Origin of the sequence: Clostridium guangxiense, assembly GCF_021043395.1 — a bacterium.
Lineage (GTDB): Bacteria > Bacillota > Clostridia > Clostridiales > Clostridiaceae > Clostridium_S > Clostridium_S guangxiense.
Window position 1 is genome coordinate 1 of the sequence record NZ_JAJNKE010000028.1, and the last position, 55040, is coordinate 55040.

General features: G+C 29.5%; 41 protein-coding genes and 1 CRISPR repeat array. Of the genes, 34 read left to right on the forward strand and 7 right to left on the reverse strand.

All coding sequences use genetic code 11. The features are described from left to right. The first annotated feature begins 397 nt into the window (after window positions 1–397). Entirely contained in the window at window positions 398–754 is a 357-nt protein-coding gene (locus tag LQK79_RS14610; protein WP_053241454.1) for a GNAT family N-acetyltransferase, read from the forward strand. 115 nt (window positions 755–869) lie between these two features. On the opposite strand, the gene LQK79_RS14615 is transcribed toward LQK79_RS14610, so the two are convergent. Next, window positions 870–1787: an AEC family transporter gene (locus LQK79_RS14615; RefSeq protein WP_278279579.1), complete on the reverse strand. Its 918-nt coding sequence runs from the start codon at window positions 1785–1787 to the stop codon at window positions 870–872. Window positions 1788–2125: 338 nt separating this feature from the next. Between LQK79_RS14615 and LQK79_RS14620 the strand changes: the two genes are divergently transcribed. The 12 genes from LQK79_RS14620 (at window position 2126) to LQK79_RS14675 (ending at window position 15119) form a co-directional block, all read left to right on the forward strand. Continuing rightward, window positions 2126–3040, forward strand: coding sequence for a nucleoside hydrolase (locus tag LQK79_RS14620; RefSeq protein WP_231017030.1), 915 nt, complete (start codon window positions 2126–2128; stop codon window positions 3038–3040). A gap of 24 nt (window positions 3041–3064) precedes the next feature. Further along, window positions 3065–3982 (forward strand): nucleoside hydrolase, encoded by a 918-nt coding sequence (locus LQK79_RS14625; protein ID WP_053241457.1) that lies wholly within the window; start codon window positions 3065–3067, stop codon window positions 3980–3982. A 185-nt stretch (window positions 3983–4167) separates the two neighbouring features. After that, the gene (locus LQK79_RS14630) at window positions 4168–5232 is read left to right on the forward strand and encodes a BMP family lipoprotein (RefSeq protein WP_231017056.1); all 1065 of its coding nucleotides are present in this window, start codon (window positions 4168–4170) and stop codon (window positions 5230–5232) included. Between the two features lie 98 nt (window positions 5233–5330). Continuing rightward, on the forward strand, window positions 5331–6857 hold the full coding sequence (locus tag LQK79_RS14635) for an ABC transporter ATP-binding protein (RefSeq protein ID WP_053241459.1): 1527 nt from the start codon (window positions 5331–5333) through the stop codon (window positions 6855–6857). Window positions 6858–6960: 103 nt separating this feature from the next. Then, window positions 6961–8058, forward strand: a complete 1098-nt coding sequence (locus LQK79_RS14640) for an ABC transporter permease (RefSeq protein ID WP_231017031.1) — start codon at window positions 6961–6963, stop codon at window positions 8056–8058. 3 nt (window positions 8059–8061) lie between these two features. Beyond that, window positions 8062–8994 (forward strand): ABC transporter permease, encoded by a 933-nt coding sequence (locus tag LQK79_RS14645; RefSeq protein WP_084756884.1) that lies wholly within the window; start codon window positions 8062–8064, stop codon window positions 8992–8994. 72 nt (window positions 8995–9066) lie between these two features. Then, complete coding sequence (locus LQK79_RS14650; protein ID WP_231017032.1) at window positions 9067–9717, forward strand: DUF3298 and DUF4163 domain-containing protein; 651 nt, start codon at window positions 9067–9069, stop codon at window positions 9715–9717. 165 nt (window positions 9718–9882) lie between these two features. Further along, window positions 9883–11067, forward strand: a complete 1185-nt coding sequence (locus LQK79_RS14655) for a sensor histidine kinase (protein ID WP_231017033.1) — start codon at window positions 9883–9885, stop codon at window positions 11065–11067. Next, window positions 11054–11710 (forward strand): response regulator transcription factor, encoded by a 657-nt coding sequence (locus LQK79_RS14660; RefSeq protein WP_053243285.1) that lies wholly within the window; start codon window positions 11054–11056, stop codon window positions 11708–11710. Before LQK79_RS14655 ends, LQK79_RS14660 begins: the two co-directional genes overlap by 14 nt. Before the next feature lie 214 nt (window positions 11711–11924). Next, window positions 11925–12866: an ABC transporter ATP-binding protein gene (locus tag LQK79_RS14665; RefSeq protein WP_231017034.1), complete on the forward strand. Its 942-nt coding sequence runs from the start codon at window positions 11925–11927 to the stop codon at window positions 12864–12866. A gap of 19 nt (window positions 12867–12885) precedes the next feature. Continuing rightward, window positions 12886–14031, forward strand: coding sequence for an ABC transporter permease (locus LQK79_RS14670; RefSeq protein WP_231017035.1), 1146 nt, complete (start codon window positions 12886–12888; stop codon window positions 14029–14031). A 2-nt stretch (window positions 14032–14033) separates the two neighbouring features. Next, window positions 14034–15119: an ABC transporter permease gene (locus LQK79_RS14675; protein ID WP_231017036.1), complete on the forward strand. Its 1086-nt coding sequence runs from the start codon at window positions 14034–14036 to the stop codon at window positions 15117–15119. A gap of 59 nt (window positions 15120–15178) precedes the next feature. On the opposite strand, the gene LQK79_RS14680 is transcribed toward LQK79_RS14675, so the two are convergent. Continuing rightward, window positions 15179–16303: a hypothetical protein gene (locus LQK79_RS14680; protein ID WP_231017037.1), complete on the reverse strand. Its 1125-nt coding sequence runs from the start codon at window positions 16301–16303 to the stop codon at window positions 15179–15181. A 249-nt stretch (window positions 16304–16552) separates the two neighbouring features. On the opposite strand from LQK79_RS14680, the gene LQK79_RS14685 reads away from it, so the two are divergent. The 3 genes from LQK79_RS14685 (at window position 16553) to LQK79_RS14695 (ending at window position 19457) form a co-directional block, all read left to right on the forward strand. Beyond that, entirely contained in the window at window positions 16553–17275 is a 723-nt protein-coding gene (locus tag LQK79_RS14685; RefSeq protein ID WP_231017038.1) for a hypothetical protein, read from the forward strand. 94 nt (window positions 17276–17369) lie between these two features. After that, entirely contained in the window at window positions 17370–18023 is a 654-nt protein-coding gene (locus tag LQK79_RS14690) for a response regulator transcription factor (protein WP_231017039.1), read from the forward strand. Further along, window positions 18024–19457 carry a sensor histidine kinase gene (locus LQK79_RS14695; protein WP_231017040.1) on the forward strand — a complete coding sequence of 478 codons (1434 nt, stop codon included), beginning with the start codon at window positions 18024–18026 and terminating at the stop codon, window positions 19455–19457. It begins immediately after the preceding gene. A 238-nt stretch (window positions 19458–19695) separates the two neighbouring features. Here LQK79_RS14695 and rd read toward each other — a convergent pair whose 3' ends face one another. Genes rd through LQK79_RS14710 form a run of 3 tightly spaced genes read right to left on the reverse strand, consistent with a single transcriptional unit; the run spans window position 19696 to window position 21047 of the window. Continuing rightward, window positions 19696–19860: a rubredoxin gene (gene rd, locus LQK79_RS14700; RefSeq protein ID WP_084756887.1), complete on the reverse strand. Its 165-nt coding sequence runs from the start codon at window positions 19858–19860 to the stop codon at window positions 19696–19698. Between the two features lie 14 nt (window positions 19861–19874). Next, window positions 19875–20105 carry a glutaredoxin domain-containing protein gene (locus tag LQK79_RS14705; RefSeq protein ID WP_053241466.1) on the reverse strand — a complete coding sequence of 77 codons (231 nt, stop codon included), beginning with the start codon at window positions 20103–20105 and terminating at the stop codon, window positions 19875–19877. Window positions 20106–20120: 15 nt separating this feature from the next. Beyond that, entirely contained in the window at window positions 20121–21047 is a 927-nt protein-coding gene (locus LQK79_RS14710; protein WP_231017041.1) for an NAD(P)/FAD-dependent oxidoreductase, read from the reverse strand. Between the two features lie 273 nt (window positions 21048–21320). On the opposite strand from LQK79_RS14710, the gene LQK79_RS14715 reads away from it, so the two are divergent. Further along, complete coding sequence (locus tag LQK79_RS14715; RefSeq protein WP_053241467.1) at window positions 21321–22475, forward strand: CapA family protein; 1155 nt, start codon at window positions 21321–21323, stop codon at window positions 22473–22475. 587 nt (window positions 22476–23062) lie between these two features. On the opposite strand, the gene LQK79_RS14720 is transcribed toward LQK79_RS14715, so the two are convergent. After that, window positions 23063–23710 (reverse strand): pentapeptide repeat-containing protein, encoded by a 648-nt coding sequence (locus LQK79_RS14720; protein ID WP_231017042.1) that lies wholly within the window; start codon window positions 23708–23710, stop codon window positions 23063–23065. A 295-nt stretch (window positions 23711–24005) separates the two neighbouring features. On the opposite strand from LQK79_RS14720, the gene LQK79_RS14725 reads away from it, so the two are divergent. The 17 genes from LQK79_RS14725 (at window position 24006) to LQK79_RS14805 (ending at window position 49244) form a co-directional block, all read left to right on the forward strand. Beyond that, entirely contained in the window at window positions 24006–25163 is a 1158-nt protein-coding gene (locus LQK79_RS14725; RefSeq protein WP_053241468.1) for an ROK family protein, read from the forward strand. Between the two features lie 12 nt (window positions 25164–25175). Then, complete coding sequence (xylB, locus tag LQK79_RS14730) at window positions 25176–26702, forward strand: xylulokinase (RefSeq protein WP_053241469.1); 1527 nt, start codon at window positions 25176–25178, stop codon at window positions 26700–26702. A 477-nt stretch (window positions 26703–27179) separates the two neighbouring features. Further along, window positions 27180–28589 (forward strand): APC family permease, encoded by a 1410-nt coding sequence (locus LQK79_RS14735; RefSeq protein ID WP_231017043.1) that lies wholly within the window; start codon window positions 27180–27182, stop codon window positions 28587–28589. A 67-nt stretch (window positions 28590–28656) separates the two neighbouring features. After that, a complete protein-coding gene (locus tag LQK79_RS14740; RefSeq protein ID WP_231017044.1) occupies window positions 28657–28833 on the forward strand; it encodes an aspartyl-phosphate phosphatase Spo0E family protein in 177 nt (58 codons plus the stop codon). A gap of 274 nt (window positions 28834–29107) precedes the next feature. Continuing rightward, a complete protein-coding gene (locus LQK79_RS14745; protein WP_053241472.1) occupies window positions 29108–30193 on the forward strand; it encodes a hypothetical protein in 1086 nt (361 codons plus the stop codon). 11 nt (window positions 30194–30204) lie between these two features. Continuing rightward, window positions 30205–31389 carry a hypothetical protein gene (locus LQK79_RS14750; RefSeq protein WP_231017045.1) on the forward strand — a complete coding sequence of 395 codons (1185 nt, stop codon included), beginning with the start codon at window positions 30205–30207 and terminating at the stop codon, window positions 31387–31389. Window positions 31390–31400: 11 nt separating this feature from the next. Beyond that, a complete protein-coding gene (locus LQK79_RS14755) occupies window positions 31401–34049 on the forward strand; it encodes a GAP1-N2 domain-containing protein (RefSeq protein WP_231017046.1) in 2649 nt (882 codons plus the stop codon). Window positions 34050–34088: 39 nt separating this feature from the next. Further along, on the forward strand, window positions 34089–35186 hold the full coding sequence (locus LQK79_RS14760) for a GTPase domain-containing protein (protein ID WP_231017047.1): 1098 nt from the start codon (window positions 34089–34091) through the stop codon (window positions 35184–35186). A gap of 74 nt (window positions 35187–35260) precedes the next feature. After that, on the forward strand, window positions 35261–36991 hold the full coding sequence (locus tag LQK79_RS14765) for a vWA domain-containing protein (RefSeq protein WP_231017048.1): 1731 nt from the start codon (window positions 35261–35263) through the stop codon (window positions 36989–36991). 215 nt (window positions 36992–37206) lie between these two features. Next, window positions 37207–40614 carry a tubulin-like doman-containing protein gene (locus LQK79_RS14770; protein WP_231017049.1) on the forward strand — a complete coding sequence of 1136 codons (3408 nt, stop codon included), beginning with the start codon at window positions 37207–37209 and terminating at the stop codon, window positions 40612–40614. A gap of 214 nt (window positions 40615–40828) precedes the next feature. Beyond that, window positions 40829–43141, forward strand: coding sequence for a hypothetical protein (locus LQK79_RS14775; RefSeq protein ID WP_231017050.1), 2313 nt, complete (start codon window positions 40829–40831; stop codon window positions 43139–43141). 15 nt (window positions 43142–43156) lie between these two features. Continuing rightward, window positions 43157–44443: a vWA domain-containing protein gene (locus tag LQK79_RS14780; protein ID WP_053241480.1), complete on the forward strand. Its 1287-nt coding sequence runs from the start codon at window positions 43157–43159 to the stop codon at window positions 44441–44443. 210 nt (window positions 44444–44653) lie between these two features. Beyond that, window positions 44654–45292 (forward strand): hypothetical protein, encoded by a 639-nt coding sequence (locus LQK79_RS14785; protein WP_053241481.1) that lies wholly within the window; start codon window positions 44654–44656, stop codon window positions 45290–45292. An 11-nt stretch (window positions 45293–45303) separates the two neighbouring features. Beyond that, window positions 45304–46581, forward strand: coding sequence for a hypothetical protein (locus LQK79_RS14790; protein ID WP_231017051.1), 1278 nt, complete (start codon window positions 45304–45306; stop codon window positions 46579–46581). Then, on the forward strand, window positions 46578–48533 hold the full coding sequence (locus LQK79_RS14795; RefSeq protein ID WP_231017052.1) for a GAP1-N2 domain-containing protein: 1956 nt from the start codon (window positions 46578–46580) through the stop codon (window positions 48531–48533). The genes LQK79_RS14790 and LQK79_RS14795 overlap by 4 nt, the downstream gene beginning before the upstream one ends. Before the next feature lie 35 nt (window positions 48534–48568). Further along, window positions 48569–49057 carry a YARHG domain-containing protein gene (locus LQK79_RS14800; protein WP_231017053.1) on the forward strand — a complete coding sequence of 163 codons (489 nt, stop codon included), beginning with the start codon at window positions 48569–48571 and terminating at the stop codon, window positions 49055–49057. A 46-nt stretch (window positions 49058–49103) separates the two neighbouring features. Further along, on the forward strand, window positions 49104–49244 hold the full coding sequence (locus LQK79_RS14805; RefSeq protein ID WP_231017054.1) for a hypothetical protein: 141 nt from the start codon (window positions 49104–49106) through the stop codon (window positions 49242–49244). Window positions 49245–49447: 203 nt separating this feature from the next. Here LQK79_RS14805 and LQK79_RS14810 read toward each other — a convergent pair whose 3' ends face one another. Continuing rightward, entirely contained in the window at window positions 49448–49693 is a 246-nt protein-coding gene (locus tag LQK79_RS14810; RefSeq protein ID WP_231017055.1) for a hypothetical protein, read from the reverse strand. A gap of 461 nt (window positions 49694–50154) precedes the next feature. After that, a CRISPR array of direct repeats spans window positions 50155–54965; the repeat unit is 30 nt; unit sequence GTTGAACCTTAACATAGGATGTATTTAAAT. The last annotated feature ends 75 nt before the right edge of the window (window positions 54966–55040 follow it).

Sequence of the window (55040 nt, forward strand, 5' to 3'; positions counted from 1 at the left end):
TTTCGTAGAGAAGCGAAGGAAAATCCTCATTAACTTTTCATGTAAATGAAAAAGTTCACTTTTTAACAAGCAAAGCAGGTTAAAACCCTTCACTTTTTACCGAAGGTAAAAAAGTTAGTCTTTTAACTAGCAGAGCAAGTTAAAATCTTTCACTATAGTTGCTTCGCAATATTTATGAATTACGGTTAAAAATAAATTTAATGCGACAGCCCCTTTTATTTTTTGTAATGTTAATTAGAGTGCGCTAATGCTTAAATATAATGCTTTTGCTTCAATGTGATTTTTATTGAGAAGTATTACTTAGAAAGTTGTATTATTGACTAAAAATGTAAATTATACTAATATATAACTTATAAGTAAATATGCAGTAAAATTAAAGGGATAGGGTGATTTGAATATGTGTAACATAAGAGTTGCAAATTTAGAAGATGAAAATCAATTGATAAATTTAGTTAAAGCTGGATTAGATACTGATAAGGTTAAGAAAACGGCAAGACAGGTGGTACATGATTTTTTTAATGATACAAAGTATGAGATTTTTGTAATTGAGGAAGCAAATTCTCTTAAAGGTTTTGGAAGTCTTGAATTTAAAAGAGAACCTGGAGAAGATGAAATTGCAGAATTGGTTATGATGAATGTTAATGACGATTTAAAGGAAAAGGGATATCAAAATAAGTTAATTAATTATATTGAAAAGTATGCACGGGAAACAGGGGTTAGAGAGATATACTTAAGACCATGGAAGTTTAGATAATTAGTGCACAGTTCACAATGCACAATGAAAGCCGATTTTTGCAGTGTGCATTGTGAAGTGAAAAAGTATTAATTGCGAGACAAATAATATATAAAATTTTAAAGTTCTATGTAGTTTATTGTAAATTAGTTATAATCCATATCATTATGAAGCTCAATATCATAGTTATATTACATAAAGTTCCAACGAGTTTTTTATCATAGTTAAATTGAACTGCATAAGGTATAACAGCCATACCAATGGGGAGTATTAAACCTATGAGAATTGTATATCTAAATGTTAAATTAAACGGTAAAACAAAAAATAAAATGATTCCAATTACTAGTCCAAAGCTGTATCTTACAAATAATATCTTTGCTATGCTTTTGTAGTATATTTTATCTATAGAAAAGTTTAGGCATACTCCAAGAAGCAAAAGTGATAGTGGCATATTTGCCTTTGATATTATTTTACAAATACTTATAACCGGAGAAGGAAAATGAAGACCGGATAAGTTTATTAGTAAGGCAATTATGTAAGACATAAGTGGTAAAGAGGCAAAAGATTTTTTTGTGATTTCTTTTATTCCGATATTAGCTTCTGAAGTTGAAAAAAGTGATGCAATTATATAACAAAATACGAATATTGGTATAGAATTTCCAATATCAAACATGCCTATATACTTTAAGCCTGGTTTACCAAATATTGCTTCAATAATTGGATATGCAAATAAGCCTACGTTAAAGCCAGGGACTACCATTGATAAAGCACCTCTTACATTTTGCGGAGCTTTTCTGAAAATAAACACTCCTAAAAATGACATAGCAAGTCCATAAATAGCACCTATTATTGTAAGTATTATTAAGGAAGAATCTAGTTTCATTGAGTTAAAGGTATCAATAATTAATGCAGGAAGTGTTACATTAAACAAAATTCTTGCCATACCATCGCCATCAGCTTCTTTTATTAAACCAAATCTTTTAAGTATATAACTCAATGTTATTATTATTACAAAAGAGATAAATTGATAATTCACACTACTAATTCTAAACACATCCAATCTTGAGTATATAAGAGTTAATACTTAGATAAGTTTATCATATGAGGATGAGGAACTTCAACATATGATTTAGTATATAAATAAAATTTTTTATAATAAAAGGATGTATAAACATTAACTGGTCACAACACGAACAAAAAATTAAAAAAATAAAAAAATGTATGTTATTTTTTTATGATATCTGGTATAATATACACTGACATTAAAAAATGTGCAAAGATTTAAAGGCTTTATTGTGTATTTTGAATAAAAATGCTGGAATTTATGTTGTACATTTTTGAAATGGTGAACATTATATAATTAACGAATTTTATTGTTAAGGAGGAAATCTAGTGAAGAAACCAATTTTCATAGATTATAATATTGGTTTTGATAATATTATTTTTATTTTAAGTGCCATTTTTATAAGGGGCATCAGTTTAGATACTATTAATATAAATATATCACGTGACGTAAAATTAATAGATATTAACAATATTGTTAACTTGACAAAATTGTCTGATAAGAATATTAAGCTTATATTTGAAAAAAATAGTCCTATAATAAATTCAAATAAAGATGAAGATAGGGTTAATGAAGAAGTATTAGATTTTATAAGAAAGATTGATTATCAAATTGAAGATTCACCTAAAATTATGCTTAGGAAATTAAAGGAAAGTCATAAGAAGGCAAGTATTATTTCAACAGGAAACTTAAGTAATATAGCTAAAATGTTTTTATCATGTCCAGAGATTAAAAAGAACATAAATAAAATAGTAGTCGTAGGTGGCGCAATTTATGGTGGAAATTGTACTCCTTGTGCTGAAAAAAATATTTTTTCAGATGCGTACGCAGCAGACATTGTTTTTAATTCAGGAGTTCCTATAATTATGTGTGGACTAGATGTAACTGAAAAAACACATCTAAGTAACGAAGAAATTAATGAATTATTAGAATGTATAAGGTCATCTACAAATAAATATATTACAGATTATATTAAAAATGAATTAATTTGTTTTTTTGAAAGCTTAAAAATATCTGATAAGTCTCTTGCGAATTTGTGTGGTGTTATATATGCAAGTAATCCAGATATCTTTAAATTTGATAAGTGTTCAGTTTCTGTTGAAACTGGAGGAGAATTTACATATGGGTGCACTGTAGTTGATATTAATCATGTACTGCAAGAAACTAGAAATGTGGATGTTGTTTATTCTTTAGACATTAAAAAGTTTGTTTTCATATTAAAAAATTTTTTAAGTAATATGTAATTTGATTTTATGGAGAGATGAATAGTGAAAATACCTATTATTATAGATACGGATCCTGGAATTGATGATGCCATAGCAATACTCATGGCATTTGCAGCAAAAAATATTGATATTAAGGCAATAACGACTGTAGTTGGAAATGTAGAACTTGAAAAGACCACTGTTAATGCGCTAAAGCTTGTTGAATTTTCGGGACTTGATATAAAAGTTGCGAGAGGTTCTGAGAAGCACATTAGGAGAGAACATTTTTCGGCAGAATGGTATCATGGAGTTTCTGGACTTGGTAATTTGAAATTTCCAGATCCTAAAATGAAGGTTTATGAGAAAAATGCATATGACACTATATATGAAGAAGCATGTAAATGCAAAGGAAAGTTAAAGCTTGTTTGCCTTGCACCACTTACAAATATTGCATCAACTATACTAATATATCCTGACATAGTTAATAAAATAGATAGTATTGTACTTATGGGTGGAGCAATAAATGGAGGCAATGACACCCCAGCGGCAGAATTTAATATGTATGCTGATCCAGAAGCTGCAAGAATAGTTTTTAATTCTAAAATACCAGTTACAATGGTTGGCTTAGATGTCACAAATAGAGCTTTGCTATATAAGAATGAAATTGAAGAAATAGATAAAGCTAATAACAAAATGGCAAAGTTAGTAGCCAAAATAGCAACTAGAATATATGAAAATTGTGCTAAATTTAATGTAGAAGGAGCTGCAATGCATGATCCATTTGCTATGGGATATGTAATTGACAGCAGCATTATGAAATATAAAAGTTTTCATGTAGATGTTGAAGCAAGCAGTGAATTAACTAGGGGGAAAACTATCGTAGATGTAAATAACCTACTTAATAAGCCCACAAATGTTAATGTAGGTGTGGATTTAGATAGGGATGCGTTTGTTTCAATGTTAAAAGAACTTTTTATATAAATAAGGCATCTTCAAAAAAATAATAGGTTCATCTAGCGGCTAATTTTGCGTAATATTTCGTCAACTGAACCCGCTAAGACTCCTAGTATTAACGGAACCAGTTTCCTTGTATTACACAAAATTATCTCGCAACATGGACTTATTATTTTCTTTCAGATGCCTAAATTAATTTTATCGGAGGTAATATAATGTTTAAAAAAGCAGCAGCAATTGTTTTATCATTAACACTAGTATCAAGCTTAATGGTAGGATGTGGAAGTACTAATGCTTCTAAAAGTGGTACTAGTACAACAAAGAAAATTAAAGTTGGGTTAACTACTAGTGAAGGTGGATTAAATGATAAATCCTTTAACCAATCAGCTAATACTGGAATAGAAAAAGCTAGGAAAGAGTTAGGTGTAGATTACAAGGCAGTAGAATCTATGAAAAAAGATGATTTTCAACCAAATCTTCAAGCCTTAATTAGCAATAATTCAGATCTTATTTTTGGTATTGGATTTCAAATGGGAGACGATTTAGATGCTATAGCTAAAAAGAATCCTAACAAGAAATTTGCAATAGTTGATACAGTTGTAAATGAAAAAAATGTAGTTTCACTTGTATTTAGAGAGCAAGAAGGTTCATTTTTAATGGGTGTTATTGCCGGAAAAATGACAAAATCAAATAAGATAGGTTTTGTTGGTGGAATGAATATTGATTCAATAAATAAATTTGCTGCTGGATATATTGCTGGAGCAAGAACTGTAAATCCTAAAATACAAGTAGAAGAAAAGTACGTAAACAGTTATACAGACACTAATATGGCTGAAGAAATAGCTAAGACTTTATACAATGATGGTTGTGACATTGTTTATCATGCAGCTGGCGGTAGTGGTGTTGGAGTTTTCAAGGCAGCAAAAGAAATGACTTCGCAAAGCAAACAGTTATGGGCAATTGGAGTTGATATGGATCAAGCTGAGACAGTTCCACAATATTCAGATGTAATACTTACAAGTATGGTAAAGAGAGTTGACAACGCTACATATCAAGTTGTTAAAGATCTTACTAAAGGAAAATTCGAAGGTGGAAAAACAGAGTACTTTGGTCTTAAAGAAAGCGGAGTTGATATAGCACCTTCTTCAAAGAAACACGTACCAGCTGATATATTAACTTTAGTTGACAAATATAAAGATGCAATAAAAACTGGAAAGATAAAAGTTCCAGATACAATTAAAGATGCTAATGCGTTTAAGGCTGAAGCATTAAAATAAATTGAATTTACTTTTGTTATAAATAAATATCATTGATTCTTTTTAAAGAATCAATGATTTTATAATATAGTAAAAAAGTTCTTTTAGGAGGACAAGTAATGGAAAAAATTATAGAAATGAAAGAAATAACAAAAATATTTCCTGGAATCATTGCTAATAATAAAGTTAATTTTGACTTACTTCAAGGAGAAACACATGTACTTTTGGGAGAAAATGGTGCTGGAAAAACTACACTTATGAATGTACTCTATGGTCTATATCAACCGGAAAGTGGAGAAATATACATACAAGGTACAAGCACAAAAATTAATACACCTCATGCTGCAATTAAACTTGGAATAGGAATGGTTCATCAGCATTTTATGCTAATAAATAATTTCACTGTAGCTGAAAATATTATCTTAGGCATGGAACCTAAAAAAGGACTAAAAATAGATATGAAATCGGCTATTCTTGAAGTTGAAAAATTATCTAAGGCATATGGTTTTAATGTAAATGCCAAGGATAAGATAGAAGATTTATCTGTAGGACAGCAGCAAAAGGTTGAAATTTTAAAGGCTCTTTATAGAAAAGCAAGGGTATTAATATTAGATGAACCTACAGCAGTTTTAACACCTCAAGAAATAGAAGAACTTGCAAATATAATTAGCATGCTTAAAAAAGAAGGCAAATCATTCATTCTCATAACACATAAGCTTAAAGAAGTTATGAATATGAGTGACAGAATAACAATAATTAGGCGTGGAGAGGTTATCAAAACTTTAAACACTAAAGGCACTAATATAGATGAACTTGCGGAAATGATGGTTGGTAGAAAAGTTAATCTTAAGGTAAATAAAAGCAATAAAGAAGCTGGAGAAGCTATACTTGAAATAAATAAGCTTAATGCCGAAGATGAAAGAGGAGTAAAAGTTGTTAAAGATGTGGATTTAACAGTTAAAAGCGGTGAAATATTTGGTATAGCTGGTGTAGATGGTAATGGTCAAAGTGAACTAATTGATATTTTAACAGGACTTAGGAAAGCACAAAGCGGAAGTATAAAACTAAATGGTAAGGAAGTAACAGGAAGAAGCACAAGAGAAATAATGGATGAGGGTGTAGGACATATTCCAGAAGATAGACATAAGAGAGGTTTGGTTTTAAAATTTTCACTATTTGAAAATAGTATTTTAGGGCTACAAAACAATAAAGCTTTTAAAAATAAATTCTTTTTAAATTATAAGAAAATAAAAGAACATTGCAGAAGTTTAATAAAACAATTTGATGTAAGAACTCCTAGTGAGGAGGTAACAGCAGCATCTCTATCTGGTGGAAATCAGCAAAAATTAATTATTGCCAGGGAAATTTTTAAACAGCCGTCACTTTTAATAGCAGCTCAACCTACGCGTGGACTAGATGTTGGAGCTATAGAATACATTCATAAGCAGTTGGTCTCTGAGAGAGAAAATGGAAAAGCGGTACTACTTGTTTCACTTGAACTCGATGAAATTTTGAGCTTATCTGATAGAATAGGCGTTATGTATGATGGGAAAATTGTAGCAGTGCTAGAAAACAAGGGCGTAGATGAAAAGACATTGGGAATTCTCATGGCTGGCGGAAGTATTAATAAAGATAAAACACTTTGAAACTTGAAATTTATTTGTACCAAAATGTTGATTTCTAGATATTATGGTGCACATAAATTTCAATAGTTGAATTGGTTTATCTATAAATAGGAGTTGAATACATTTGAGTGAGATTGATGTTAAAGGTAAAATGAAAAATTCAAAAATAAAAGATAGTTTAAATGCGTTATTGTTTCCACTTATTTCAGTATTTCTTTCATTATTTATAGCTGTTTTTTTTGTAATGTGGGCAAAAAAATATTCAATAACAGACTATTTTACTGCACTATCTGATTTAATGTCTATTATTGTATCATCAAGCTTTGGAAGTACACAGCAGATACTTGATACATCTGTTTATGTTGTGCCGCTTATTTTTACAGGTCTTGCTAATGCCATAGCAAATAGATGCGGATTATTCAACATTGGTGCAGAAGGTCAGTTCACAATGGGATTTCTTGCCGCATCACTTCTTGGACTAATACCTGGCTTAAGTGTGTGGATACATGTTCCACTTGTAATAATAGGTGGACTACTAGTTGGAGGTTTGTGGGCTTCTCTTCCAGGATATTTAAAAGCTAAGTTTGGAATAAATGAGGTTATCAACACTATAATGATGAACTATATTGCCATGTATGTTGTAAATATGGTTATAATGGAAACACATTTTGGTGTAAAGAATAAAGCTTGTACTCCTATAATACAGGAAAGTGCTCAATTGTTTAGATTTATTTCTGACAGTAGAGCTAACATTGGAATTATATTTGCTTTAATAGCTGTAGTATTAGTATATCTTTTAATGTCTAAAACTACTTTGGGATATGAAATAAGAGCAGTTGGAATCAATCCTTTTGCAGCAGAGTATGGTGGAATAAATATAAAAAGCAAAATGATTTTAGCTATGTTTATTTCAGGTGCAGTTTCGGGAATTGGTGGAGCACTTCATTTGTCAGGAACAATGTATCAAAGCAGTAGCATGACAAGTTTTATAGGATATGGTTTTGATGGTATCGCAGTTGCTCTTCTTGCAAAAAATAATCCTATAGGATGTATACCAGCGGCTATTTTATTTGGAGTACTTGAAAATAGTTCAAGGGTACTTCAGCTTAACAATATACCTAAAGAAGTTGTATCCTTAATTGAAGCAATAATAATAATATTTGTTTCAACTGACTATGTTTTGAAATACATAAAAAGGAAAAAGGAAATAAAAGGGGTGTAGAAGGTGAAGGATATAAATTTTATAATTTCAATAATAGATTCTACTTTAAGAATGGCAGCTCCTTTGATATTTGCTGCAATAGGCGGTGTTTTTTCCGAAAGATCCGGTGTTGCTAATATAGGAATTGAAGGTATGATGATTATGGGAGCTTTCTTTTCTGTATTAGGTACGTATAAAACAGGAAGCACTTTAGCTGGAATATTATGCGCAGTTTTAGCAGGGGCGGCTATATCGGCATTACTTGCTTTTTTAAGTATACATTTAAAATCCGATCAGATAATTGTAGGTACAGCAATTAATATATTTGCAGCAGCATTTACAAGTTTTATGATTTTTAAAGTATTTAAGATTGGTGGGCAAACTGAAATAGTTAAAGGAATTTCTTTTAATGTACCTAATTTCATAGTGAATATTCCTATACTTGGCAAGTTTATAAGCGGACTTAACTGGTTTATTATAGCAGCTTTTATACTTGTAGTAGTTGCAAACTTTATACTTTTTAAAACTCCACTTGGACTTAGAATAAGAGCAGTTGGTGAAAAGCCAATAGCAGCTGATACTATGGGAATAAGTGTTTATAAAATAAGATATTTATGTGTAATAATATCTGGTGCTCTTGCAGGAATTGGTGGTTCCTGTTTAACGCTAGGAATGACTCCTATATTTAAAGAAGGTATGGTATCCGGACGTGGATTTATAGCTCTTGCAGCACTTATATTTGGAAACTGGAAACCATATCCTACAATGATTGCATGTATTATATTTGCATTAGGTAATGCTCTTCAGATAAATGCACAGGGACTTGCATGGCATATTCCAAATGAATTGTATGCTATGTTCCCATATATATTAACAATGCTTGCTCTTGCAGGATTTGTTGGTAAAACTGTGGCACCAGCAGCTGACGGTATACCTTACGAAAAAGGTCAGAGATAAAGTTTATTTATGTATATTCTCTTGGATGCTTAAATATAATGTATTGAAATAGTTTTAAGAAAGGGAGTATACATGATTTATTTAAGAAATCCACTTGAAAGTAATAAAATGAGAGTTGTAAATAGTGTAACGCTCGTAAAACAAAAGCTTGTTCCAGATAAAACCACTATAGAGTATCCGTTTATTCCAAATGATAATGGTGATAAAATTTTATCAAAAGTGAACAATTATATTATAGATGAAGTAAGCAAACTTTTTAAAAGTCAGGTTTTGCTTCCGGAAAAAGTAGACTTTTATGAAATATTTGGTACCTATGAAGTTACAGTAAATAAAAATGATATTTTAAGTATTTTATTTAGTATGTATACCTATGTTAATAAAGCAGCTCATGGTGTTACAGCTTATTCATCATTAACTGTAAATACAAAAACTGGAGAAGTATATTCTTTTAATGATCTATTTAATCCTAAAATGAATTATGTGCCTATAATAAATACAATTGCAAAGCAATATATTAAAGATAATAATATTCAACTTATAAGTGAATATAATGGAATTATCCCAAATCAGCAGTATTACTTAACTGAAAATAAACTTGTACTTTATTATCAGCCTTATGAATATACTCCAGGTTATTATGGTATTTTTAAAATAGAAATTCCTTACGATAAAATTAGAAACCTTATAACACCATTAAGCCCGATTAGTAAACTTATTTTGTGAAGAACAGCTGTTTAGCTGTTCTTTTTTTAAAATTTATAAGTAGTGCTTAATTTCATATAATAAAATATCTGAAACTGATTTTTATTATGTAAAAATAATGCAAAGTAACTAAAGTTGAGATATGATATAATATCATTATATTATTTCTGGAGGAACTATAATTATATGGGTAATAATGAGAATTTTGTTATTATAAGATACATTACTATTTTCTTTATTATAGTAGGAATGGTAATATCAAAGAAAACTCTAACTAGTTCAATGTTCATTTTTATACTTATATTCATTATTAACAGCCAACTTCGCTTTTTTTCATTACAAAAACACTTTCATAAAATGTTTTCTTTTGTAATAGAAATTATTTTTACAATTACTGCAAATGTTTGGATAGGTGGTTTTCTTTTTACATATCTTATTTTGCTTGCTATTGACAGCAATGTAATATTCAATAAAAAAGAAGCTATAATATTTGATATTATAATAATTATTGAAGGAATAGTATTTTCTTTAAATTACGGAATGGAAAATAGGGGGATTAATTTAGGGGTAACGATACTAGTTATATTTGTTCTTTATTTTACCAAGGATGAAAAAGAAAGAAAACTTAAAGCACAGGATCTTTATGATAGGCTTAAAATATCAGAAGAAAATTTGAAAAATGCAAATAAAGAGCTTGAACTATATGCAGCTTCAATTGAAGAAATAACAACTCTTAGAGAAAGAAATAGAATATCTAGAGAAATACATGACAGTGTTGGACATGCTCTTTCTACAATGGTAATACAACTCGGTGCAGTGGAAAAAATGATAAAAAAAGATCCAGATGCGGCAGAGAAGATAACAAAGAATTTGAGAAAGTTTACTCAAAGGAGCCTAGATGAGGTCAGAATGGCTGTGAGAGAAATTAAACCTAAGGAATTTGAAAAATTTGAAGGTATTTTAAATATACAAGAGCTTATAAATAATTTTAAAAAAATGACAGGGGTAGATGTAAGACTGTCATTTACAAAAGAAAAATGGTCTTTTAATTCGGATCAATCTTTTGTTATATATAGAATAATTCAAGAATTTTTGTCTAATAGTGTTAGGCATGGAAAGGCTACGGTTATACATATTATGATGGCTTATACTCTAAAAAGTGTTGTTGTAACCTTGAAGGATAATGGAATCGGCTCGGATGGTTTAGTAGAAGGTTTTGGAATGAAAAGTATGAGGGAAAGAGTAGGAGCTTTAGGGGGATATTTTGAATACACAAGCAAAAAGGGACAAGGATTTTTAGTAAGAATTGAGATTGAAAAGCAAGAAAAGCTTAAGGTACACAATGAGGGGGATTTTAATGGGAGCAATTAAGGTTTTATTGGCTGATGATGAAAGGTTAGTTGTGGATGGTCTTAAAATTATACTTGAAACTTATGAAGATATAGCAGTTGTTGGAACAGCAGCTAATGGTGAGGAGGCACTTAAAGAATGCAGGAAAAACAGCCCTGATGTAGTTTTAATGGATATAAGAATGCCCAAAAGTGATGGAGTTATGGGAACGAAACTTATAAAGAAAGAATTTAACAATATAAAAATACTAATATTAACAACCTTTAATGATGTTCAATATATTCACGAAGCACTAAAGTATGGAGCATCAGGTTATATATTAAAGGATAGTGATTATGATCTTATTTATGAAGGAATAAAAGCATGTACGAAAGGGAATGTAGTTATTAATCCCGAGGTAGCATCTAAAATAATAAGTGAAAATGTAGAGTACAATCAAAAAAATTCAATAGATAAGGTGAAAAAAGATTATAAGCTAAGTGATAAAGAAATTAGTATAATAAAAGAAATAGCAAATGGTTTTTCAAATAAAGAAATAGGCGAAAAGCTTTTTTTAACAGAGGGAACTATAAAAAATAATATAAGTTCAATACTTTCTAAGCTTGAACTTAGGGATAGAACTCAGCTTACAATTTTTGCATTTAAAAATAATATAGTTACTTAAGTAATTTTTTTAGTTACCATAAGCACTAGGAAAATATGTTATCATCTTCTAATATATATTTGGAGTGATAAATGTGACAGTACAAAACTTAATTGATTTTATAATTGAAAAGAAAATGGCATTTGTATGGTTAATAGTATGTGTATTTTTTAGTTATATCTATATACAACAATATATTTAAAAGAATAAATGAGATAAACGCGGGGTTGATTTTATGGATAACGATGTTAGAGTTGATAATATTACTAAGAGATTTAATGATAAACTTGTCTTAGATAATATTTCTTTTCATGTTAAGTCAGGCGATATATTTGGACTTATAGGTCCTAATGGAGCAGGAAAGTCAACTTTAATTAATATAATGTCAGGAATTGTAAAACCAAACAGTGGTGACGTATTGCTTGGAAAATATTCAATTTTAAAGGATACTGTGGAGGCAAAGAAAATGATAGGCCTTGTCCCACAGGAACTTGCTCTTATGGATGTATTTTCAGCATATGATAATCTAATGTATTTTGGAGCTTTTTATGGTCTTTCGGGAAGGCTTTTAAAAGACAGAATTAAGATGGCACTTGAAGTAACTGGTCTTACAGATAGAAAAAAGGAAAAGGTAAAGAAATTTTCAGGAGGAATGAAAAGGAGGCTTAATCTTGCTGCAGCAATCATGCATAAGCCTAAGATCTTAATAATGGACGAACCCACAGTGGGTGTAGATCCGCAGTCCAGAAATTGCATTTTTGAGTTCATAAGAAGAATAAACAAGGAAGATGGAACTACTGTGATTTATACATCACACTATATGGAGGAAGTTGAAGCACTATGCAATAACATATTTATCCTTGATTTGGGAAGTGAAGTTGCCTATGGGTCAAAATCTGAAATTAAGTCTATGGTGAGTGTGCATTCTACTATAAGATTGAAAATAGATGATTTTAACGATGAATTGCTATTAAGGTTGAAGGAATTAAGTGGGGTCAAAGATGTTTTCCTTAAAAATGAAGAAATTAGCGTATTTATAGATGAAAACAAATTTAATGTAGAAGAGCTCATCATGCTTTTATCAAAAGAAAATAAGAAAATAAGAAGTTTTAATCTTGAGGAAGCTTCTTTGGAGGAAGTCTTTTTAGCTATTACGGGTAAAAATTTAAGAGATTAAACATGCGAGGATGGAGTATATGTCAATTAGGAGCAATATTATTTTAGCGCTTAAGGGTATAGCTATAAGTTGGAAACAGATAGTATTAGTTTATTGCATTTTTCCTATTTTAATTACAAGTTGTTTAGGATACTTCTTTAAAGATGCTTATGAGCCTGAAACAAAAGTTGATAAAATTAATATAACCATAGTTGATAAGGATGATAGCAAAAGTTCTAAAGAGCTTAAAAAAGTTTTTCAAACACAAAATATAAAAAAAATATTTAGTGTATCTAAAAATTCCAAGTGCATCATTACAATACCAAAGGGATATGAGAAGAAAATAATTGAGCTAAATAAAGTGACCATAACCATTAGTGATAAAAGTGGTATAGCTCAAGGTGATAAAAACATCATAGAAAATGTCATAAACGAATATGGAAAATTCATTACAGAAAATAAGATGATTTCAAATAAAGTAATGTCTTTAAGCAAAGAAGATAGACAAAAAGTATATGATGATTTGGAAAATATATATTCAGATAAAATACTTAAGAATAATTTTGTGAAGCCTAAAAAAAATTTAAATGCTTATGAAAATTTAGGGTATACACTAATTAATTATATCATTATATCAATAGCTATCGGAATAGTTGGTTCTTATAAAAAAGAGAGAAAAGACGGTGTTCTTAAAAGAATCATGGCTATGCCAATGAAGAAGGAGAAGTTATTTAATTTAAATGTTATATGCTATTTTATATACAGCGTTGTTTATGGAGGGGTATATATATTAGGCTTTATTGTAACTGGCTTTGCCTTTGGAAAATGTAATTTTATAAATTTATCAATCATTTTAATTTGCCAAAGCTTAGTGGTTGCAAGTTTTTCAGCATTTATTATAGCATTTTTCAGCGAAAGGTTTTCTCTTTCTTTTCTTACGGTTTTACTTTTTTTTCAAACACTTTTTGGAGGAGCATTTATTCCAATAACAGAAACAACTAATAATGCTTATGCAAAAATATGTGATTTTTCTCCTTTAAATGTTATATCGGAAGCATATAAAAATTGTATGATTTTTAATTCTTTTGCAAGCATAGAAAAAGATTTATGTTATATGATTTTTTTCTCTATAGTTATTTATCTTATAGCATTTTTTAAGATTAAAATTAGATGGGAGACTAACTAAAAATGGATTTTATTATTGTGATATTTGCTAACTGCAAAAGGTATCTTAAGGATAATAAAACTATAGCATATATGTTTTTTATACCAATATTTATTACAGGTTTTGTATATTTTATTAATAATAAAGGTGATGAAGCTCCTAATAATACGGCAGCAGTTATAAACTTAGATAAAGGAGTTTATGGAGATAAGCTCATTAAAAAATTAAAGGTTAAAAGGGTTTATAAAAGTAAAACTGAAGCTTTAAATGCGCTAAAAAGTTACAAATATACAGCCATATATGAACTTCCATATGATTTTTCTAACAGTATTAATAGTAAATTAAAGCCTATAGTTAATGTTTATAAGGTACAAGATGGGAATATCAATGAAGACTTTGAAAACAACCTAAAGAATAGCATAAAAGAGAGCATGAAGATTAATGTTTTGGAGAAAAATAATGTAATTAAAAATGGAAAGGAAATTAAAAAGAATATTTTACATATTAGTTATAAAAATATAAGCAATTCTATTAAGTATGATAAACTTTTTCCTGTAATAAATATTATGTATCTTATGTTTATATATTCGGTTTTGTTTAACAAGGACTTATTAGAACTTAAAAAAGATAAAATATTAAAGAGAGTATCCTCCACAGCAAGTTATGGATATCGCATATTAGCAAGTATATATATATCTATTGTTATAGTTCAATCATGTATTTCTATACTTTCGCTTTCAGCAGTAAATTTAGTTTTTACACACAGCTTTCAAAATTTTTCTATGGAAGTTTTAAATATAATTCTGGTAAGCATGATATCTACCTCTATAGCAATTATGGTGTCAAGAATTTTTGAAGAATATAGTATTGGATGTTTTATCATTACCTTAATGGATTTATTAATGTTTTCTATATATTTAATAGGCAGCGATGATAAAAGCAAATATGCAGCAGCTAAAATTTTAATGAAATTTACACCATTTTATTGGGCTGTAGATAGCATTAGAAAATTTAAAGTGTTTCCAAATGCTATAATTTTAATACTTATTGCTCTAGCATTTTTTACAGCGGGCAGTGTAAGAGATTCAACATTTGCCAAGAGTAAATAAACTGCCATTGACATAGATATGAAGGATAAAAAGAAGAGCTTTGCTTGGCACATTTATCTTTATTTATATTCAGCATTATTGTTTTTCTCCAGTTCCTCGTAAAATTTACGTACCCCTTCTCCCCAATGAGGATCTTCAGCATACTTTTTATTTATCCAGTGAAAAGGCTCCTCATTACTAGGCTTATCTTTACATAAATTAATTACAGTTCTGCTGGCTATTTCTGCAGCATCTTTAAGATTAGTATTATACTCTTTCCAGCTGTGGTAAACATTGAAAGGGTTGTTTACTATTTTTTTTGCGTATTGATTATTAGCTGGGACGAAAGCCTGTTCTTGTCCTGTAATTGCAAATAAAATAAGCGGGTTTAAATTAAATTCCCTTGCAACTCCAAGTAAGGTGGAAAAGTAAGGCTCTTGCTCTAAAATAGAATTTTTGCTCTTCAAATATTTTTTTAGAGAATTTTGATTTATATTTTTATAGTTAAAATAATTAGGCAAACTAGAATTAGATATTTTACTTGAAGCAACAAAATTTTCAGATTTATTTACTGTTTTTTTAGCAGAAATTTTTATATTATTTGATTTGGACTGACTTAAAATGTTTTTGATTATATTGTTATTTTGGATTGTTATCGAAAAAACAAATAAAGCTAAAATAGAAAACCTAAATGGCTTTGAAATGAAAATTGTTTTTATGATATTTTCATTTGTATTTAAAGGTGTAATTTTACGGATAGCTTCCGCAGAGGAATTCTCAGCTTCAATATTGGTTTTAGGTTCTTCCTCTTTATAAGGAGTTAATTTTATATTAAATTTCTCAAATTCTGACAAAGAAATTTTATTTTCAACCTTGGAGTTAACCCAATTTAAGACGCTTTCATAAAAACTAATTTCAGCACTTTTATTAGAAATGCAAGTGTTAAATATATCTATAAGAAAAATTGTTTGTCCATTTTTTAGTAAAGTATTTTTTAAAAGATCTTGTTTAAGCTTAGTAATATAATTCTTTTCTATACCATCAATATTTTTATCGAGAATTTGATGTATTGATGAAGTTAAAACATTTAGCTTTTGAACTTGAGTGTAATCACTAAACTTTTTATTTATATATTGTTTTAAAATTAAAACGTCATTTTTAGAAATAACTTTTTTACTTTGAAGCTCATACATAAAACTTTCCATAAAAAATCCATCCTTACTATAAAAAAGAAGAATACTACAATATTTAAATATTCTTTGTTTTATTACAAAATCCTCTTTATTATCGTTATAAAGTATAGTTAACATAAGCTGCCTGATTAAAATTAATATTAAAACTTTAAATTCACCTATGATAAATTTAACAAGCAATTTAACAGCATCTTTTTTTGCTGTATAATAAAAGTTAGATAAAAATCCATGCACGAAAAAATGTTTTGGAGGTAGTTCTTTATGAATAAAATAAGATTAATGGGAGTTGCTTTGGCAGCAGTAGTAACATTAATAAGTATGTCGTTTATTGCATTTGCAAGTAAAAATACAGAAAATTCTACCAGGAACATTGTTAAGGTTGCAGCTAGTAATGTAAATAATGCATCAGTTAATATTAGTAATAAATTAATTGACATAAGTGATGATCAAGCTATCCAAATTGCAAAAAAAGCTATAATAAATATTTATGGAGTTGATGTGGACAAGCACGGTTTTACTAGCATGCCTATACTATTTAGGATAACTGATTCTGATAAAGAAGCATATAAGTTGGAGGGGCCTACTATTGATGTGGCATTTAGTAAACCTGATGAGATGCAGCGTGTTGATAAGGAAAATCATCTACTTAGTTTCGATGATGTTAGAGTTGAAATATCGTTAACAGACGGAAAAGTTAAAGCTGCTTCATTTATAGACGGCATAGATATAAAAACAGAAGCTAAATATGATGAAAATAAACTTAAAGCAGCTGCTGAAGAATTTCTAAAGGAAAAGAGACTTAGAACAGATTATAAAAGTATAGTAAAGGTACAAAGAAGTCCTTATATACCTATTGGATGTGTTTCTTTTGATTATGGAGATGGGACAGGAGAAATGATAAGTATAAATTTACAAAATTATAAGGCATATGGATACTCTCCTTTAAATATAAAGGTGTTGTCACAGCTTAAACTGTTAAGATAAGTTAATTAAAAAACTAAAATAGATAAGAAGTGGGTCTTATCTATTTTAGTTCCTTAAAGTTTAATTCTGAAATTAAAAAAGGGTGGGCGTAATAATGGTAAAAATATTAATTGTAGAAGATGATATTTCAATTTCTGACTTAATAAAGCTAAATCTTAATATGGCTAATTACGAGAGCAGACAAGCTTACGATGGTGAAGACGCATTAAAGCTAGTTGAAAGTGAAAAATTTGATTTAATACTTCTTGATGTCATGCTTCCCAAGGTTGACGGTTTCACTTTATTTGAAAAAATAAAAAAATTAAATATACCAACTATTTTTTTAACAGCTAAAGTCTCAGTTGCTGATAGAGTATATGGATTGAAATTAGGAGCCGATGATTATATTACAAAACCTTTTGAGGGGATCGAGCTTTTGGCTAGAATTGAAAATGCATTAAGGCACTACAATAAAAAGAAAAATATATTTTTGTATAAAAATATAGAAATAAATGTAGATGAAAGAAAAGTAAAAATAGATAATAAAGATGTAGAACTTACTTTAAAGGAATTTGAACTGCTTTTATTTTTGGTTGAAAATAAAAATAGTGTGCTTACTAGAGAGAAAATACTTGAGCGAGTATGGAATTATGATTATTATGGAGAAACGAGAACGGTGGATAATCACATACAGCGCATAAGAAAAAAATTAAATTTAAAAAATGAAATAAAAACTATATTTGGATTAGGGTATAGGTTGGTGGATTAAATGAAACTTTGGGAAAAGATTTTTATGTGCACGTTAATTGTCTTTGAAGTTTTTTTTATTCCATCTACCATGTATTTAATAAATAGAAGCTTTAAATTAAATTTAAATAGTGAGATTAATTCTGCAATAAGCGAGCAGAATAGATTTTGTAATTCTATAAAATTAAATATAACAGTCATGAATAAGGCAGAAAACCCTTTTACATATAATGATGTCAATTATGGAAATTTAAATAAAAATATTGTTTCTTATATGAAGTATTTATCTAATAAAAAAACACATTTTCAAGTATTCGATGATAGTGGTAGGAAAATATATGATGATTTTAAAATAGGGGCTATAGAAAATAAAGGACAATGGAATATTTCTAAAGATAAAGTAAGTTATGAAGTAAGTGAGATAAAAGAAAAAAATTATTTATATGTAAATAAGAGAATAAATATGTACAATAGTTATTATAGAGTCTCTTACATAAAAGAAATATCGTGGGTTTATGAAAATTATAGATACTTATGTAATGTTCTTATGAAACTAAATATTTTTGTATGCATAACATTGGTAATCATTATGATAATATTAAGTAAAATGATTATAAGTCCTGTTAATAAACTCATAAAATCAACTCAAAAGATATCAGATGGAAATTTTAATGAGAGGGTTGATATTAATAGTAAAGATGAAATTGGAATTTTGGCAAAAAACTTTAATTATATGACAAGTGTAATTGAAGATAACATAAATGAATTAAAAGAAAGCTCTGAGGACAAGCAGAAATTTATAGATAATTTATCTCATGAAATAAGAAGCCCTCTTACATCAATCATAGGATATACGGATTATCTTATAACCAACAAAGATTTTGATGAGGAAACTTTTAAGGCTTTGAATTATGTGTATAAAGAGGGAAAAAGATTAGAAAAGATGTCATCAAAATTAATGGATTTAATAGTAATAAGAAAAGAAAAACCAAAAATGAAGTATGAGAGCATCAAAGAAATCTTAGAAGAAATAAAAGCTTCAATGGTACCAAGATTAAGAGATAAAAATATAGATATTGTAGTCTCTTCAGAAGAATCTAGTATATTAATGGATAAGGAACTGATAATAATACTTATAAAAAATTTTATTGATAATGCGATTAAAGCATCTGGGGAAGGCAGTAAAATATATGTAAACGCGTATTTGAATATTGTTCCCATTATTGAGATCAAGGACAGAGGAGTAGGAATACCTAGAGATGATATAAAGAAAATTTTTGAACCATTTTATATGGTTGATAAATCTAGAGATAGGAGAAATAATGGGGTTGGACTTGGACTTTCCATATGTGCTAAAATTGCAGAAATACATAATGCTGAAATTAAGGTGGAAAGTGAAGTAGGCATTGGAACAACGGTGAGAATTGAATTTAATAATATGGAAGTGGAAGAATGAAAATAGGTGAATTTTATATAAATTTGTTACTTTACATTTAGCAGAAGCAATAAGTGATCTTGTATTTGAAAACATTTATTTAGTAAGCAATCTAAATAAAAGCCAATAAATCTTAAAACGTAAATCTAAAAAGGCTTAGAGATTTCAATTTGTCTGAACGATAGTAAGTTATCGAAATTTCTTGGAATTTTGGATTTACGCTGTTAAATTTATGGCTTTTATTTAGTGTTTAAAAATGCTATTCATCGACCTCTTCAAATTGATCTTTGCCAACGCCGCAGAGAGGACAAGTCCAGTCGTCAGGAACGTCTTTAAAAGCGGTTCCTGGGTTTACACCATTATCTGGATCACCTTCAGCTGGGTCATAAATATATCCGCATACTACACATACATATTTTTTCATATAAAAGCCTCCTCTTATTTGTTAAATAGTAAATTATCTATAGCGGGTTTGTCAAAGCCTACAATTATATTCCCATCTATATTTATAACTGGAACACCTGATTGCTTTGATAAATTGAGCATTTCCTCTCTTGCTTTTAAATCATCCTGAACATTTAAATCTTGAAAATCTATATTTTTTGACTTCAAGTATGACTTTGCCTTTGAGCACCAAGGACAAGTTGGTGTAGAGTATACTTTTACCATAATTAAATTCCTCCTTTAAAATCCTTTGATATATTTTTCAGCCATTAATGCAGCTATAGAACCATCATTAACAGCAGTAGTAAGCTGTCTTACTTCTTTTTCTCTAACATCTCCAGCGGCAAAAACACCTTTAATGTTAGTTTCAAGTTTTTCATTTGTTTTAATATGACCAGATTCTGATAAAGCTAAAGTATCTTTAAAAAGATCCACTTGAGGTTTAGTACCTATATATACAAAGATACCATCTGCTTTTAAGGAACCAGGTTCACCGGTTTTTCTGTTTTCTGTTATAATATTTTCAATTGAATTGTCACCAAGTACATGAAGTATTTCAGTATTTAATAATAATTTTACATTTTTATGTTTAAATAATTCATCCTGATTAATTTTTTGTGCTTTTAAATTTTCTGAGTGATGAACAACTGTAATGTTTTTTGCGTATTTTGTTAAAAATAATGCTGCATCAATAGCTGAGTTGCCACCTCCAACAACTATTAAATCTTTCCCATCATACATTGCTCCATCACATAATTCACAGTAGTGTATGCACTTACCATGAAGTTTTTCTTCTTCAGGGACTGTCAATCTTCTGCTTTTAGAACCAGTAGCTATGATTACAGATTTAGCTTTATATATAGAACTATCTGTTTCTATTATTTTTTCATCATCAGTTAGTTTAACCTTTTCTATATTTTCAAATTCATTTATATCTGCACCTGAATTTACAGTTTGTTCTTGCATTTTATCAGCTAGATCTGCACCTGAAATAGAGTTAAAACCGGGAAAATTTTCTACGGAAAAAGTTTCTCTAATTTGACCTCCAACAAGACCATTTTCAAATATTAAAGTATTAAGTTTTGATCTTGAGGCATATAGACCGGCTGTAAGACCAGCAGCTCCAGCACCAACAATAGCTAAATCAAGTTCCTTTTCTTCCTTCATAATATATCAACTCCGATACTTGTAAATCTTTATTGCACTATAAGCATAGTATAAACAAAAATGCTTAAAATAATAATTACTCATTGATAATTATTATCTATTAATAATATAACACTTTTAGTTTATTTTGACAATAGTTTTTTGCATTATTATATATTTTATTTACAACGCATCCATAAGTGTATAAAATTAATATATGGAAGTGCTACTTAAAAGTTTAAAATTAATAAAAAGTTTTGCATCTATACATAAACAGAAGAGGGCGAGGTTATTATGATTAATAAAAATATGCATTCGTTTAAAAGTATAATTGCGCAGACAGCCTTGTGCTTCATATCAATCTTAATAATATTATTATTTGCATATAAGTATGGTTACTTTGGAAAAAACTCTGCAAACATAAATAGTTTAGAAAATAATAAAATGGGAAATAAAAATTCAACATCACAAGATGCAGGTAAAACTAAAAGAAATCCTAATACCAGTGTGGTGATTAGTTTAGTTGGAGACTGTACAATAGGAACAGATCCTAGATTTGATGAATCAACGTCACTTATTACAGAAGTTAAAAAGCACAATAATGACTATTCTTATTTGTTTAAAAATGCAGTTAATATTTTTAAAGAAGATGACATAACTGTTGCAAATCTCGAAACAGTTTTTACAAATTCTAATATTAGAAGTAGAAAAACATATACATTTAAAGCACCACCAGAGTTTGCTGAAGCACTGAAAAAGGGTTCAATTGAAGGGGTGGATATAGACAACAATCATACTAAAGATTTTCTTGAAAAAGGGTTTGAAGATACGATTACTGCGTTAAAAAAATATAATATAAGTTATTTCGGAAATGATAATAAGTGGATTAAAGAAATTAAGGGAAACAAGATAGGATTTTTAGGATATCAAGCATGGACTTATGATGATGATGCTATGAACAAAGTTAAGAATGACATAAAAGATTTAAAAGGCAAAGGAGCTAGTATTGTAGTTGTAAGTTTTCACTGGGGAACAGAGGGGAGCTACTATGCAAATTCTCAGCAAAAGGAAATTGCACATTATGCTATAGATAATGGTGCTGATTTAGTAGTTGGCCACCATCCACATGTAATTCAAGGAATAGAAAGTTATAAAGGAAAGATAATAAGTTATAGCCTTGGAAACTTTTGTTTTGGAGGAAATTCAAATCCAAAGGACAAAGATACTCTTGTACTTCAGGCAAAATTTGATTTTAGTAATACCAAGCTTTTAAAATCAAGTATTAGGGTATTGCCATTTAGTGTTTCATCTATAAGTTATGTAAATGATTATTGCCCAAGTCCTCTAAAGGGTGATGACAAAGATAGGGTTCTTAAAAAAATTAACGATTTGTCTCCTAATTTGGGATTTAAGGTTAATGATTCTTTTAGCAAAAATATTGCGAAGTAACAGTATCTTGAGATGTTAAATGAAAACTATAAAAATTTTAAGAGAGTGCCTGCTTTAGGCTCTAGAAGGATAATGGGCAAAGCCCAAACCTCGTGTATGTTTACTCGCCTGTGGCTCAAACAAATTGAAGCTTCTAAGCCTTTTAACAATCATTACCTAAGATTTATTAGCTTTCATTTAAATCATCTCTTCAATACTGTTACTTCGCTAAACCGGAAATGCAAGGTAAATTTTTCTCCGGTTCCCTACGAAAAATACTCTATAATCACTGTTAATCAATAAATGAATGGACAAGTTCACACCAAAAATTCCGTAGGTACGGAGAAATTTTTTCCTTGCACTACCGTGGGAGCGAAGTAATACTGCTGAAGAAACAATTTAAAAAAATTCTAATAAATCTTGGTAAAAAAATCATAAAATACTTAGATATTTCAATTTGTCTGAGCGTCCAGCGAGTATAAACATACGCGGGGTTTGGGCTCTGCCCATTATCCTTCTAGAACTCAAAGCAACCACTTTTTTTAAATAACCACTTAGATTTATAGAATTTTTTTAATGTTGCAAAGCAGTATTACTTCGCAATATTTTTATTTTATGATGACCCCAAGAACATCAGCAAAGCACATTAACTGGTCTGGACGAACTATGCAGCCTTTTAGGCTATCTATTGTTACATTAATACCATCGATTTCACAAGTGCTTAGATCAATTCCATTAAGCTTTGTTTCACACATTTCAGTATCTGTTAAATTGCAATTTTTAAAACTTATTTTTGAAAAATTCGCTTTATAAAAATCTGAGCTTGTAAGTATGCAATTTTTAAAAAGCATTTGAGTGCATTTTGAAAAACGAAATAATGAATATTTTCCAATACAGTCTTCGAACAATACATTTCTCAAACCCGATTCAGTTAAATTGATGCCTGTTATTTTACAATTTATAAATTCAACTCTGCACATTATTGAATTTGTAAAATCAGCATTTGATAAATCACACTTTTCAAATTTAACGTCAGTTAAATCAACTTCACTAAAATTAGTATTTTTAAATATTACATTTTTAAATACTACTTCATTCATGGAAACTTTTCGTGCGCTTTGATTATCTATTTCTGCATTTTCAATAAGTTTTAAGTCAATAAATGATTCTTCTATTAGTAAAATATTATCATACATTTTATCGAGATTCTCCGAGATATTAGGAGAAACAATTTTAAGATCATTTTTTTTATTCATAGCGATACTCCTTTAAACCAATATATATAATTATATCATTTCAAATTAAATTGTTTAGTGAAAAATTTAATTTAGAATTATATAAATTATCTAGTAAAACTTATTAAAAATACTTTATAAAATGTATTTAAAAAGATTTATAAATATGATAAAATATAAGCATAAACCGTTAGGGGGTATGATATAGGTTATAGACAATAATATTAAAACTGTTTGTCTAGAAATATATTTTAAAAATTAGTGATTGTTTATGGACAACTTTTAGATTATAATCTGTCATGAGGTGTTATGAAGAATGTTTAATGTGGAAAGAAATCAGAATAAAGGTAGAATATTAAATTTGCTTTATAAGAAGAAAAAGCTTACAAAGCAAATTATTGCCAAGGAATTGGATATAAGTATACCTACAGTAATATCAAATGTAAATGAATTGATAAAAGATGAACTTGTAGAGGAATACGGAGTGGCAGATTCAACAGGTGGAAGAAAACCTGTTATTGTAAAATTTCTTGAAAATAGTAGATATTCTTTTGGAGTTAATATTAATCCAGAAAAAGCAAGAGTTGTACTTGCAAATTTAGATCTTGAAATAAAATATGATGAAGAATTTTTAATTGATGGTCTTAAGGATTTTAAGGCTATTATGCAAGAAATATCAGAGTGTGTAAAAAGAGCTTTAAAAGTAGAAAATATTAAAAGTGAAAGAATACTTGGTATAGGTTTCTCACTTCCGGGAACTGTAAATGAAGAAAAGTTTCTTTTAGAGCTTGCACCTAATATTGGAATAAAAAATGTAAATTTTAAAGAATTTGAAGATTATTTTAATATGCCAATGTTTGTAGAAAACGAAGCAAATGCAGCAGCATTAGCAGAGCTTAGTGTTGGCGTGGTAAAAGAGGATAAAAATCTTGTTTATATTTCAATCACTAGTGGAGTTGGTACAGGAATTGTAGTAAATGGATGCTTATATAAGGGAAAAAATAAAAGAGCAGGAGAGTTTGGGCATATGTCAATAATGCCGAATGGTAGAAGGTGCAAGTGTGGTAAAACTGGATGCTGGGAAATGTATGTTTCTGAAAAGGCACTTCTTAATGGATTTAATGAGATAAGTGATAAAAAAGTAAAAAATTTATTTGAGTTTTTTAAAGCATTGAGTTCTGATGATGAGAGATATAAACAATATTTTGATGATTATCTTAACATGCTTGCAATTGGCATTCAAAATATTGAGCTTATTTTAGATCCGCACTATATAATTTTAGGTGGAGAAATAAGCAAATATGAAAAGTATTATATGAAAGAACTTAAAGAAAAAATATTTATAGAAAATAGCTTTTATTCTAAGGGGGATATGAAACTTCTTACATCAAAGCTCAAAAAAGATTCTTCTGTAATAGGAGCAGCATTACTCCCTATAACATCAGCATTTTCTATAGAAGAAAAAATAATATAAGGAGGAGTCTTTATGGCTTATGTTTTAGGGATAGATATAGGAACTTCAGGAACTAAAACAGTACTATTTGATGAGAGTGGAAATAATATAGCAAGTGCACTTGAGGAGTATCCCCTTTCTCAACCAGAAATAGGTTGGGCAGAGCAGAATCCAAAGGATTGGTGGAATGCTGTAGTAATTAGCATAAGAAAGGTGATTTCAAAAAGTAATGTAAATGTTAACGATGTTAAAGGAATAGGATTATCTGGACAGATGCATGGTCTTGTTATGCTTGACAAAAATGGAGAGGTTCTTAGACCATCTATTATATGGTGTGACCAGAGAACAAGCGAAGAGTGCGACGATATAACAGAAAGGGTTGGAAGGGAAAGATTAATAGAGATAACTGCAAATCCAGCTCTTACTGGCTTTACTGCATCAAAAATAATGTGGGTAAAGAAGCACGAACCAGAAGTATATGAAAAAACTGCAAAAATACTTTTGCCTAAGGATTATATAAGATATATGCTTACTGGAGAATTTGCCAGCGAGGTATCTGATGCTAGTGGCATGCAGCTTTTAGACGTGCCAAATAGAAAATGGAGTGATGAAGTTTTAGATAAACTTGAAATTGATAAGAATTTACTTGGAAAACTATACGAATCACAAGAAGTTACAGGTAAAGTGAATAGGGAAACATCAAGATTAACAGGACTTACGCAAGATACTATTGTAGTAGGTGGAGCTGGAGATCAGGCAGCTGGTGCAATAGGAAATGGAATTGTTAGACCAGGTGTAGTATCATCTACTATAGGTACTTCAGGAGTTGTGTTTGCATATACTGATAAGGTTACAATAGATAAAAAAGGTAGAGTTCATACATTCTGCCATGCAGTTCCAAACACTTGGCATATAATGGGTGTTACGCAGGGAGCAGGATTATCTTTAAAATGGTTTAGGGATAATTTCTGTACAGAAGAAAAGTACGCTGCTAACCTTTCAGGAATTGATGCATATGATATTTTAAATAAAGAAGCTGCAATGATTAAAGCAGGATGCGAAGGATTAATATACTTACCATATCTTATGGGGGAAAGAACTCCACATCTTGATCCATTTGCAAGAGGCGTATTCTTTGGGCTTACATCTAGACATGACAAAAGAGCCATGTTAAGGTCAGTAATGGAAGGTGTAGGATATAGCTTAAATGACTGCATGGAAATAATAAAAGGTATGGGAGCCGATGTAAACGAAGTCAGAGCATCTGGTGGCGGTGGAAAGAGTGCACTTTGGAGACAAATTCAAGCTGATATATTTAATTCTGAAATTACAACCATTAATTCTAGTGAAGGACCAGCTTTAGGAGTTGCAATATTAGCATTAAAAGGTGCTGGATTATATTCGTCAATACCTGAAGCTTGTGACAACATTATAAAAAGAGTTAGTACTCAAAAGCCAAATGAGGAAAATAGCAAACTTTATAAAAAATACTATGAGGTTTATAAAAATTTGTATGTTTCGCTTAAAGATCAATTTAATGTTTTAAGCAAAATAAGATAATTTAATTATATAATTAAAAAAGGCAGCTAAAAAATTGAAATGAAATACTGACTATTGCCAATAATACGATGTTTTATAAGTAGGATAAAAAATTAGGAGCTGTCGCACTAAATATAAAAAATTGCGAACCAATTAAAGTGAAGTTAAAACCTTTCACTATTATGATTGTTTCGCAACTTTTTTAGTGCGACAGCTCCTTTTGCTTATGAATAAAAACCCACATAGAATATTATGAAGTATACATTGAATTATCCATAAAATTAAAGACAGCTAATGGTGCTATTTTGGCTTAATTGTAAATTAAATACAAATTATAACGTTATTGACTATTGCACAGGTTTATACTAAAATGTAATAAAAAATAATAATATGTTATATAAAAAATAAAAAATATATTAAATTTCTAAAATTACAATATAAGTATTGAATAAATATATGTTGTGGTTTTGAAAATCTTTAAGTTAGGGGGAGACATCTTTGGAAATATTCAGAAAAAAAACAGTGTCTAATTTTAGGAGTGATGCCAATAAAAGTGAGCTTAAGAAAAGACTTACCAGTTTTGATCTTGCTGCAGTTGGCATAGGTTGTGTTGTTGGAACAGGAATATTCGTTGCAACAGGTCAAGGAGCGAAAATTGCAGGCCCAGCAGTTATAATTTCTTTTTTAGTAGCAGCAATAACCAGTGGATTATGTTCACTTACGTATTCAGAACTTACTTCTATGTTCCCGGTTTCTGGAAGCACATACTCATATTCGTACATTGCATTTGGAGAAATTGTAGCGTGGATAATAGGTTGGGATTTAATGCTTGAGTATTTAGTAGCTGCAGCAGCGGTAGCGTCTGCTTGGTCCGGAACTTTTGTTGGAATACTTAGTAACTTTGGAATAAAGCTTCCAAATGCTATTATTAAAACTCCAATGCTTGGAGGAATTGTAGACTTGCCAGCTGTTTTAATAACTTTGGCAGTAACTTTACTTTTATATAAGGGTGTTTCAGAAAGTGCAAAGGTAAACAATCTAATAGTGGGATTAAAGATAGTCATAATACTGTTGTTTGTGTTTTTTGGAATGACTCATATAAAAGTGGTAAATTATCATCCTTTTGCACCTTATGGAGTAAGCGGTGTAATGTCGGCTGCGTCCATAATATTTTTCTCATTTATAGGTTTTGATGCTATAGCAACTGCGGTAGAAGAAACTAAAAAGCCAGAAAGAGATGTTCCAAGAGGTATTATGATATGTTTCGGTGTAGTAGTAGTTTTGTACATGTCTGTTGCTTTAGTACTCACAGGTATAATACCGTTTAATAAGATTGATATAAACAATGCGCTTCCAGGGGCTCTTTCTTATATCGGAATAAGTTGGGGATCTGCTCTTGTTGGAGTTGGTGCGGTAATAGGAATGATTTCTACTCTTTTAGTTGTTTTGTACGGACAAGTTAGAATTTTTATGGTTATGTCAAGAGATGGACTTTTACCTAAGGTTTTTTCTCATGTGAATGAAAAACATGGTACTCCTGGTTTATGTACAGTAATTACTGGAGTGTTAATTTGCGTTCTTGCTGGTGTTGTTCCTCTTAATATAATAATGGAACTTTGTAATATAGGTACATTATTTGCGTTTATACTAGTGTCTTTAGGAATCATGGTTTTAAGGAAGACTATGCCAGATATAGAAAGAAAATTTAAATGTCCTGGGGTTCCATTTACGTCTATTCTTACAATAATTTTCTGCGTTTATTTGATGCTGGGTTTAAAACCTGCTACGTGGTTAAGATTTATAATTTGGCTTGTATTAGGTTTAGTTATATATTTTTTATATGGGGTTAAACATAGTATCATTAGAAATAATAAGGCTAATGGTGAAAATATATCAAATGATATTTAAATAAGTATATGTTTTAAATAAATATTTTGTATGCCTCTGGATAGAATAGTATTTAGAGGTGAATGATATGTCGGAAATAGAAGATTTATTAAAAGATATAGAAATATTGAGGGGCCAACTGGAAAAACTAATCGAAGAACATGAAGGAAATTTAATAGATCCTGAAGTGGTAGCAGCAAGCAAGATTTTAAATGGAGCGCTAAACCAGTATAATAAACTTATACAAGATAAAATAAAAAAATGAGCATGCAGCAAAGTTAGCTTTATTTGAAATGAAATGGATAAAAGTGCTTTAAATCATAGGAGTTAGTGATTTAAAGCACTTTTTATATAAGTAAACCTAAAAAATTCATGCTAATTAAATTAATATACGTATTTATTAAAAATTAAAGAAAATTTAATAAATTAATGTTGTCAAAGTGCCTGTGTTATCTAATTCTAAAACTATGATAAAGTAGACAAGCAATCCGAATGAAATTATAATTAAAAACATAGTGTATTGATTTGAGGTGAATTTATTGCAGTGCGAAAATAAAGAAAAGATAATTAGCGAATTGAGAGATGAAATAGAGGTAGTTTTATCTGTAAAAGATGAAATTACGCAAGACGAAATAAATAACTTTAAAGAGGAATTTCCTATGATTACGGAAGAGGAAATAAGAAAGGAAATTTCAAAACTTACAAAAGATGAAAAATATATACAAAAGTGTTCGGAAGAAACAGATGATGTTAAAAAATATAAAATTAAAGAAAATAGCGGAAATCAAGAAGATACTAGTCTTAATGATACAATAAGAATTGACAGAAATAAAATAAAAGATGCCATTTTAAAGCTTAAAAATGAAGAAAGCTATAATAATAAAGATACTGAAATTGATGAGGATATTAAAATTAAAGAAATAAAGGAGTTAAATGAAGTCCCATATGGTGTAAAAGAAGTGGAATATATTGAGCCTGGCAGGTTACCTGAAAATATAAAAGTAATAAGAGGAGAGGTTAAGTACAATCACCTTTCAATAGACTGGGATTGGCCTTATGGTGTCCACAGGGTAATGATTTTATATAGGAATGATAAATTTCCAGCAAAGGTTGATGATAGTAGTGCCGTAAAAATAGCAGTAGAAAAAAATTGCGGAGAAGCTATAGGTCAGTTTACAATTCATAAGATAAAAGATGAAAGTTATTATTTTTGTGTTTTCCCTATTATTGAAACTGATGGTGAAATAACCTACCTTGAAGGCAAGAAAAGACTTATTGTAAGTAAAGCTCCAAATGAAATTTTCTACACCTTAAATGTTAAAAAAAGATTGTTTGGCGGTATTAAGACCATAAGTATAATATTTTCGACTTCAGTTGAAGAAGCTAATATGCCACCTACAGTACTTATTGATAAAAAGGGGAATATTCCTGTTTTAAAGTCTGACGGAGAAGAAATTTATAAGTTTGATTATATTAAATTAAGTAAGGATGAGTCTGTAGAGGTTGAATTACCAGTTAACATAATAAAGAAAAATACGTATATTAAATTGTTTTTAGATGATGAAAGAAATAGCTCTATGTTTAGAATAATACCACCGGAAAAAAAAGAATTATATTTTAAATAGGAAGTGAATTTATGAATTTCAGTAAGAAAGACTATTATATATGCCCATTTTGTTTTACAAAACATGCTTTAAATGAAGTTGGCTTCGTATGTAAAAACGATAAATATAATAAAGATGGACAAATATGTGCAAATGCTAAAGATAATAAGATAATGCTTTACGGGGAAAGTGAAGTTAAAGAAATTCCAAAATCCATGTATTGTGATGAATGTGGTGAAATATCAAATACAAAAGTATGCCCAACTTGTGGGTCTGAACTTCCATATACAATTGGTGAGTATGAGGATTTAGTTTTTGCTGTAATAGGAGCTAAGGAGGCTGGAAAAAGCCATTATATAGCAGTATTAATAGATAAAATAATGAACGAAATGGGTGCAGCTTTTGATTGCAGTCTTCAAGCAATAGATGATGCAACTATAAAAAGATATAGAAATGATTTTTACTATCCTGTATTTAGAAAAAACGAGCTTATAAAAATAACGCGTTCAGCCAAAGCAGATGAAAGTGTAAGCAAGCCTTTATTGTATACTCTTTCTTTTAGAGAAAAAAATAAGTTTGCAAGATTGATTAAGGGAAACAGCGTAAAAAAAGTTGTTACTATAGCATTTTTTGATACGGCGGGTGAGGATTTGAATGAAGAAGATACTATGAAAACTGTTAATAAGTATATATACAATTCTTCTGGAATTATTTTTCTTTTAGATCCTCTTCAGCTTCCCGAGGTAAGAGAAAAGATGCCAAATGAAATGAAGCTTCCAGAACAAAATATAGAAATAGAAGACTTACTTTCAAGAACAGCAAATTTAATAAGAAAAGCAAATGATATAAGCTTAGAGAAAACCATAGATATACCAGTTGCCGTTGCATTTTCTAAAATTGATGCTTTGGAAGAGATAATAGGAAAATCATGCTGCATTAATTACCCTAGTAAGCATGTAGAAGAAGGAAAATTTGATATAGCAGATTTTGAGGATGTAAATGACACTATGGAGGCTCTAGTAAACGAATGGGGAGGAGCTAACTTTACAAATCAGTTAAGTGCTAACTTTAAAGATTATGCATACTTTGGACTTACGGCACTTGGATGTAATCCAGAAAGTAATAAAATATTAAAATTAAGACCTCATAGAGTAGAAGATCCTTTTCTATGGCTGCTTTGGAAACACAAACTCATAAAGGCTGAAAAAAGGAAGTGATCTTCTTGCCTATGAAGATATATCAATTGTATTATACATCTTGTAAAAAAGGGCTTACTTCTGGAATGGGGTTCCAAACATATTCTATGTCTGAAGGAATTACCGAAGAAGAAAGGCAAGAAATAGAAAAACACTGTAATTACATTCAACCAAGTAGCCTCCCTAGCAATCCAACGGAAGAAGAAATAAAAGAGCTTTTCCCAATAGCTTTTTCATTTTTTAAATTAAAAAATGAAAAAGCATGTGTTTGCAAAATAAAATATAAAGGAAAAGATTACTCTGGAAGGTTTGGAAATTATTTTTGCCATGTGCTTATATGGGATAAGGGGGAGCTGCCTTTTTACCCTATTGAAATTTATAATTCAAAAGTTTTTAAAGATGAACTTACAAAGGAAGAGGAGAATGCAGACTGTATAAAACCACTTCCAATATTAAATTATATTTCAAGAGAAGATTTTATAACTCCTCTCGATATTGAAAAATTTTTAAAGGGAACTTCTGCAAAAAAGAGAACTAAGTGTTTAAAGGATTTAATTGATGGTGTTATTGATGCTAAAGAAAGTGATAAGAAAATTATTTTTTTAGATGATGTTAAAAATCTTCATATGTGGATTGCAGCAGTAACTATGGTGCTGCCAGTTTCTATGGCAAACAGCATAACGTTCAATACTTATAGTTTTGATTCTTTTACTAATAGTGAATTCTTATGTGGAAGTTTAGATGAAAATTTGGAAGTTAAATTAAATACTTCAAATAAAAATTATAAATTTAATATGTTTAATTTTAAAGTGGGAGATAACAGTGAAATAGAATTAAAAACTAAATTTGCGAAACAAGCTGCACTAGAATACACAATAATAAAAGATTATAGAGAAGCAATCATAAGTTTTATTGAACTTTTTAATTACAAAAAAATAGATTTAAATATGGATAATTGCGTTAATCTATTTAGCATAATAAATAATGGACTTCAAAAGGTAAATGATGAGGATGCGGTAAATGCCATAGATTTTGCAAATAAATATGGCAGTGAGAATGCGCTTGAGAAAATCATGAGCACAATTAATGCTGAGGCTTTAAACAAAATAACTACAAATTTAAATCTCAAAATGGCAGAAGTTATTTTTAAGTTCTTATTTAGAATATCAAAAATGACTAAAAAGCATGAATATGTTGATAAGGCTTATGAATTTTTTTTTGATTCAATTCATTTTATGGTAGTAGACGGTGAAAATGTAAGTGTAGAAGATATAATAAGGCTTTATGAGGACATAAGAAGTTATAACGAAGATAATCTTAAAAATTTTGTTTCAAAATCAGCTTATGGCGATAGACTAAGAAATATTGCTGTTTATCTTGAAGGTGGAGCAGCAAGGCATGCTCAATTTTATTTTTGCAGTATAATTGGAGATTTTATGACTCTTGGAAAGGAAAATAAATCTCCAGTACCATGGAAATACTTTGGAGAAAATATGAATTTTAAAAAATTTATAGTTATGTGTGTTAAAGTACTCATAGGGGACAAGAATAAATTTAGCTACATACTTAGATATATCCATGATTATGCAGAGTATTTCTCCAATATAGTGAACATAGCTTATGAAGTTTGCCAATCGAGAGATAAATATATTAACATAATTTCAAGCTATAGTGAAATTTTATCTGAGATTTCTTATTATAAAGCAGCTGAGATAATTAAAAAGACTCTCGAAAAAGAATACGGTGCAAATATATTAATACTTTCATTTAAATATAAAATTATGAGTACAAGTGATAAGGTTAATTATTTTAACAGTTATTGTACTAATATATTTGATGAAAATATAGATTATAGGGATAAGTATTTTTCTAAGGTATTAGAAATGCTTATTTGTGATTTTACTAAAGTTGATTTTAATATGAGCTTTTATGAAACACTTACTAAATACATTGAACCAAGAAAGCTTGAAAAAAGCTTGGATAAAAAAATTGCAGAAAAGTTAGTTTGCCAGTTTCAAGATTTAGTTTCAATTAAGGTTCCAGAGGAAAATGAAAGAGATATTATAGCTGAGATTAATAATATAAAGTGTTTATACAATATAAATGTTAGTCCCAATATTTCGGAAATGATTGAATGTGTGGAGCTACTCTATGATGATAGAATGTTTGTAGAGGATTTTCTGTGCAACAACGATATTTTTAATTTTGATGGCATTAGTAAAGAAAAATATGAAGATTTTTTGAATTTAATGTTTAAAATGGTATGCCCTAAGTTAAATGATATTTTGTCACATATGAAAATGAAAAAAATATTTATGTATGACAAATATATGGTTGTATATTTTAATAATTACATTAGAGCTATTGAGGAACTTTTTGATTTAAAGGGGAGCAATAAAATTTATTTGGATTTTGTTTGCTTTATGATAAAAAATCAAGGTTTGTTTTCTAAAAATCAATTTAAAGACATAGAAAAAAATATAATTAGTAATGTGAGCAGGGGAGATATAACTCATATTGAAGATTATGATAAATACATTCAAAAAACTATTGAAAATACAACAAAAGGCGAGGAAACAAGGGAAGTACGGAAAGTATGGCAGGAAATTTACAAAGCATCAAAGCAAAACATACAGGGAAAGTCGATTTTTAATAAGATACAAAGAATATACAAGAAATAAAACTCTGTGTTTTTTAATATATAATTGGAGGGGGATAAGGTGATTGCCGTAATTAAGGAATTTTTTATTGTGGCACTGTTATTTGGATTAATTAAAGTTATTATGATTATGTGTAAGCCACTTGATAAAATTATATCTTCTATAATTTTAAATATAGGTAAATGTATACTCTATGTAGTTACAGCAATAATTATTTTACCCAAAAGGATAACAGGTAAAGCCAGTGAAAATGCAAGTAAAAATAAGGATATACCTTTCAGTAAAATATTAACTAAATTTTTTAAGAGTGCAGCTGCTGAGCTTGTAAAACTTATTGGAAGGATATACATGTACAATAAAGTTAATTATAATATATGTCCTAAATGTTTTACAAAATACAGTGAACCTAGATACGTGTGTCCTAAATGTGGAACTGTATATCACAGCCTTGAACCTAGTATTAATGGCATACTTAATATAGAATGCAGCTGTGGATATAAAATACCTGTGACTGCTTTTGGAAAACGAAAATTAAAAATACTTTGCCCTACATGTGGAAATGAAAATCAACTTTCTGAAGTTCCTTCCTCTGTTATTGTAGTAACAGGAGGGGAAGGAAGTGGCAAGAGCACTTTCCTTGAAAATAGCAGCTTGAAAAAAAGAGTAAATGGTACGAAAGAAAATTTTTATGAAACAATAATTGAGAATGAAAAAGGCAAAGAACAACAGATTATAGTGGTTGAAACAAAGGGTATGGATTTTGCAAGCAGTGAAAGTTTAAGGAAATACAGGTATTATGAGTATAACAGTGGTTTTATATTTATAATTGATCCCTTTGCTGCAGCAAATGCAAATGCATTAAATAAGCCAAGTTATATGTTAAGTGATGTATTGGATACAATTATTTTAAATCTTCAAAGAAATTATAATTTTAGACCTGGGGAAATGATAGAAAAACCAACTGCATTTGTTTTAACAAAAAGTGATATGCTCAGCAATATCGATATTAAAAAAGGTGTTGAAAAGTTTCTTATAGAAAACGGAGAAGAAATGTTTATAAATAAGATATATAATAATTTTACAAACTACAAATTTTTTGAAACAAGGTTAGATAATAATACTATAGAAATAATTAAGTGGATCACAAGAAATATGTAATAAATTATTAAGAATTTTGACACAAAAAGTATGATATAGTTTAGATATAATTAGTTCTGGAGGGTTTTATGAAAATGTCGTTAAAAAAAGGTTATAAGCTGCTTTTAGTTATGCTAATAGTTATAATACAAGCTTTATACATACCAGAAGTTTATGCAGAAGGTACTTCACATTCAAATTTGGACACTGTGTTTTTACTTGATTCCAGTGGATCAATGAAAGAAAGTGACCCTGAAGAAATCAGAACAGAGGCTATTAAAATGTTTCTAGATATGAGTGAGGATTCTGGAAATAAATTTGGACTTGTAGCTTATTCTGATAATATCGTTAGAGAGCATAGCTTGGATGCTGTGAATTCAAAAGCTGATAAAGAAAACATTAAGAATATGACAAGTGGAATACAACTTGGACAAAAAACAGATACAGGCTTGGGGCTTAAAGAAGCTGTAAGTTTGATGAATAATGGACATGAAAGTGGACACAGACCAGTTATAATACTTTTGTCTGATGGAAAAAATGATCCGGAGAGAAGTAAAGCTGATTCAGAAAAAGATTTAAATAGTTCTATAGAAACAGCTAAAAGTAAGGGGTACAAAATATACACAATAGGACTTAATTATGATGGTACTGTGGATAAAGGTCAGCTTTCAAATATATCCGAGAGTACTGGTGGTAAAAGCTATATAACAAATACCGCAGCAGATTTACCTAAGATACTTACTGATATATATGCTGATAACTCAAAAGTAAAGGTTCAAGATGGTGGTGGAGTAACTGCAAATGGAGCTTTTCAAGATGTTAAGATAAGCATTCCTAACTCAGATGTAGCAGAGGCAAATATATCAATGCTTTCCAGTAAGCCTTTGGAAGTTAAGCTTGTTGATAATAAAGGTAAAGGAGTGGCACTTCCATCACAAAAGGCCTATTTATCAACATCAAAAAAGTATACACTGCTTAAGCTCATAAAACCAGAAAAGGGTGATTGGACGCTTAAAGTGAAGGGCATAAGTGGAGATAATATAAAAGTAAGTTTTATATACAATTATGATTTAACAGTAGGTACAAGCATAAATCCAACTTCAATAAATAAAGGTGACAGTGTTAATGTTTCTGCCTATCTTATGAGTAGTGGACAAAAGGTATCTGATAAAAGTGTATATAATGGCGTAAATGCAAAGCTTATAGTTAAAAATTTAAAGGATAATGATGCAAAGGAAATTGACTTGACTAAGAATTCAAATGATTTTACAGGAAAATATAAGTTTGACAGCGAAGGAAATTATGAAGTTAACGTTAAGCTTGATGGAAATAGCTTTTTTAGAGAAAGCAGTCCAGTAAAAATAACTGTGAAAAACGGTACAGCAGTAGGTTCTAAGAAATCAAATACCGTAAAGATAATTATAATAATTGTAGCAGCTTTAATTGCTTTGCTTTTAGCTTTATTTATAATAAAATCAATTAAAAAGAATATAAGAAAAGGCTTTGGACGAGTTATGCTGGAGGTAAGAGATGAAAGCACTGATGAAGTAATGTCTCCTAAATACAAGCTTCTCGAAGGCTATACCGGCAAGTTTAGTTTATATGAAGTTTTAAGCTTAAAAGAAGAATTTTCCGAGACAGAAAACCTATATTTTAGATTTGGCAATGAATGCTTAATATTAGATAATAAATCTGAGTGCATTGTAAAAAAATCAGGAAGAAATGTTGAAAAGGGAGAAAATACAGAAATATTAAATGGAGATAGAATAGTTGTTTGTTTAAATAAAGTTGAAAAAAGTGTTTCGATGGAATTTTACACAGACTAGAAAACAAAGTACAGAGTACAAAGTACAAAGTACAAAGAAGGAGGATTTGCCTTCCTTGTGTCAGGCAAATCTTTAAATTTATAGATTCACTTTTGGTGAAAGGTAGGTTTGGGCGATAGCCCATTAAGTTATAAAATTTTCGGCGATAGCAGAAAATTAACATTCATTGTACTCTGTACTTTGTACTTTGTACTTTGAACAAAGGAGTGTTTATAGTGAATGGTAAAGTAAGAGAACAAATAAGAGAATTTGATGTTATGACCGGCGGCGGTATTATAAGTGACAAAATCCGTATAGACAAGATAGATAATCCTGTACTTATTATTGGTATAGGTGGAACAGGAATAGATGCCCTTTTAAGAGTAAAGTATCAAATAAACAGGAGATTTAATCTTCCAGAGGACGAAATAACAAAGGTGAGAAAGGAAAAACCAAATGGGGTTGAATTCCTTGCTTTTGAAACCAATGCATATGAAAAAAATAAAAACTTTAGAGGAATAGGACTTGACCCTCAAAGTGAATTAGTGCTTTTATCAAATGCTCAAATAGGTTCTATATTAAATGATAGAGAAATACTAGATGACTGCATAAAAGAATGGCTTTCACCTGAACTTAGCATATCAGACGGTATGCAGGGAGCAAATGGAAATAGGCAGGCAGGTAGACTTCTACTCTTTACAAAAATAAATGAAGTTGTTGAAAGCATAAGAAAGAAAATATGGAATGTAATGCAAAACACCAACGAAAAGCTTGAAGTATTTATACTTACAGGTATCTCAGGTGGAACAGGAAGCGGAAGCTTTATTGATATTGCATATTTAGTAAGAGGACTCATACAAGAAAAGTTTGGAGATCAGGGAATAGACAAGGTAAATGTACTTGGATATTTATTTACTCCAGATGTAAATTTGTCTAAAAACCCAGAAATAAATGCTAGAAGCTACATAATAAAAAATGGTTATGCTGCACTTAAAGAAGTGGACTATTTAATGAACATACCTGAAAGAGGAGATAGGTTTGTACAAAATTATAAAAACTTTAAAGTGGATTCTCCTTCAGCACCTTTTGACGTTTGTCATTTAATATCTGCTACAAATAAGCAGGGAAAGATACTTGAAAATGGCTACGAGTATTCTATGAATGTTACAGCAGAAATAATAACAAACTTTATATCAAATGAACAGAGAGAATCTGGACAAGAATTTGCAATACACGATTGGCTAAGCAATGTGCCAACACTTATAAATCAAATGCCAAAGCCATATAAAGCAAATTATAAATACGTTATAATAGGAGCTTCTGCAGCAGTGCTTCCTATTGAGGAAATAACAACTTATCTTGGCTGCAGACTTTTTGATAAGATGAACAAGATGTTTGAAAAGTCTCCTACAGAGCAGGAAGTTGACCAGTTTATAAAAATTGTTAAGCTTGACGCAGATTCTATAGAAGCTAGATTTGAAAAAGAATTGTTTGGAAAGAAGCCATTATCAGGTTACGCAAACAGAGAAAAATTTAATTTTGACAATGTAATAAAAAAGCAGTCAATTAATGTAGATGATGAACTTTCAGCATATTTGAGAGAAGCAATTGATGAGTATGCTAAGGTAAATTATCAGTATCCAGGTGAAATGTCAAAAATTATAAGAGAAAATATAGATAGAATGTTCAAGGATGCAAATAAAGGACCATTTTATGCATCTAGAATGCTTTTTACAGATAAAGGCTTTAACGCTATAAAAACTGTTGAAGTTATAATTGAAGGTCTTGAAGATAAGAGAAGAAGTATGCCAGAATTAATTTCAGAGCTTAAAAATAGAGCAGAGGACAAGTTTGGGGAAGCAAGAAAGGCTCTTTTATCAAGAGAAACTAAGAAAAATGATTATATAAAAGCAAAAATAGAAGAATACAATGCAAGAGCTGATGAAGAAAAGCTTTCAAGAATGATAGATTTTTATCACAGAGTAATAGAAATAATAAGTCATGAAAACAATGTAATATACAATGTTTATACTGAAATACTTAATGAATTAAACAAGATATTTAAAGAAGATGCGGATATACTTGTAAAAGCTCATGAAGAAAATAATTTAGTTGGAGGAAAAACTTACTACTGGAATGTAATAGAGGTTCCAGATGTAGTTAAATCCATAGATGATATGGTTGACAGTCAAGATGCAGACGAGGTTATAAGAAGATTTACATCAACACTTTTAGAGGAATCACAAAAATGGATTGATGAACAGCAGGTTGATATAACAGGATCAATTTCAAAATTTGTTTCTGATCAATTTGAAAGCATAATAACAAAATCCATGGAAGAGTTTATAGTAATGAAATATGGTGAAGAAAAATCAATAGAGGACTTTGTTAGAAAGACTATAGCTCCTAAACTTGATGATGATGCAGTGCCTGTGTTCCAGCTTAATGATGCTGGCTCAAGCTTTACTTTCCCATCCTGGGATATGGTTTCTGTGCCTATGAGAACATCAAGAATCAAGAAGGGTATAGAACAGTATAAAATGACATCAACTCACGGAAACCAAGTTAATGTAAGACAGAGCAAGGTTACAAATAGAATATTTTGGCTCAATACAGAGGTTGGAGTGCCACTTTATTCATATGCTCCAATAAAGCAATATGAACAGGAATATGAAAAGACAATACTTAAGCAAGATGGAATAGGAAGACACTTAGTTCAAAATAGGGACAACAACTGGGCATATCTACCATCACCTATACCAGAAGCTTCATGGGGAGTAACCTACGACAATGAAAGAGTGAGAAACCATAATAATGACATAAGAGAACTTTTTGACAAAGCAGTAAAATATGAATGCATAGTTATGACAGATTCTCAGTTAAGTTCAAAATACAAATGTGTAATAACTAAAGATTTTGATGTAAATAGTGTAATTAAAAAATATGAGCTTGGAATAGAAGAAGGAGAAACTCCGAGTATTGGTGAAATTAATAAGTGCTTAATGGAACTTAGAAAAATAATGAAAGAAAAGAGCCTTGAAAGGGTAGATTTTTCAGATAATCAAAAGTACTTTATATTTGACAGTAGAGATGAGGTATCCGCAAAAGAAAGCTTTTTAAGAACTCCAAGACTTATAAAATTAATAAAGGAAGAAGTACGCAAATATTCTTCAATAGAAGAAGAAATAAACAAACTGCAAGCTTATGTTGCAAAAATAAACAAGAAAACCAAGATAATAAATGACTTTTTACAGGCACTTTACACGGATACAATATGTAAAAAGGGAATAGTTTATATTTATGACAAGGATGAAAGTGAAAAAACAGATGTACCACCTTTCTTAAATATAATGAAGCAAAAGGAATACATTGAATTTTATATTTATAATAAATATAAAGAACTCGAAGAGAAAGAAATTAGCGTAATAAATGCGAAGGCGGAAAAGAGATTCAACGATCTTTCCATGGAAGAAAAAGGTCCGGATATAATCTACAAAAAGATAAGCGAAATGGTATCAAACTATAGCAAATATTTAAATGAACTTGAATACAGAAAATTCGAGTTTGAAAATGGAGACGAAATTTATAGTTTCTATTCTGTTATGCTTGATAAGGTTAAGGAACTTAAAAAGACGCTAGAATAACAGAGTACAAAGTACAGAGTACAGAGTACAGTGAATGAGGATTTATCTTCCTTACGTCAGATAAATCTTTGAACTTATAAAATCAGCTTTGCTGAGTAAAAATAGAGGTTTAGGCGTTAGCTCATTAAGTTGCAAAATTTTCTGCGATAGCAGAAAATTAACCATCACTGTACTCTGTACTCTGTCAATTGTCCTCTGAATAAAGGGTGATTTTATGGAAGAATTATTTGAAGAGTTTACGCATAAATATTCTAATGATATGGATAAAGAAGCACATAAGAGTGATGAGCAGAGAAGTGTTAGAAACCCCGTTCTTTTTGTATTCTTAGGAGATAAAGTTATTGAAGCCTCTAAAAAAATTTATTTACATATAACAAAGACTATAGATAACGGAGATGGAATTTTATTTTTTAATATATTTTCTGAAAAAAAATTTGAAGGGAACAATGTATTTAATTTTAATATTCAATATGACAAAGAAGATTTTAAAAATTTAAGGAAAAACATATATGATAAATTGTATTGTGATGATGAAATATTAATCAATCTAAACAAAGAAATAGTGAAAATTAAAAATAAAATATTGGAACATGGGGAGGAATTTTCAAGCTTTGAAAAAATCAACATAGACGTTGTAACAAGGGCAGATGACGAACTTAATGTTTTAGTTCCAGAACTTACGATATTGATTAAAACAAAGCTTATGCAGCATTTTTTAATTACAGCGTGCGATTTATATACTCTTGTAGAAACTAAAATTCAAGATGAGAATGATGAATTTCATAGAGGAGCTTTGGCAGTAAGCTTCTTTAAAGAAATGAAAATTTTTCAAAGTAATAATTTTAATTATGAAAAAGAAATAGAAGTTTTCGATGGAAATAGAAAATTAGCTGTAAAATGGAGTAAGCAGATATTTGAGCTTGTTTATGTTTTAAGTGATGTTAATAAAAAGGGTATAGTTACTAAGAATAGTTTGGAAGAAAATTACAATATAATTTCATATATAAGTTTTATAAAAAATAGAAAGATAAATAGTGAAAGCTATTATGACATAAAGAATAAAATTTATGATGATAACATATTTAAAAGAAATATATCTGATGAAAGCGGGGAACTTACACTTGCTACAGCAGGACTGGCAGTTATAAAAAGACCAAACAGTGCTGTTTCAATGGCAGTACTTTCTTGCGTTTATGAAGATATGTTTAATACACTAAAGGATACTTCTGAAATAAAAGAAACAGATGTGCTTTTGAAGCTTAAATTGGATGAGGAAGCAGTTAATAAGGAAATAGAAAATCTTATACCAAGAGACAAAAGTGTAGAAGATATGATGGCAATTATGACTGTAAGCTCAAGAGTTGAAGGCGGTAGAGTAACTATTAAAGAAGCTGAAAGAGAACTATACGATGATATGTGCAAAAAGTTCTATGAAGCAAATTTTGAAAAATATGCAAGTAATAAATTAAGTGGTGTAAATTTTAGAAAAGAAATAAGTGAGGATATAGAAAAAATATCCAAAGATCCTACGCTTGGGGTGTATGCAGCATATTTATGTACTAAAGATGATGAAATAATAGATACGCTTAACGAAAGAATAAAAGAATATGAAATTTCTATAAAAAAGCTTCAGAGCGAAATTGATGAGATATATGAAAGTGAAATAAAAAGGCCCCCTTTTTTAAAAGCAGTGCTTGGAAAAGGCGAAATTACAAGAAATATAAAAAATCAGATATTTAATGGAGTATATCTTAGAAAAATAGAAATGCTTAAAATGCAGTTAAATTGTACTTATCTTAAGAATTGTATGGAGGAACTTTCAAATTTAAACACATTTTTTAGTAAATTGATAGAAAAATTAATTGTAACTAAAGAAAAAATCGATGGTTATACTCTAGAGCTTATAAAGGAAAATGATAACTATATAGGCCAAAATATAAGAGAATATTATGAAAGCATAGTAAAAGAAAAATTATCAAAGCTTAAAGAAAAGTTTGGAAAAAGATTTTATTTCAATCAAGAATTTGTAGGAAGCGTGTATGACGTAATTAAAACTGGAATAGATGAGATGCTATATAAGCTTCAAGATATATGTTTAAAATATATACTTACAGAAAATGAATTTTCAATGGCTTTTGAGGATGAGTTAAGTGAAAGAACCAATATATCAACTGCAGCTTACAATAGAGAAATATCAACTAAGGATGAAATATTTAAAAATTTATGCACTATACTTGAAAATAATTCTATTCCAAAGGCATTTATAATTGATTATAATGTTACAAAGTATGAGGAAAAGTATTTCTTTGGCGATTACAGCAGTGATTTTATAAAATATGTATATAATTTTGATAAGGAATCAAAAAGCTGTGAAATAGGATATATTCATGAGAGAAGGGCAACTGGAATTGAAAAACTTACTTTAATGGGAGGTTTTAAAATAAAGGATTTAATATATTATAAAAACTCCATTAAATATTATGAAGAGGCTTTAAAAGAAGGATATAAGCTTCATGGAGAAGTATAGATAAGGAGAAGTTTTATGAAATTAAAAATAAATTGGCTTATGGTTTTAATGAGTGCAATTGGTGGGGCAGTGGCTTTTGTAATTGGGGAAATACTTATGGATTCATTTAAGTACACAATGCCTCACAGTTTACTTATAGGCTTGTACTTTGGAATACTTTCTCTTTTAGTAGGATTAATGTGTTTATTGGCAGAAGTCATTCATCCAAGAATAAATGGACAGGAGTGGAGAAGGGATTATGTCAGCTTATCCTTTAAATTTTTAATTCCCTGTACTTTAGTAGTAACTTTTGCAGCGGGAACATTATTTCAATTTTTGTACGAGCTATCTTTTAAACAAAGTAATAAAATTATAAATGATGTTGTAGTTCTTATAGACACCTCTGGAAGTATGTCTAAAACAGATCCTAATAACGAAAGGTTTGATGCAGTAAATAACCTTTTAAATAGCATGAACAGTGGAAATAGGGCTGCGGTATACAAATTTGACGATCATGCAGCAAAGGTAAAAGAGATGTCCTATGTCACCAAAGCTGTTAAAGAAGATATAATAAATAAGCTTCAAGAGTATAGAAATCCATATGGAAATACAAATATGGGTGAAGCACTTAATATGGCTTATGACGAAATAACTAGGTCCAAAGAAAGTGGCAGAAATCCAATGGTTATAATGCTTTCCGATGGAGGAGACAATTATAATCTAGATAATAAGTTTGATAAAACAATGAAACCTTATAATGATAATGAAATACCAGTTTATACAGTTGGAATGTCGAGTGGTGATAATTTTTATATGCTTAAAAAGATAGCTAAGGCATCGGGTGGGGACTATTATAATGTAAAAGATGTTAAGGATATAAAAAATACTTTTGTTAAAATATATAGAGATAGACAAGAAAGAATTTTAAATGATAAAAGAAATGGAATTCGTGAAGGAAGCATATTTTATGGATTTTTAAGGGTTTTCTTTATAACTTTAATTGCAGTATTAATTTCCTCAGCTGTTAGTTTTGTTCTTGATAACAAATATCTCTTAAAAGGATTCATAATAGGAGGAATTGTTGCTGGAATAATTGCAGGGTTAATACTTGAAATTGGTTTTAACAATGTATCTTGGCATGGCACGATGTATAGATTTTTTGCAGATTTAGTAATAGCAGTTTTATTTACCTTATTTGCACGTGAGGCTTATGATGAAAAAGGCAGTGGAGAAAGAAAATCTTTTAGTAAAAAGAGAAGTGGAGAAGTAAATTTGCACAGCTTTGGAAAAGACAATAAAAATTCTAGACACAGCTTTAGCTAAAGCAGAGTAAAGAGTAGAGAGTAGAGTGAAGGAGGATTTATCTTCCTTGCATCGGATAAATCTTTGAACTTATAAATTCAGCTTTGATGTGAAGATATTGCAGGTTTTGGCGGCAGCACATTAGGTTTTAGATTTTCTGCGTTAGCAGAAAATCAACCTTCACTGTCCTCTGTACTTTGTACTCTGTTCTCTGAATACGGGGGTGATTTTTTGGAAATACGAGAATTAAATGCAGAGGATGGAAGGATAACGGATTTAAAAGCAGAGATTGATGAAAATATCCTAACACTAACGTGGAGGTGGCAGAGAAATTCTGATATTGTTTATATATTTAAGCAAAGAAACTCTAAAAATATAGACGAGATTAATATAAACGAAAAAAATGTAAAACTGTATACAAAGGATGAATACAGGGAATTCAATGGATATGTTGAAAAAATAAGAGATATAAATGAATATAAGTTTATTGTATTTCCAGCAAAAGAAGAAAAATTGGATGTAATTTTAATAAAACAATTAGATGAAGATAATCAAATTACAGTGTGTACAGGAAAACCTGAAATTATATATGACATTGCGGAGCATAAAAAATTATTTTCAAAAATGAAAAATGTTCAATTAATTATATTTGTAGATATACCAATAAGTAAAGATACACTTTGCTATGTTAAAAAGAAAGGTGCATATCCAACAGGCATCGATGATGGCTTAAAGTTTCAGTTCCCAGCTAATTTTCATGTTGGGAAAAATGAAATGCAGTCTTTTGAAATAGGTAAGGATGAATATATAAAAGTGTTTTTAAATGATGCCCAAAAAGGTGGAAGCAAATATATTTTGAAGCGAAGGTAAAGGTGATGTAAGTGGCTTTATTTAATAAAATATTTGGAGGGAAAGATAATAAGACTAAAATATCAAATGTAAATATGCGTAAGGGAACTTATGATATAATATGTCCATTTTGCTTTAAAAAGTTCAAGTCAAACAATGTGGTTTTTAGAGCAGAGCACAGCGAAGAAGGCGATCCAGAATACGAAAAAACTGTGGATGAGGAGTTAAATAACTATAATCAAAAAATAGGCAAGTCATCTGTTCCAGAGCTTAATCCTATAATAAAGCCAGAAAGCCTTCCCAAAGGGAATATAAAAGTAGTTGATGGTGTTATTTTAGAGATTAAGGATAAATATGATGTGACAACAGATAAGAGATTGTGTCCATACTGTCATAATGAACTCCCAATAACTTCTGGAAGAGGGCCTACTAGCATAATATCTGTAGTAGGAGCATCTCAAGTTGGAAAGTCTGTTTATATGACATGTCTTCTTTATGTTTTAGAACATTATGTATCTGAGCGTTTTAATGGAGCTCTTATTGCAGGAAACTCGGAATATAATGAAGAAATAAAAGAAAATCAGCAGATAGTATTTGAATACAATAAGATGCTTGAACCAACGCCAAAAGAACACATAGATCCACTTATAGCAAATTTTAGATTTAAGGATGACACAAAACCTCCAATAACCTTTGCATTTTACGATGTTCCAGGAGAAGGAATGACAGATAAATCGTATATAGATAAACATGGGGAGCATATTAAAAATTCTAGTGGAATAATATTTTTAGTTGATCCACTTCAAATGAAAACCTTAAGAAAAAAATTAAATATTTTAAATAAAGAAGAACAAGGGGATTTTACTGCAAAATATCAAGAACCAAAGGATATTTTAGTTTATTTTTATGAAAATTTTATAGGAAAAGAAAGCGGGGCAGCAACAGATATACCAACGGCAGTGGTTGTCACGAAAACGGATATGCTTAAGAATTTAAATGATCCGGAGTACTTAAGTCCAAACAGCAATATATTTAAAAACTATAAGCATAGTATATATTTCGATTTAGATGAATTTGAAAATATAAATGGGGAAATGAAAAGATTTCTTGGTAAGGCTGATTCTCCATTTAAAGGAGCAATGGAAGCGTATTTTAGAAATACATCATATTTTGGAGTATCTGCTCTTGGAAGTAATCCTCAAAATCTTGAAATAAACATTAATAATACAATAAACCCTTTGAGGGTAGAAGAACCATTTTTATGGCTTATGTACAAAATGAAATATATACCTGGAGGCAGTGAAAAATGATAAAACAACACTATTATACAAGGGAAAAACGTGGGATTTACAGTGATAATCCAGGCTATGATACAGTAGCAAAGAGCATGGGACTAAGTGATGAGTTTGTAAAGGAAGTGCTTCATAAATATTGCTTTTATGAAATTCCAGTAGAGCTTTTAAATGAAAGTAATTACGATAAATTTCCTAAGGCATTCACTGTATTTAATATTCCATCCGGTGAAATGATTATTGGAAGAACCTCTTTTGTACCAAAGGATTTTGAAGGAAAGAGGAGTACATTTTTTACTCATAATTATGTACTTGGAAGGAAGGAAAAAGAAGAATTTATAAAAAACCCTGATAAAATAATATATGTAGATGGTTTTAAAAATAGCTATAATATTGCATATGGTGGTGTTTTAGAGGATATTCGTAGTATTGAAATGGAAAGCATGGAAATGGGATTTTCATCATTTCAAGATTTACTTACAAAGCTTAAAATTGAGGAAAATACATTTAAAGAAATAGTAATGGCATGCTTTATTTCAGTGCTTCAAAACAGGAAAATATATATAATACTAGATGTAGATGTATCTATGCTTTCATTTTATGCAAAAGAGCTATTGAAGTTTATATATAGATCTCTTCCATATGCAGTTAGAGAGAAACTTGGCTTTATAACCTACACTAAAGATTATAAAAGTAGAGAATTCATACATATCGAATTTGTATCTAGGAGTGGGATAAAAAGTATTAATACAGATATAAATGCTGGTTATTTATTTGATTTTGTGAGAGACAGATTTTTGAAGGAAGGAATTAAAACTGAGCAGCATGAATATTTAGATTTTGTAGTGAGGAATATGAAGGATACTGAAAAAATCAACGATTTTATAGAGAAAGTTAGCAATTTTTGTCTTGATTCTCTCAATATAAATGAGTATGACGATTTCTGCAAAATACTTTTAACAAGTGAAGAAGAAGCGGCCTTTAGAAATGATGAAGAAGGCAAAATAAAATTATTTGAGAGTATAACGAAGAACGAAAAGCTTCTGACGGAATTTATAAGAACAAATAAGCAAAATGAAAAAGTAAGTAAGAGCTTAAGGGAATATGCAAATTATTTAATAGAAAAATGTACTAACTTTGAAGAATATTTTCAAATTGTTGAGTTTTGTTTTATAATTTCATCGAAGTTCATTGGAATTTTAGCAGAAGAGCTTGAGGAAAAATCAGTAAAGCTTTTTTCACCTTCTATTTGTATGGCAAATGAGTTTGTATTTGCAGATGAAAAAATTTCAATGCTAAAATACAAGCATAAAAATGAAGAACTTAAAAACTTTTTAAATGATATACTTGAAGGATTATTTACTATATTTATAAATACAGTACAACCTGAATTTATGAGTATATCATCAATAGAAAAAATTAATTTGTTACCACAAAATGTAGATAGTGAAAATTATGAAATTATAAGTGTACTTAAAAAAGTAGTAAATATTAAAAATTTTGATGATGCTGCATATGTGGGAGTAGCTATACAAGATTCAAAGTATAGAAATAAAATAGAAAAGGCTATAACAAGTGCATATAAAATATCAATAAACAATGAAAATTATTTGAAGATAACATGTGGATTTTTAAATAGTACCGGATGCGATATTAATGGAGTTATAAACTATGTATGGGAAAATGGTGAAATAAAGGAAGCAAGAGAATTTGTAATATGGCTTTGCAGCATGTATGAAAAGTTGTTTTCAAAACAGGCTGAACATGATCTTAAAAAAGCACTTTTAAATTATTTTGAAAACTTAGATTTACATTTCTTTCAAGATGCTGAAACTAGAGATAAGCTTATAAAAGAAAGCGAGAAAGGCATAAGGGCGTTTATAATTAGAGAAGATAAAAGTAAAGCAAAAGGAATTAGAAAATTAAAAATTACCTTAAGTAAAATTTTTCAACATAGCAAAGCGCACTGAACAAAGCTATAAATAAAAAAAGTGGAGTTGGTATTGTGTCAAATTATGAAAAAATGAATAATTATATAAATTACCATAATGAAATAAAAGTAAAAAAATCTACTACAAAGCTTGTAGGTGCAGTTGCAGCTTTTATTATTATATTGATGATTTTTATTCATTTTAAAATACTAGCTGGTACATCTGCGAAAAAAGTTGATAAATTAAACACAACAAATTCAAGCAAAACTGTAACAAAGGTTCACAAAACTTCGAAGAGCAGCAAATATATCCTGCAAGATAGTGATAAATATAAGGTGACGGATGTTCAGCTTAAAAGGCTTACAGGTTATGAGCTTATGATGGCAAGAAATGAGATATTTGCAAGACACGGATATGTTTTTAAAAAAGAGCCTTTTAAAAGTTATTTTGAAGCAAAAAGTTGGTATACACCAAATCCAAGCTTTAAAGGATATGATTCACAGTTAAGCAGTGTAGAGAAATACAATATTAAGCAGATATTAAAATACGAGAATATGAAATAGAATGTTTGCTTAATCTAAGGAACTTAATGTGTCTTTAGATTATTTGATGTTAGATATTATGAAATCTTCTGAAAACAATAAAACATTATCCAGTAGTATAATGGTACTAACGGGGAAAATTACAATTAAATCATATGATGGAAAATCAATTTATTTATTAAATTCAAGATACAGTTATGAAAAGTAAATACTGCAAATTTGTAATGTCACGAAAAAAATTCTTGATTTTTGATTACAAAATCCTACAATATTAAATTTTTATATATAGTTGACAAAACATAAAATAAAGTTAGTTATAAAAGATTAACACGCAGCCTTCATGCAGTATTTTATATTGATATGTAAAGGTTGTGTGTTTTTATAATTGTTAAAAAAATTAATCAGTTACCGTTACTTCATATCAATAGCCTTTACTACTACGGCATCGACATTTTTTAAATCGTCAATCATAGCTTTTAATGTTTCTTCTTTGTCGCGAAAGTTTAAAGTTATAAGTCCATGCTCCCTTTCACCTGGGTCATGGGTTCCAAATCTAGAAATAATGCTATCACCGTATTTTGTTAGTATTTCTTGAACCTGTGGGGCAGACTTTGTTCTCTTATCAACAACAATTCCAACTATACTTAATTTATCCAAAATTATTCATCCTCCTTTAATGTTGTATTATTATATCCAATTTTGGGTTTAATATTCATTTTGATACATCAAAATTCTTTGAAAAATCCAACACCTTTGAAGTTTTTAAAAGTAATGCCTAATGTTGTATGGCGTTTTAGTTTTAACTTAAAAAAGGAATTATAAAAAAAGAAGATAAAATAAAGTTATTTCAAAAAATACTATTTGATTTTGGCATAGGTACTAAAACTAATGTCGGATATGGAAGATTTGATGAAAATTACGACGGAGTTTAAATAAAAGAAATTTTCCAACCGCTAGAATAAATTAAAGTGTTTCAAAACATTGAATACCAATGCATTGAAGCGATTCTTATATGCTTTTTTAAAAAATGAAAATCGGTTGGAAAAATTTCTATGAAGTCCTTTATTAGCGCGGGCTAAAGGAGTATAATAAAAATAAAGAATGGCTTATTTACAGTGGTTGAACCTTAACATAGGATGTATTTAAATAAATTAATTGATATTTCCGCACCTTCTTTCAATTGTGTTGAACCTTAACATAGGATGTATTTAAATAAATTACAACTCTGCAATTCTTTTGCTAACATATACGTTGAACCTTAACATAGGATGTATTTAAATGTTCTGTGCCAGCTGTTCTATTCAAATATGCTATGCGTTGAACCTTAACATAGGATGTATTTAAATCTTCTTGCATTTCTTTCTGGTTGAACCATGCTACTGTTGAACCTTAACATAGGATGTATTTAAATTTATCAAGTAACGATTGCATTACATCATCTGGAAGTGTTGAACCTTAACATAGGATGTATTTAAATCATTCTGCATATATGAAATCCTTATCTTTCCTTAGAGTTGAACCTTAACATAGGATGTATTTAAATTTGTCAGTTACACGTACTGGCTGATTAGAAATTTGCGTTGAACCTTAACATAGGATGTATTTAAATCCTATAACACCAAAATCATGGAATATTGTCATATAGTTGAACCTTAACATAGGATGTATTTAAATGTATCAAACCAAAGATTATCAGTTATTGTAATGTTGGTTGAACCTTAACATAGGATGTATTTAAATTTGTGTCCTCCTTGTTGTTTGTTCCCTTGCTATGCCGTTGAACCTTAACATAGGATGTATTTAAATAAGGCATTAGCAGACGTATTAGACAACACGCTTAAAGTTGAACCTTAACATAGGATGTATTTAAATGTTTTATTTGATTAATCATGCTAGTCCATTTAAGGTTGAACCTTAACATAGGATGTATTTAAATTGGTGTATACCCAAAGAAAATACCAATAGCTATAACGTTGAACCTTAACATAGGATGTATTTAAATGCGTTGTTAGTAGTGCAATGATAGCTGCAACGTTGGGTTGAACCTTAACATAGGATGTATTTAAATGTATCTATATATAATCTGTCAGCCGTAATTACTGCGTTGAACCTTAACATAGGATGTATTTAAATTGACTTAAGGCATTTTAATGCCACTATGATGTTAAAGTTGAACCTTAACATAGGATGTATTTAAATTGTATCTCCTTCAGTGATTTTGTCTGAAATACTAAAAGTTGAACCTTAACATAGGATGTATTTAAATGGACCATACTCACTTACTATAGTTCCTTCTATAAGAGTTGAACCTTAACATAGGATGTATTTAAATTTCTTTTTCTATTCTATAGACTTCATTTTCGCTATCCGTTGAACCTTAACATAGGATGTATTTAAATAAACTGAAACTGTGGAAACAAATACATTTTGCATTGTTGAACCTTAACATAGGATGTATTTAAATCCATGCAGTATGTTTTACCGCTACTATTAATGCCAGTTGAACCTTAACATAGGATGTATTTAAATATCTTTAGTATTTCATATTGCCCAATAATATCATTGTTGAACCTTAACATAGGATGTATTTAAATGTAGATCCTTTCGTGCCTACACTATTTATAGTGCCAGTTGAACCTTAACATAGGATGTATTTAAATTTATTCATTCTTAATTACTTCCTTTCCTTTACCTGTTGAACCTTAACATAGGATGTATTTAAATTAGCTGTTGCCATATCTTCAGTTGCTTTTATAGTGTTGAACCTTAACATAGGATGTATTTAAATCTACATCTAATACGTTACCAATTACAATTCCTACGGTTGAACCTTAACATAGGATGTATTTAAATAAAACTTTTTTGAATCTTCGTCTACCAGTATCTTTGTTGAACCTTAACATAGGATGTATTTAAATGTGAATATTTTTATAAGCTGTTTCAATATATTCACGTTGAACCTTAACATAGGATGTATTTAAATTTGCTAATCGAGAAAGGTGATTTCTAAGGGTTTTACGTTGAACCTTAACATAGGATGTATTTAAATTCAAATAGAGTAATATCATTAGATTTAAAAACAGCGTTGAACCTTAACATAGGATGTATTTAAATAGTAGGAATAGATAAATATAATGCTGTTCTACAAAGTTGAACCTTAACATAGGATGTATTTAAATCGACCTAGGCAAGATTGGACAGTTTGAAAAGCCTAAGTTGAACCTTAACATAGGATGTATTTAAATTTCTATCGTAAAGTAGATGAAAAATCAAATAGAAGGGTTGAACCTTAACATAGGATGTATTTAAATTTCAATACTTTTTAAAATATAGTAATTATGATTTAGTTGAACCTTAACATAGGATGTATTTAAATTCCGTTGAAAGCAGCAATGAAAGAGGCAGATGAAAGTTGAACCTTAACATAGGATGTATTTAAATCCTTCAACTACCGTGCTTCTGTATGTCTCTCTTATCGTTGAACCTTAACATAGGATGTATTTAAATCTGTAACTGATACCCATGTTTTTAGTAGGATCCAGTTGAACCTTAACATAGGATGTATTTAAATTATAAAACTTTATTTATGTCGATCATTTACCATATTGTTGAACCTTAACATAGGATGTATTTAAATTAACTCAATTAGCATTTAGATATCAACCATATGCGTTGAACCTTAACATAGGATGTATTTAAATGTGATTTCACATTTTGGCTCTAGCCTTTTCAATGATGTTGAACCTTAACATAGGATGTATTTAAATCTATAGTCCAAAATGGTATGCTTACAACTCTTGATGTTGAACCTTAACATAGGATGTATTTAAATGGTCTAGCTTCTTGCTCTATATTAAAATCTATTATGTTGAACCTTAACATAGGATGTATTTAAATGAATCCTTGAGTATATCACTTATGGAACATCATATTGTTGAACCTTAACATAGGATGTATTTAAATATGCTACAAAGTGGTCTTGTGTTAATGGCATTTCTGGTTGAACCTTAACATAGGATGTATTTAAATTTAAAACTTGATGGTTTTTAAATGCTTGATCTGATTGGTTGAACCTTAACATAGGATGTATTTAAATTTTTTAGTATTATTAATGCTTTGGCTTATAATTTCTGTTGAACCTTAACATAGGATGTATTTAAATAAATGCTTTTGAAATTTTATTGTTACCTCTATTGGTTGAACCTTAACATAGGATGTATTTAAATCTAAAATACTTTCAATTCTTTCATCTGCTTCCTTCGTTGAACCTTAACATAGGATGTATTTAAATTTAAACTCAACTATGCTTTCTTTCAAGTCAACTGGTTGAACCTTAACATAGGATGTATTTAAATTGCGTTAAAGCGTATTTATTTATAAGCTGCTGGTGTTGAACCTTAACATAGGATGTATTTAAATGTAGAGTGTAATAAATCTGATATTTTTTCCTTCATGTTGAACCTTAACATAGGATGTATTTAAATCCTATCTCTACAAGCAAAGCAAGTTGCATACTCTGCGTTGAACCTTAACATAGGATGTATTTAAATAAGTTCTACAGACAGAGTTGTAAAATCTGTTGTTGGTTGAACCTTAACATAGGATGTATTTAAATCTATTTGGAAATTTAAAATCTTGGGAAAAGACAAAGGTTGAACCTTAACATAGGATGTATTTAAATTATAAGTAGCAATGCGACCAAAAGTTTATGTAAGTGTTGAACCTTAACATAGGATGTATTTAAATTTGCACATCTTTGTCCCTCCAATTCTCCAGTATTGTTGAACCTTAACATAGGATGTATTTAAATCGATAGAAATAAAATACGAACCAAGAGAGTTAAGAGTTGAACCTTAACATAGGATGTATTTAAATCCTACAGCAACAAGCGTAACTATAAAAGTGCAACACGTTGAACCTTAACATAGGATGTATTTAAATCAATTGGCAGATATTCCTCAACAAACTTATATTACAGGTTGAACCTTAACATAGGATGTATTTAAATAAAAAAGTATGGGAGGTAACAATTGATGAACGATTTGTTGAACCTTAACATAGGATGTATTTAAATCTGTATTATAGCTCTGTTAGTCTAAATCCAAAGCTTGTTGAACCTTAACATAGGATGTATTTAAATAATTTTATCCCTTTGTAATGTTTAGGGTGAATATGTTGAACCTTAACATAGGATGTATTTAAATCCGATTAACGTTACGCTCATGCCTTCCGTTTTTAGCGTTGAACCTTAACATAGGATGTATTTAAATCAGAAGGATATGGATTTCTATAATTTAAGACAAATGTTGAACCTTAACATAGGATGTATTTAAATCTACAATGTCAATTGACTTGCAATTGACAGTTAAAAGTTGAACCTTAACATAGGATGTATTTAAATGACCGCAAGCAAGGAATATGACACAAAAGAAGGTTGTTGAACCTTAACATAGGATGTATTTAAATCAATCTTTGAACATACTTGCAGATCGTGAACCCGAGGTTGAACCTTAACATAGGATGTATTTAAATAGCTACTAGAAACCACATAAAAGTTTTAGAAGAAAAGTTGAACCTTAACATAGGATGTATTTAAATAAGAGAAAATAGTTTCGGATTGTTTGGGCAAGCAGGGTTGAACCTTAACATAGGATGTATTTAAATCGATAGAAATAAAATACGAACCAAGAGAGTTAAGAGTTGAACCTTAACATAGGATGTATTTAAATCCTACAGCAACAAGCGTAACTATAAAAGTGCAACACGTTGAACCTTAACATAGGATGTATTTAAATCAATTGGCAGATATTCCTCAACAAACTTATATTACAGGTTGAACCTTAACATAGGATGTATTTAAATTACGAAGCCACTTAAGGAGGTGATGCAGTTAACAAGTGTTGAACCTTAACATAGGATGTATTTAAATATAAATGTCAAGATTAAAATGTAACTTTTTGATCATTTAAGGCTGTAGGTTTTAGTGTTCTTCCTGCTTTATATG

Coding starts and splice junctions, on each gene's coding strand:
- LQK79_RS14660 (WP_053243285.1), top strand. CDS start 11,054: ATGGGAGCAATTAAGGTTTTATTGGCTGATGATGAAAGGTTAGTTGTG.
- LQK79_RS14680 (WP_231017037.1), bottom strand. CDS start 16,303: ATGGAAAGTTTTATGTATGAGCTTCAAAGTAAAAAAGTTATTTCTAAA.
- xylB (WP_053241469.1), top strand. CDS start 25,176: ATGGCTTATGTTTTAGGGATAGATATAGGAACTTCAGGAACTAAAACA.
- LQK79_RS14690 (WP_231017039.1), top strand. CDS start 17,370: ATGGTAAAAATATTAATTGTAGAAGATGATATTTCAATTTCTGACTTA.
- LQK79_RS14675 (WP_231017036.1), top strand. CDS start 14,034: ATGGATTTTATTATTGTGATATTTGCTAACTGCAAAAGGTATCTTAAG.
- LQK79_RS14650 (WP_231017032.1), top strand. CDS start 9,067: ATGATTTATTTAAGAAATCCACTTGAAAGTAATAAAATGAGAGTTGTA.
- LQK79_RS14780 (WP_053241480.1), top strand. CDS start 43,157: ATGAAATTAAAAATAAATTGGCTTATGGTTTTAATGAGTGCAATTGGT.
- LQK79_RS14805 (WP_231017054.1), top strand. CDS start 49,104: ATGTTAGATATTATGAAATCTTCTGAAAACAATAAAACATTATCCAGT.
- LQK79_RS14765 (WP_231017048.1), top strand. CDS start 35,261: ATGTCGTTAAAAAAAGGTTATAAGCTGCTTTTAGTTATGCTAATAGTT.
- LQK79_RS14685 (WP_231017038.1), top strand. CDS start 16,553: ATGAATAAAATAAGATTAATGGGAGTTGCTTTGGCAGCAGTAGTAACA.
- LQK79_RS14720 (WP_231017042.1), bottom strand. CDS start 23,710: ATGAATAAAAAAAATGATCTTAAAATTGTTTCTCCTAATATCTCGGAG.
- LQK79_RS14755 (WP_231017046.1), top strand. CDS start 31,401: ATGAAGATATATCAATTGTATTATACATCTTGTAAAAAAGGGCTTACT.
- LQK79_RS14655 (WP_231017033.1), top strand. CDS start 9,883: ATGGGTAATAATGAGAATTTTGTTATTATAAGATACATTACTATTTTC.
- LQK79_RS14775 (WP_231017050.1), top strand. CDS start 40,829: ATGGAAGAATTATTTGAAGAGTTTACGCATAAATATTCTAATGATATG.
- LQK79_RS14795 (WP_231017052.1), top strand. CDS start 46,578: ATGATAAAACAACACTATTATACAAGGGAAAAACGTGGGATTTACAGT.
- LQK79_RS14610 (WP_053241454.1), top strand. CDS start 398: ATGTGTAACATAAGAGTTGCAAATTTAGAAGATGAAAATCAATTGATA.
- LQK79_RS14705 (WP_053241466.1), bottom strand. CDS start 20,105: ATGGTAAAAGTATACTCTACACCAACTTGTCCTTGGTGCTCAAAGGCA.
- LQK79_RS14635 (WP_053241459.1), top strand. CDS start 5,331: ATGGAAAAAATTATAGAAATGAAAGAAATAACAAAAATATTTCCTGGA.
- LQK79_RS14740 (WP_231017044.1), top strand. CDS start 28,657: ATGTCGGAAATAGAAGATTTATTAAAAGATATAGAAATATTGAGGGGC.
- LQK79_RS14715 (WP_053241467.1), top strand. CDS start 21,321: ATGATTAATAAAAATATGCATTCGTTTAAAAGTATAATTGCGCAGACA.
- rd (WP_084756887.1), bottom strand. CDS start 19,860: ATGAAAAAATATGTATGTGTAGTATGCGGATATATTTATGACCCAGCT.
- LQK79_RS14725 (WP_053241468.1), top strand. CDS start 24,006: ATGTTTAATGTGGAAAGAAATCAGAATAAAGGTAGAATATTAAATTTG.
- LQK79_RS14750 (WP_231017045.1), top strand. CDS start 30,205: ATGAATTTCAGTAAGAAAGACTATTATATATGCCCATTTTGTTTTACA.
- LQK79_RS14710 (WP_231017041.1), bottom strand. CDS start 21,047: ATGAAGGAAGAAAAGGAACTTGATTTAGCTATTGTTGGTGCTGGAGCT.
- LQK79_RS14670 (WP_231017035.1), top strand. CDS start 12,886: ATGTCAATTAGGAGCAATATTATTTTAGCGCTTAAGGGTATAGCTATA.
- LQK79_RS14695 (WP_231017040.1), top strand. CDS start 18,024: ATGAAACTTTGGGAAAAGATTTTTATGTGCACGTTAATTGTCTTTGAA.
- LQK79_RS14665 (WP_231017034.1), top strand. CDS start 11,925: ATGGATAACGATGTTAGAGTTGATAATATTACTAAGAGATTTAATGAT.